At 68.7% G+C, this 45537-nt stretch carries 44 protein-coding genes, 1 tRNA gene and 1 pseudogene (1 of these 46 only partly in view); 29 read left to right on the top strand and 17 right to left on the bottom strand.

Annotated features, from left to right (window positions below):
• Positions 1-329: 329 nt before the first annotated feature.
• Together ACIHAA_RS22535 and ACIHAA_RS22530 are read left to right on the top strand one after the other, a co-directional pair.
• Positions 330-2696, top strand: coding sequence for an ALF repeat-containing protein (locus tag ACIHAA_RS22535; protein ID WP_399819846.1), 2367 nt, complete (start codon positions 330-332; stop codon positions 2694-2696).
• A 434-nt stretch (positions 2697-3130) separates the two neighbouring features.
• Positions 3131-3613, top strand: a complete 483-nt coding sequence (locus ACIHAA_RS22530) for a DUF5994 family protein (protein ID WP_399819844.1) — start codon at positions 3131-3133, stop codon at positions 3611-3613.
• Between the two features lie 132 nt (positions 3614-3745).
• Here the strand turns inward: ACIHAA_RS22530 and ACIHAA_RS22525 are convergent.
• The 7 genes and pseudogenes from ACIHAA_RS22525 to ACIHAA_RS22495 all read right to left on the bottom strand — a co-directional run.
• Positions 3746-3922, bottom strand: a pseudogene (locus ACIHAA_RS22525) (acyl-CoA desaturase); the annotation flags it as partial.
• A 106-nt stretch (positions 3923-4028) separates the two neighbouring features.
• Entirely contained in the window at positions 4029-4385 is a 357-nt protein-coding gene (locus ACIHAA_RS22520) for an STAS domain-containing protein (RefSeq protein WP_399819842.1), read from the bottom strand.
• 19 nt (positions 4386-4404) lie between these two features.
• The gene (locus tag ACIHAA_RS22515; protein ID WP_399819841.1) at positions 4405-4701 is read right to left on the bottom strand and encodes a hypothetical protein; all 297 of its coding nucleotides are present in this window, start codon (positions 4699-4701) and stop codon (positions 4405-4407) included.
• A 10-nt stretch (positions 4702-4711) separates the two neighbouring features.
• Positions 4712-5308, bottom strand: a complete 597-nt coding sequence (locus ACIHAA_RS22510; RefSeq protein ID WP_399819839.1) for a DUF5994 family protein — start codon at positions 5306-5308, stop codon at positions 4712-4714.
• A gap of 508 nt (positions 5309-5816) precedes the next feature.
• On the bottom strand, positions 5817-8477 hold the full coding sequence (gene mgtA, locus ACIHAA_RS22505; protein WP_399819837.1) for a magnesium-translocating P-type ATPase: 2661 nt from the start codon (positions 8475-8477) through the stop codon (positions 5817-5819).
• Between the two features lie 1068 nt (positions 8478-9545).
• Positions 9546-9905, bottom strand: coding sequence for a hypothetical protein (locus ACIHAA_RS22500; RefSeq protein ID WP_399819836.1), 360 nt, complete (start codon positions 9903-9905; stop codon positions 9546-9548).
• A 1039-nt stretch (positions 9906-10944) separates the two neighbouring features.
• The gene (locus ACIHAA_RS22495; RefSeq protein WP_399819834.1) at positions 10945-11700 is read right to left on the bottom strand and encodes a GntR family transcriptional regulator; all 756 of its coding nucleotides are present in this window, start codon (positions 11698-11700) and stop codon (positions 10945-10947) included.
• Between the two features lie 78 nt (positions 11701-11778).
• Between ACIHAA_RS22495 and ACIHAA_RS22490 the strand changes: the two genes are divergently transcribed.
• From ACIHAA_RS22490 to ACIHAA_RS22475, 4 genes are all read left to right on the top strand, one after another.
• Positions 11779-12057: a hypothetical protein gene (locus ACIHAA_RS22490; RefSeq protein WP_399819875.1), complete on the top strand. Its 279-nt coding sequence runs from the start codon at positions 11779-11781 to the stop codon at positions 12055-12057.
• Between the two features lie 523 nt (positions 12058-12580).
• Positions 12581-12805: a hypothetical protein gene (locus ACIHAA_RS22485; RefSeq protein ID WP_397658898.1), complete on the top strand. Its 225-nt coding sequence runs from the start codon at positions 12581-12583 to the stop codon at positions 12803-12805.
• On the top strand, positions 12802-13554 hold the full coding sequence (locus tag ACIHAA_RS22480) for a GntR family transcriptional regulator (protein WP_399819831.1): 753 nt from the start codon (positions 12802-12804) through the stop codon (positions 13552-13554). Before ACIHAA_RS22485 ends, ACIHAA_RS22480 begins: the two co-directional genes overlap by 4 nt.
• The gene (locus tag ACIHAA_RS22475; protein ID WP_399819829.1) at positions 13551-13850 is read left to right on the top strand and encodes a hypothetical protein; all 300 of its coding nucleotides are present in this window, start codon (positions 13551-13553) and stop codon (positions 13848-13850) included. Before ACIHAA_RS22480 ends, ACIHAA_RS22475 begins: the two co-directional genes overlap by 4 nt.
• Positions 13851-14073: 223 nt before the next feature.
• Here the strand turns inward: ACIHAA_RS22475 and ACIHAA_RS22470 are convergent, their stop codons facing one another.
• A complete protein-coding gene (locus ACIHAA_RS22470) occupies positions 14074-14604 on the bottom strand; it encodes a hypothetical protein (protein WP_399819827.1) in 531 nt (176 codons plus the stop codon).
• A gap of 363 nt (positions 14605-14967) precedes the next feature.
• Here ACIHAA_RS22470 and ACIHAA_RS22465 point away from each other — a divergent pair, with 363 nt between their 5' ends.
• Entirely contained in the window at positions 14968-15297 is a 330-nt protein-coding gene (locus tag ACIHAA_RS22465) for a hypothetical protein (RefSeq protein ID WP_399819825.1), read from the top strand.
• Between the two features lie 723 nt (positions 15298-16020).
• Here the strand turns inward: ACIHAA_RS22465 and ACIHAA_RS22460 are convergent.
• Together ACIHAA_RS22460 and ACIHAA_RS22455 are read right to left on the bottom strand one after the other, a co-directional pair.
• Entirely contained in the window at positions 16021-16341 is a 321-nt protein-coding gene (locus tag ACIHAA_RS22460; protein WP_399819823.1) for a hypothetical protein, read from the bottom strand.
• Positions 16342-16680: 339 nt separating this feature from the next.
• Positions 16681-18168: a hypothetical protein gene (locus ACIHAA_RS22455; RefSeq protein ID WP_399819821.1), complete on the bottom strand. Its 1488-nt coding sequence runs from the start codon at positions 18166-18168 to the stop codon at positions 16681-16683.
• A 629-nt stretch (positions 18169-18797) separates the two neighbouring features.
• Here ACIHAA_RS22455 and ACIHAA_RS22450 point away from each other — a divergent pair.
• Both ACIHAA_RS22450 and ACIHAA_RS22445 read left to right on the top strand, forming a co-directional pair.
• A complete protein-coding gene (locus ACIHAA_RS22450) occupies positions 18798-19478 on the top strand; it encodes a hypothetical protein (RefSeq protein ID WP_399819819.1) in 681 nt (226 codons plus the stop codon).
• Positions 19479-19638: 160 nt separating this feature from the next.
• A complete protein-coding gene (locus ACIHAA_RS22445; protein WP_399819817.1) occupies positions 19639-20238 on the top strand; it encodes a hypothetical protein in 600 nt (199 codons plus the stop codon).
• A gap of 441 nt (positions 20239-20679) precedes the next feature.
• Here ACIHAA_RS22445 and ACIHAA_RS22440 read toward each other — a convergent pair whose 3' ends face one another.
• Positions 20680-20922, bottom strand: a complete 243-nt coding sequence (locus ACIHAA_RS22440; protein WP_399819815.1) for a hypothetical protein — start codon at positions 20920-20922, stop codon at positions 20680-20682.
• A gap of 131 nt (positions 20923-21053) precedes the next feature.
• Entirely contained in the window at positions 21054-21515 is a 462-nt protein-coding gene (locus ACIHAA_RS22435) for an NUDIX hydrolase (RefSeq protein ID WP_399819814.1), read from the bottom strand.
• An 18-nt stretch (positions 21516-21533) separates the two neighbouring features.
• Here ACIHAA_RS22435 and ACIHAA_RS22430 point away from each other — a divergent pair, with 18 nt between their 5' ends.
• The 11 genes from ACIHAA_RS22430 to ACIHAA_RS22380 all read left to right on the top strand — a co-directional run bounded on the left by ACIHAA_RS22430 (position 21534) and on the right by ACIHAA_RS22380 (position 28701).
• Positions 21534-22313: a GntR family transcriptional regulator gene (locus ACIHAA_RS22430; RefSeq protein ID WP_399819811.1), complete on the top strand. Its 780-nt coding sequence runs from the start codon at positions 21534-21536 to the stop codon at positions 22311-22313.
• Positions 22314-22451: 138 nt separating this feature from the next.
• Entirely contained in the window at positions 22452-22808 is a 357-nt protein-coding gene (locus ACIHAA_RS22425; protein WP_399819809.1) for a hypothetical protein, read from the top strand.
• 2 nt (positions 22809-22810) lie between these two features.
• Complete coding sequence (locus ACIHAA_RS22420; RefSeq protein ID WP_399819807.1) at positions 22811-24163, top strand: FtsK/SpoIIIE domain-containing protein; 1353 nt, start codon at positions 22811-22813, stop codon at positions 24161-24163.
• Between the two features lie 82 nt (positions 24164-24245).
• Positions 24246-24449 (top strand): hypothetical protein, encoded by a 204-nt coding sequence (locus ACIHAA_RS22415; protein WP_399819805.1) that lies wholly within the window; start codon positions 24246-24248, stop codon positions 24447-24449.
• Positions 24449-25135: a DUF2637 domain-containing protein gene (locus ACIHAA_RS22410; protein ID WP_399819803.1), complete on the top strand. Its 687-nt coding sequence runs from the start codon at positions 24449-24451 to the stop codon at positions 25133-25135. Before ACIHAA_RS22415 ends, ACIHAA_RS22410 begins: the two co-directional genes overlap by 1 nt.
• Before the next feature lie 18 nt (positions 25136-25153).
• Positions 25154-25345, top strand: a complete 192-nt coding sequence (locus ACIHAA_RS22405) for a mobile element transfer protein (protein ID WP_397658911.1) — start codon at positions 25154-25156, stop codon at positions 25343-25345.
• A 12-nt stretch (positions 25346-25357) separates the two neighbouring features.
• Positions 25358-25513, top strand: a complete 156-nt coding sequence (locus ACIHAA_RS22400) for a hypothetical protein (protein WP_101417603.1) — start codon at positions 25358-25360, stop codon at positions 25511-25513.
• A 24-nt stretch (positions 25514-25537) separates the two neighbouring features.
• Positions 25538-25855 carry a SpdD-like protein gene (locus tag ACIHAA_RS22395; protein WP_399819800.1) on the top strand — a complete coding sequence of 106 codons (318 nt, stop codon included), beginning with the start codon at positions 25538-25540 and terminating at the stop codon, positions 25853-25855.
• Positions 25856-25982: 127 nt separating this feature from the next.
• Positions 25983-27362 carry a replication initiator protein RepSA gene (repSA, locus tag ACIHAA_RS22390; protein WP_399819797.1) on the top strand — a complete coding sequence of 460 codons (1380 nt, stop codon included), beginning with the start codon at positions 25983-25985 and terminating at the stop codon, positions 27360-27362.
• Complete coding sequence (locus ACIHAA_RS22385; protein ID WP_399819795.1) at positions 27359-27547, top strand: helix-turn-helix domain-containing protein; 189 nt, start codon at positions 27359-27361, stop codon at positions 27545-27547. Before repSA ends, ACIHAA_RS22385 begins: the two co-directional genes overlap by 4 nt.
• A complete protein-coding gene (locus ACIHAA_RS22380; RefSeq protein ID WP_399819793.1) occupies positions 27547-28701 on the top strand; it encodes a tyrosine-type recombinase/integrase in 1155 nt (384 codons plus the stop codon). The genes ACIHAA_RS22385 and ACIHAA_RS22380 overlap by 1 nt, the downstream gene beginning before the upstream one ends.
• A 68-nt stretch (positions 28702-28769) precedes the next feature.
• Here ACIHAA_RS22380 and ACIHAA_RS22375 read toward each other — a convergent pair.
• Both ACIHAA_RS22375 and ACIHAA_RS22370 read right to left on the bottom strand, forming a co-directional pair.
• Positions 28770-28845, bottom strand: a tRNA-Arg gene (locus tag ACIHAA_RS22375).
• Between the two features lie 210 nt (positions 28846-29055).
• Positions 29056-30960 carry an acyl-CoA dehydrogenase gene (locus tag ACIHAA_RS22370; RefSeq protein ID WP_399819791.1) on the bottom strand — a complete coding sequence of 635 codons (1905 nt, stop codon included), beginning with the start codon at positions 30958-30960 and terminating at the stop codon, positions 29056-29058.
• Between the two features lie 520 nt (positions 30961-31480).
• Between ACIHAA_RS22370 and ACIHAA_RS22365 the strand changes: the two genes are divergently transcribed.
• The 3 genes from ACIHAA_RS22365 (at position 31481) to ACIHAA_RS22355 (ending at position 34417) form a co-directional block, all read left to right on the top strand.
• Complete coding sequence (locus ACIHAA_RS22365) at positions 31481-32170, top strand: ScbR family autoregulator-binding transcription factor (protein WP_399819789.1); 690 nt, start codon at positions 31481-31483, stop codon at positions 32168-32170.
• A gap of 199 nt (positions 32171-32369) precedes the next feature.
• Entirely contained in the window at positions 32370-33602 is a 1233-nt protein-coding gene (locus tag ACIHAA_RS22360; protein WP_399819787.1) for a cytochrome P450, read from the top strand.
• Positions 33603-33775: 173 nt separating this feature from the next.
• Positions 33776-34417, top strand: coding sequence for a ScbR family autoregulator-binding transcription factor (locus tag ACIHAA_RS22355; RefSeq protein ID WP_399819785.1), 642 nt, complete (start codon positions 33776-33778; stop codon positions 34415-34417).
• A gap of 85 nt (positions 34418-34502) precedes the next feature.
• Here ACIHAA_RS22355 and ACIHAA_RS22350 read toward each other — a convergent pair whose 3' ends face one another.
• On the bottom strand, positions 34503-35777 hold the full coding sequence (locus ACIHAA_RS22350; RefSeq protein ID WP_399819783.1) for a M6 family metalloprotease domain-containing protein: 1275 nt from the start codon (positions 35775-35777) through the stop codon (positions 34503-34505).
• A 346-nt stretch (positions 35778-36123) separates the two neighbouring features.
• Here ACIHAA_RS22350 and ACIHAA_RS22345 point away from each other — a divergent pair, with 346 nt between their 5' ends.
• Both ACIHAA_RS22345 and ACIHAA_RS22340 read left to right on the top strand, forming a co-directional pair.
• Entirely contained in the window at positions 36124-36774 is a 651-nt protein-coding gene (locus tag ACIHAA_RS22345; protein ID WP_399819781.1) for a TetR/AcrR family transcriptional regulator, read from the top strand.
• Between the two features lie 445 nt (positions 36775-37219).
• Positions 37220-38755 carry an MFS transporter gene (locus ACIHAA_RS22340; protein ID WP_399819778.1) on the top strand — a complete coding sequence of 512 codons (1536 nt, stop codon included), beginning with the start codon at positions 37220-37222 and terminating at the stop codon, positions 38753-38755.
• A 157-nt stretch (positions 38756-38912) separates the two neighbouring features.
• Here ACIHAA_RS22340 and ACIHAA_RS22335 read toward each other — a convergent pair whose 3' ends face one another.
• The gene (locus ACIHAA_RS22335) at positions 38913-39416 is read right to left on the bottom strand and encodes a MarR family winged helix-turn-helix transcriptional regulator (protein ID WP_399819776.1); all 504 of its coding nucleotides are present in this window, start codon (positions 39414-39416) and stop codon (positions 38913-38915) included.
• A 143-nt stretch (positions 39417-39559) separates the two neighbouring features.
• Between ACIHAA_RS22335 and ACIHAA_RS22330 the strand changes: the two genes are divergently transcribed.
• The 3 genes from ACIHAA_RS22330 (at position 39560) to ACIHAA_RS22320 (ending at position 43000) form a co-directional block, all read left to right on the top strand.
• A complete protein-coding gene (locus ACIHAA_RS22330) occupies positions 39560-40327 on the top strand; it encodes a dioxygenase (RefSeq protein ID WP_399819873.1) in 768 nt (255 codons plus the stop codon).
• A 427-nt stretch (positions 40328-40754) separates the two neighbouring features.
• Positions 40755-41753: an RNA polymerase sigma factor RpoD/SigA gene (locus ACIHAA_RS22325; RefSeq protein ID WP_399819774.1), complete on the top strand. Its 999-nt coding sequence runs from the start codon at positions 40755-40757 to the stop codon at positions 41751-41753.
• Positions 41754-42409: 656 nt separating this feature from the next.
• Positions 42410-43000 carry a TetR family transcriptional regulator gene (locus tag ACIHAA_RS22320; RefSeq protein ID WP_399819871.1) on the top strand — a complete coding sequence of 197 codons (591 nt, stop codon included), beginning with the start codon at positions 42410-42412 and terminating at the stop codon, positions 42998-43000.
• A 4-nt stretch (positions 43001-43004) separates the two neighbouring features.
• Here ACIHAA_RS22320 and ACIHAA_RS22315 read toward each other — a convergent pair whose 3' ends face one another.
• A complete protein-coding gene (locus ACIHAA_RS22315) occupies positions 43005-43988 on the bottom strand; it encodes a helix-turn-helix transcriptional regulator (protein WP_399819772.1) in 984 nt (327 codons plus the stop codon).
• A 62-nt stretch (positions 43989-44050) separates the two neighbouring features.
• Between ACIHAA_RS22315 and ACIHAA_RS22310 the strand changes: the two genes are divergently transcribed.
• Positions 44051-45537, top strand: partial view of an MFS transporter gene (locus ACIHAA_RS22310; RefSeq protein WP_399819770.1) — the 5' portion only. It continues 118 nt past the right edge of the window; the window shows 1487 of its 1605 coding nt (coding positions 1-1487); the start codon lies at positions 44051-44053; its stop codon lies off the right edge, out of view.

Genomic DNA, 45537 nt, shown 5'->3' with positions numbered 1-45537 from the left:
CCAACCCCGCGCGGGGGGCCCCCCCGCGCCCCGGCCCCGGGGGCCCCGGTGGGCCCCCCCCGGCGGGGGGTTTGGGGGGTGGGGGGTGGTTGGGGGGGGGGGGGGGGGGGCCCGGGGCCCCCCCCGCCACAGCCCTCGCGGGTTCCTCGGCCGCTGTCTCCGCCTTCCTTACCGGCACACTCCCTGCACTGAAGGCGGAAGACAACCGATTCGCGGTCATCGCCAGCCTCGCCTACGCGGGCAAGTCGACGCAGGAAGCGGCGGGCACGGCCTTGTCGGCAGGGGACGACGCCGTCGCGGCCTTCCTGCGTGACGGCTATGCCGCCCCCGTGCAGACCGATCTGCGAGTCGCCGTGTTCACCGTGATGAACAACGGTGACACCGCGGTGAAGCGAGAAGCCAACAAGGCGCTGGAGAGCGACACGCCCGAGGCGCTGCGAACGTTCCTCGAGACCACCCAGTACACGGCACAGGCCGAGGACGAGCGGGTCGCCGTCTTCACCATGCTGGCCAGTGCCTCCCCGGAGGTGGCCAAGTACGCCCAGCGGGCCCTGGACGACGGATCGCCCGACGCGATCCACCAGTTCCTCGTTTCCGGCCAGTACATCGCGCGGGCCCGCGACGAGGAGAGCGCGAAGATCGACCAGTTGGTCGCGATCGTGGAGCGGGAGGGAAAGCGCGCCAGGCTCAGGACGGACCAGGCCGTCGCTGCCTCCGACCAGGCCAAGGAAGCCGCGCAGAAGGCCAAGGCCGCAGCTCTCGAGGCTGCCAGGGAAGCCACTGCGGCCAAGCAGGACGTGGCCAAGTCCGCCCAGGCGGCCAACGCGGCGGCGAGCGCCGCCCGCGGTGCCGCCAGCGCGGCCAACACCGCGATCGCCGCTTCCCGCACCGCGCAGGCCGCCTCGAGCCGAGCCGCCCTGGCCGCACAGGCGGCGGCTGCGGCCGCAGCCGCCGCCGGCAGTGCCGCTTCCCGCGCCTACAACGCCGCCATTGCCGCCTCCAAGGACGCGTCCAAGGCGTCGGCTGCCCGCCAGGCCGCTCAGGGTGCCCAGACCGCCGCAGCCCGTGCGCGTACGGCGGCCAAGGCTGCCGACCAGGCCGCCGTCGCTTCCCAGCAGGCATCCGCCGCAGGTTCCGCAGCCGCCGGTGCCGCCCAGAACGCGGCCGCGGCCGCCAATGCCGCCGCGGACGCCGCCAGTTCGGCCGGTGTCGCTCAGTCCGAGGCCGCTGAGGCCCGGGAGGCGGCAGCCGAAGCCAACGCCGCCGCCGCGCGCGCCACAAAGGCCGCCAGTACAGCCCAGGCCCTCGCCAATCAGGCCGCCACCGCGGCGGGCGCCGCACGCGACGCCGCCAACAGCGCCGCAGACCACGCCGACGCCGCCGCGAAGGCGGCCAACGAAGCTGCGGACAACGCCGGCAAAGCGATCGACTACGCCAAGAAGTCGACCGCGTACGCCGCCGCCGCCGTCACCGCGGCCAACACGGCAGCCGACGCGGTCAAGAGAGCCCAGGCGGTGGAGCAGGCAGCGCGCGACGCCGAGTCGGCCCAGATCGCCCAGGACACAGAGATGGGGATCGAGCAGGCACGCTTGCAGGCGCAAGCCGAGGCCGACGACGCCAAGCAGGCCGAGAACGCGCGCACGCAGTCCGACAAGACGGCTTCCGACATCAAGAACCTCGTCGCCGCCGCGGAGGCGGCTGTGAAGTCCGGGGACGTCGATGCAGCGGTCACCAACGGCCGTGAAGCCGCCGTCAAGCTGCTGGACTCCACCGGCACCTGGACCCGCGAAGCAGCCGAGTTCGCGCTGGCCGGCGCCGACCAGGACGTCCTCAACTGGATCGAGACCGATCCTCTCATCGCCGAACGGCAGGACGATCGCGAGAACGTTCTCAATCTCGCCCAGGTCGCCAAGTCCGACGTTGCCGACGCGGCCGCCAAGGCACTGGCCGACGACGACCCGGACGCTGCCCGCAACTTCCTGGCCCAGGGGGTCATCGAGGCCACAGCCACGGACAACCGCGTCACCGTGCTTCGGATCCTCAATGACCGGCCCGGCGCGGCCGTCAGTGCGAAAGCGCAGGCAGTGCTGGACGACGGAAGTGCCCTGGCTCTGCACCGCTTCCTCATGATCGACCTGCTGGAGGCGGTCAAGGAGGACGACAGGGTCACGGTGCTGCGCCTCCTGAACTCCGCTGGCCCCTATATGCAGTCGGCGGCGCAGATCGTCATGGAGGGCTCCGCCCGGATGCGGCGGAACTTCGTCGTGCACGATCAGTACGCCATCACCCAGCTCGACCAGGACCGGGCCGGTCACATCGCTGCCGTGCGCGCCGCCCTCGCGCACGCCGCACGCGTCGCCGCCCTGGCCATGCAGGACGCGGCTCTTGCGTCCAAGGCGGCAGCCGAGGCACGCAACGCGGCGTCCGAGGCGTCCAATTGGGCAGCGAAGGCGAAGGGGTACGCCACCGACGCCGAGAAGTCCGCCAAGGAGGCGAGGGCGAACGCGGACGCGGCCGACAAATCGGCCGCCCAGGCGGCTCAGTCGGGTAGGCCGCCAGCGGGAACTGCGTCGCATGGGGAAGCCTGTGGAGCAACTGTCGAGGAAGCAGACTGCTCTGTTCCTGGTTTCGTGGGTGGCCGCCACAGTTCTTGTGGCCTTCCTCATCGGTTGACGATGGCCGACCCGCTGGGGTGACGGGGACCCGGGCAGCGACAGTAGCGCCCCAGCCGTCAGCGACCGTCCTCGTTGATCTCAGAAGGAGATGTCAAAGACCACCTACCGACGTCGGTAGGTGGTCTCTTCCGTTGCGCCCCCGGCAGGACTCGAACCTGCGAAACCCGCTTTAGGAGTTCACTCCGACGGTTCAATGAAGGCCCTGGTTCACCTCGAAGCGCAGGTTCGGGCCCGGGTGGAGTACTGCACAACCGACTCGGTAGCCGAAGAGCCACCGCGATCGTGAAGGTGTGAGGCATCACTGCCGTCAAAAGGCCCCGGACCATGATCGGTTCGGGGCCTTTTGGCTGGTGCCCCGGCAGGATTCGAGCCCCCGGCTCGCGTGGCACCTGGAGTAGCGTGGCAGGTGCGAGGCGGTCCCGTTGTCGCACCTGCCCTACAGACGGGTGGTCCTCATGACCAGCTCGGATACATCTCCTGTTCCCCGGCGTCTTCCCAGCGGTGTCCACGAGGCTGTGCAGCCGGGTTGCGCGCTTCTCCGGCTGGAGACGATCGCATCACGTGAAGGTGTCCTCGATGGTGCGTGGTGGCCGCGCTCGCGGGACATGGGCGCCGAGCTGCCCGCACTGCTGAGTGCCCTCGTCGCCCACCTCGGCCCCGTGACCCGCGTGGGGCTGGACACCGCAGCTTGGGAAGATCTCCCGACGCGCATCGTCGTGGACGACCGCGTGGTGCACATCGATTCCTTCCCGGTCGGTGACGACACGGTGCTGATCACCCGGGGCGACCGGGACATCTTCTCGCTGCTGGTGGTCCCGCCCGACGCGGCACCGGACGCCGCCCGCGCCGCGATGGCCCAGGCGGTCCGGGCGGACAACGTCAGCCAGGCGGAACAGATCCTCATCGACACCGGGAGCGGGCGCGGAACGTCGGGCTGACGGGGCGGCGCGGGGCGCGACCGGCGCACCGGCTCGACGGTCTCGGACGGCGGGGGCAAGGGCGGCCCGCCACTTGGGGGCGCGCCGGTGGTGACCGCAGCACGGTCTCCGACGATGGCTCCGGCAGGTGTCTCAGGCGGGCACGCGGGCCTGCCGCAGTGGTGCTCCGGCCCGGTGGAGACTGGCGAGGGCCAGCCGGTAGGAGGCGATCAACCCGGTCTCCACGTAGTCCAGACCCAGTTCCTGGCAGTGGCGCAGCACGATGGTCCGGGCCCTGCGCAGGTTGGGGCTGGGCATGCTGGGGAACACGACGCGTCGACCGAGACCCACGGGGCCGGACTCCCGGACTCCCTTAACGGCCAGGGTGACCAGTGCCTGCCTGTGCTGCCCGGCGACCCGCTGGCTGCGGACGCTCCTATGGGCGCCACTCCCGCTGACGCCGGGCCCCTCCCGGCCTCATCGCATAGAGCAGGCCATCGTAGCCCCTGTCCGTGAGCAGTCGTTCGGTCTGCGGGGAGGGGTGGTGCAGCAGCAGGAACGCGTGATTCTCGGCGGCGTGCCGTGACACGTCGAGGAAGACGCTCAGGCCGCTGTCGTCACAGCGGTCGACGGTGGTCAGATCGACGTCGATGAGGGTGATGCCGTCCCGCAGGCACCGCTCCAGGGCGGCGCGCACGTGGGGCGCGGTGGCGGAGTCGATGACACCGGCCAGGGTGACCAGGGCCCGCGTCCCCCGGTCGTGCCGGTAGAGGTTCAGCCGCGGAAGAGTCATAACGCCTCGGTTCAGGTGCTCAGATGCCTCGGTCCACGGGCCCCGGCCGCTCCTCGCGCGGTCCGGGGCCCGCGTGTACGCCCCGGCACGCGTCGTCGCGGACCGAGCCGACGGTGGGGGCGTGGCCGGGCGGCCGGTCCGGCGCTGGAATCGCACCCGTACGGCTGTGGCGCGCAGCGGCTGCGGCGGCCGGGCCGGGGGTGCTGTACCGGTACGCGGCGATCCTGTCGGCGTGCTGGAGCCCGAGCCGGTGGATCACGTACGCCGCCACTGCGACGAGGACCAGGAAGGCGGTGGCCGTCAGGAAGGCGCTCATGGCGGCTACCTCACATACCCATGATCAGCCGGCTGGCCGGCCTCGGCGTACTGGTCTGTCCGGGAACGGCCGCGGACTCCGCCGAGGCGCCGCCCTCGTACTCCCCCGCCCCCTCCGGTCCCGGTGGCCGGTCGGCGGCGGAGACACCGTGCCGGGCCTCCTCCGCGGCGATCAGCGCGCTCGCGGTCAATGGCGGGCCGTCGTGGTCGGACGCGGCAGCCATCAGCCGTGCCGCCGCCTCCGCCCCGGTCCTGGGCGGGATGACCAGCAGATCCCAGCGGCCGGTGCCGTAGGAGAGCAGCAGCAGCTTGTGCGGATCGATCTCCGGAGTGAACCAGCCGACCTTGACGATGTGCCCGCTCACGGGAACCTTGCGGGGGATGACCGGCCAGTGCTCCGGGTTGACGGCGATACGGGTGATGCGGCCCCACAGGGGGTCCAACACGTCCGTGAGCGCCGACAGTTCGCTCAGCAGATCCCGGGAGCGAGGCCACCAGGCTCCGTCCAGGAGTCCGCGGGAAGTGCCGTCGGTTTTCAACGCGAGACGTGCGGCCGGGGCTGCGACGGGCTCGGGGTGCGGCAGCGTGGGGTACAAGGTCGCCGACATGATGCGGACCCGTCTCCGGGCCACTCTGCGGCGGCCCGGGTTTCATGCTTCGCCGGGGACGACCCGGCGTGGAAGCCGGTGTGCGAGATGCCCTCGGTACTGTCCACACTACTCCGCGTTTCCCGGCGGCGAGGAGCAGTGACCGCACTGTCGGACGGCGGGGGCGAGAGGTCACCCAAGGCTCCGGCTCCTCCTTCTGACTCCCCTGTGTCCTGCCCGTCGAGGCCGTCCTCGGCGAGTGCCAGCAGGCGCGGAGCCGACAGTGCGTTCGCGGCGTCGGAGGCGAGATCGGTGTGGACAAGAACACCACCGTCGTCTTCCCGGCACCGCTGATGAGCACCATCGGCGAACTCGGCTCCCCGCGAAGCGAACGCGGCCGGCGCAACGGCGCCGCCGTCCCCCATGCTCGCGCCGCCCCTCGACCTGGCCAGTTCTGCTCGCGTGCCGGCACCGAACGGGGTGATCCGGTGTCCCTCTGCGCCGCTCGCCGCACGGCTGACGGTCCGTATCACGGCGGGCCGTCGACCGGCGTGGGGTGGGGCGCGGCAGTGCTGAAGCGGCCGGCACGGCGCCGCAGGTGGCGATGGCGCGCGTAGTGCCTGGGAACCGGAGGTGGCGCGACTGCAGCCCCGTAGAAGAGCCGTTTGCCGATTTCGATGAGGGCCAGGTAGGCGAGGATCATGCCGACCAGCGTGGCGAAGAACCCTCCCGGAAGCGGTTGGAAGCCCAGGGTGTGGGCGAGTGGGGTGGCCGGCAGCACCGCGCCGATGGTGACGACGCCGAGCGCGGCGAGGGTCAGCGGCAGGCTGGGGTGGCTGCGGAAGAACGGGATGCGCCGGGTGCGGATGGCGAAGATCACCAGAGTCTGGGTGGCCAGCGACTCGACGAACCAGCCGGAACGGAACTGGGCCGGCCCGGAGTGGAAGACCCAGAGCATGACGCCGAAGGTGACGAAGTCGAACACTGAGCTGAGCGGCCCGAAAGAGATCATGAAGCGGCGGATGAAGGCGATGTCCCAGTGCGAGGGCTTGCGCAGCTGGTCCTCGTCCACGTTGTCGGTCGGGATGGCCAGCTGACTGCTGTCGTAGAGAAGGTTGTTCAGCAGGATCTGCGAGGGGAGCATCGGCAGGAAGGACAGGAACAGCGAGGCGCCCGCGGCGGAGGCCATGTTGCCGAAGTTGCTCGAGGTGCCCATCAGCACGTACTTGATGGTGTTGGCGAAGATCCTGCGGCCCTCGACCACACCGTCCGCGAGGACGTCGAGATCCTTCTCCAGCAGGATGACGTCGGCCGCGTCCTTGGCGACATCGGTGGCCGAGTCGACGGAGATTCCCACGTCGGCCGCGTGCAGGGCCAGTGCGTCGTTGACTCCGTCGCCCAGGAACGCCACGCCGCCGCGGCTGCGCCGTTGCGCGTGCACGATACGGGCCTTGGCCTCGGGACTCACTCGTGCGAAGACGGTGGTCCCGGTGATCGCTTCGGCCAGCTGTGCGTCGTCAAGGGCGTCGACCTCGCTGCCGGTCATCGCGCCCGCGTCGGTGAGGCCGAGGTCATGGCAGACCTTGGCGGCGACCGCGGCGTTGTCGCCGGTGACGACCTTCACCGCGATGCCCAGGTCGGCGAGTCTGCGCAGTGCTGTGGCGGCGCCCGGTTTTGGCGGGTCGAGGAACACCAGCAGCCCGATCAGGCTCAGCTCCCTCTCGTCCCCGGGCCGGACGGCCCGCGCTCCGGGGGCGACGGGCCGGGTGGCGACGGCGATCACGCGGTTTCCCGCCGCGAACTCGGCCGCCAGCGCGTCGCGGGCTCCGGGCGGGACGTCGACGCAGCGGTCCAGGACAGTTTCGGGAGCGCCTTTGGTGACCAGGCTCGAACGGCCGTCCCTGTCCCGCACGAGGACCGAGATCATGCGCCGTTCGTGATCGAAGGGCAGCACCGCGGCCTGGGTGTACCCGTCCAGCGCGGCCCGCTCGCCCGCGGCGGCCGGAGACCGCCACAGGGCCTGGTCCAACGGGTTCCCGCCGACGTCCCGCGCATCCCGCGCCGCGTTCTCGGTACTGAGCAGCCCCCACTTCACCACCGCCTCGGAATCGTGGCCACTGGCGGGAACGGCGCGCATGTACTCGATACGGCCCAGGGTGAGCGTGCCCGTCTTGTCGGTGAACAGGACATCGACATCGCCCAGGTCCTCGATGCAGACCAGCCGCTTGACCAGCACCTTGCGCCGGCTCATCCGGCGCGACCCGGCGGCCAGACTGGTCGAGACGACTGCGGGCAGCAGCTGCGGGGTGATACCGACCGCGATGGCCAGCGAGAACAGCAAGGCGTCGATGATCGGCTTGTGAAGCACTACGTTGATCACGAAGATCGAGCTGGTCAACGCGCCCGCCACGTAGACCAGCAGCAGGGAGAAGCGCCGCAGGCCGACCTGGAACTCGGTGTCGAGAGGGTGGGTGTCGAGCCCGGCGGCGATCTTGCCGAACTCGGTATGTGCTCCGATGGCCACCACTACGCCGCGGGCAGCGCCTGTCCGAACAACCGTGCCCATGAGAGCGCACCCGGACCATTCGGCCAGCGGGGTCCCGGCCGGGACCGCGGCAGTGGTCTTGTCCACCGGGAGCGACTCGCCGGTCAGGACCGACTCGTCGCACTCCAGACCGGTGACCTCCAGCAGCCGCAGGTCCGCCGGGACGATGTCACCCAGACGCAGTTCCACCACGTCACCGGGGACCAGCGCAGTGACATCCACCAGGGCCGCCCGGCCGTCTCGCAGCACCACGGTCTGATGGTGGATCTGGGAGTGCAGTGCCTCGGCGGCTTTCTCGGCGCGATACTCGTTGACGAATCCCAGTCCTACGGACGCGCTCACGATCAGCCCGATGATCACCGCATCGCCTCGCTCGCCCACCAGGAAGGACGCCACAGCGGCCGCCACCAGCAGCCCGAGCAACGGCGAGCGGAGCTGATGCCACAGCACGGGGAGCACCCGGGCACGGTGCGTGGCGACCGCATTGGGGCCGAACTGCGCATGCCGTCGCGCGGCCTCCTCGCTACCGAGGCCCTCCCCGGCGAGGACACCGAGCCCACGAAGGACATCGTCCCCCGAGACGACCGCCGCCGACACCACCCCGGCCGCGAGCACGGACGGCTGCGCCGGAGCGGAGACGCTCACCCTGCCCAGCCTTCGGGGGCGGGTGGCCCGTTCCTCGGTGCGGGGTGCCAGCTGGTCTCACGATCCCGGCACTGCTGCTTGGTCATGCGCATCGCCGTCCTGGGGCTGTCATGCCATCCCGGCCGGTGAGAACGAGGGCTCCACAGACCCGGCGGGTTCCAGGGTTCCAGGGTTCCAGCATCGCACGCTCATCGCGCTTCGACGCCCGCCACATGCTGCACCCGCCGAGTGTCACCGAGGAACTCGGCGGCGGTACCGGCACCGCGACGTGGTCGACCCCGGTTCGTGGTTCGGAACAAGATCAGTCGCGGGTGAAGGCCCCGTACGCCTTCCCGCCCTACCTGTTGCCGGGCAGAGTGCGCAGGTGGGCGTGGAGGGTGATCGCGATGGCCAGCCATCGCGGCCTTCCAGGGCGCGGAATCGGTCCGGGCGATCTCCTGCCACGCCGTAGCGTTGGCGGCGGCGAACGCCTCCTTGGCCTCCACTGGAGCAGTGCGCCAGGAGGGGAAGCGGCGAGCGAAGGCACCTGCTTCCACGAGCGTGTGTCCGGCTTCGACGATGCGCAGGGTAAGGATGGCGGGGCCGATCCAGGCCGCGCCGCGTGTGGGCCACGCCCAGTCGATGATGTGGGCTCGCTCGTCCACGAGCACGTTGTGCGGGGCGAGGTCGGTGTGCAGGAGGGTGTCACCAGCGAAGAGGGCGGCGGTTCCGAGTGGGGAGCAGGCAGTGCTGTTCGGCGGCCTTGATGGGAATGCCGGCGGGGGCGGTGGGCCTCTGTAGCTCCGTGATCGCCGTGGCGACGAGGGGCGGGTCGGGGGAGCCGGGGGAGTAGTCGGCGTGCCGCCCTCGAGAACTTCGTATCCGAGGAGGTCCCAGCAGACCGTCTCGATGTGCCAGTACAGGCGGGGGCAGGCGTGCGGGAGGTGGGGGTTGATCGCCGCTTCGCGGCGTTGGGCCGGGGCCTGTGGGAGATCGGCACGGGAAGGGCGTTGGTCGCCTCCGTGGGCGGGCGCAGGCCGATGGTGATCGGGACCGGTGCGGGCCGGGTCAGGGTGGCGCTGGTGGGAGTCATGCTTCGTAACCTCCGTGTTGGCAGTAGAGCGATCGGTTGTCTCCCGCCTCCTGGCGGAGCTTGGCCAGCGGTCGGCACGTCCCGCAGCTGCCGATCTTCGAGCAGCCCGAGCGTCCACCGGTGCGGAGCTGAAGCGACTCGGCGATGCCGCCGAGTCGGGGCAGGGCGACCAAGCCCTCCGTCATGAGGTTCACGCTGGGGTCGCGGCCGATCTTGCAGACCGAGGCGATGCCATGTGGGTCGACGTGGAAGAACGTGTGGCCGACGTTGCAGCCGGTGAAGACACGGCGGGCCCGGACGTACTTCTGGGCCCGCGAGGCGGGCGGTGTCGCCTCGCCACCGATGGTCGGGGACATGTTGGTGAAGACCTGGTACGGGAAGTGAGCTGTCCCGAGTTTCGTAGAGTCCGGCGATCTTGTTTCAGGCGGACTGCAGGGTGGCTTCCTGCTGTCGCCACCAGTCGCGTTCGTACTCGGCGGGCGGCGGCCCGCTCGAACTCACAGGGATCTCCCGTGCCACCGTGGCCCGTTGGGGCAAGAACACGGAGCAGTGAAAGTTAGGCCGCACCCGTCGACACCGGGCGCGGCCTCGTCCGATTCGAAGGAGTCGAAGCCATGTCGAATCGATCCGCCCTCATCATCGCAGAAGAGCTCTGCCCGACCTGTTCCGGGAGCTGCGTCACCATCCATGATGGTTCCATGACCGGAAAGCCCGGCAAGCCCCTCCCCTGCTCCTGCTCTCTCGGCTCCCACCGCCCCAGCGAGGCGCCCCATGGGGCCCACTACGCCGTGAGCCCGCGGACTCTCCCCCGACCCCGCCGACTGCGCCTGTGGAGGCACCGGTTGGCTGGACGGAGGCTTCTACGTCTGGGAGGGAGCCGTTCACCTCACAGCCGACGAGCAGTGCCCCCCGCACGCTTCCTGACGGGGTCCCGTTAGTGGACTACGTGGCACGGGTGTGGCACGGCCGTGATCACAGCAAAGGGCCAGTTCGAGAGGATCAACCCTCTGAACTGGCCCTTTGTCTTGTGCCCCCGGCAGGATTCGAACCTGCGACACCCGCTTTAGGAGTTCGATCTACGCCCGCCCCTGACGCTGTCGTCGGCTGGTCCGACGGTCGCGCGGGGGTGCTGACGTATGCCGCCGTCCGGCCTCGTTGATGTCAGCGTTGGATGTCAGCGGAACAGCTCCGGAACTGGGCAGACCTCCAACGGTTCCTCCGGTCGGCCTGCCCACCGCCACCACGTGTGCTGAGCGGCGCACCGCCACAGAGACCGGCAGGTCCTCCGACCGTCGTCGTCTCGCCCGGAAAGCGCGAGACCGCCCGACGTCAGGGGTTGGCTGCACTCGGGACAGTTCGGGGCGTCGTCGGCCATGTGACGAACCCTAAGCGGGGCTACCGGTTGATCGGGATCTCATAGACGATCTCGCAGTGAGCCGCAGGCACGACGATGTCCGCTGTCTCCACCGGCCGACCCTGGTCGCTGTAGTACGTCCGCCGGATGTGCGTGACGAGCGCGGCCTTCTGGATGCCGAGTATCGACGCCTCCTCGGCGGTCGCCTGCCGCGGCTCGGGCTGCTCAACGGCATGGCTGACGGTGATCCCGATCGCGGCCATGCGATTCACGACGCCTTCCCCGCCGTGCGGCCCGCCCTCGGGGAGGACGACGAGAGTGCCGGCGGTGAGGTCGTACGGCTCCCAACTGGTCGACAGCTGCACCGGCCTGCCGTCGGCCAGGAACTCGTACGCCGTCCGGACGCACAGGTCGCCCTCGGAGATGCCCAGCCGTGCAGCGATGTCCGCTGGCGCCGGGACCTTGGCATCGGTCCGGCTCTCCCAATCGCCTTGCTTGCCCGCAGCCTGCATATCCGCACGGAACGGCGACCCGCTGGGCTGCTCCCGGGCCGATGACCGGACCACTCGCACCCGCTTCCGGGGCTCGGCGACGTACGTACCCGATCCAGCCCGTCCTTCCAGCACGCCTTGGGAGATCAGCAGTTCTTGCGCCCGGCGGACCACGTTCTCGCCCACGCCGTACTCCTGGCCGATCTGGGCGCGGGACGGCAGGCGGTCTCCCGGCTCCCATACGTGCTCCGCGATCCGTTGCCGGAGTTCGTCGGCGACGCGGAGGTAGGGCGGCTGCTCAGGCATATGGAAAATCTAGTCCACTAGCTCTAATCTAGTTAACTAGCTTCACTGAAAGTGATCGTCGGTGACGGAGGCTGCCCTGTGCCCGCTTCGGGAGTTAGCGCGGCGGCCATCGCCGCCCGGTTATCCGCCGTCGGGCTGCCCGCACGCATGGAGGAGCACGACCGGTACACGTCGGTCGAAGCAGAGGTGCCGGAATCCCTCTCCGCCGAGTCATGGGGGGAGGTTCTGGAAGTGGTGGCGGAAGCTGACCGGTTCGGGCTCCTCGCCACCAGCTTGAACGGCCGCACCCTATGGGCGGTCGTACGCAAAGCGGTCCCCACGACGGGCGATGTCGGGGGACCGAGCTATCAGCGATAGGAGCTGAACAGCGTGCTCAACCGTATCCGCCGTGCAGTCTCACTCACCAGAGCGCGGTACGTCCCCAAGGGCAGGCACCGCCGCCCCTTAAGGCCTTCCAGGCCGCCGGCCGTCTCCGCCTTCCCCAAGCGCGCTGACGCGTCGACGGTCATCTTGGACGGGGCTTCCGTCACCGCGAACCACCGACACCCGCTCGCGGGGGAGGACAACGCACTCGTCCGCCCGTACGTGCTGGCTTGGGAGCAACGAGTACGACCGCGCGCGGTGGTAGCTGCTCCCCACCTGCCCGCTGAAGCCTGGTCGTACCTCGTGGGGGTCCTCTGATGCCTCCTCGCCAACAGCCCCACATCGCCGATGCCTCGGCCGTTCCCTACCGGTCCACTGTCTGCCGTATTGGCACTCACCTTGCCTGCACGGAGTCCTCGCCGATCTCCGCACCGATCGACCTGCCGGTCGTGTACGAGACGTGCGCCTGCCCGTGTCACTCGGCGTTCCATCACTCCACGCCTGCGGAGGCGGAGCGGTGAGCGCCTGGGCACTCGGCGGCGCGCTGGCGTCCAACGTCGAGATCACCGCTGCCACCGTGCAGCGCGGCGACGTCATCCAACTCGGCGGTAAGGCATGCCGGGTGAGCGACCTCTTCCAACTCCCTCAAGGGGCCAAGCAGCTCCTCTTCGAGTCGGGCGAGCTGCTGACCATACACGCGCGTACCCGGCTCGCCGCCGTGCGGATGATGAGAAGGCGGTGATCCGGAACGTGCCGTCACGCCATCACGACATCGCCGAGGATCTGCGGCAGCAGATCACGACCGGCCGCATCGCACCCGGCGAACGCCTGCCGTCCGAAGCCGGCCTTGCCGACCGATACAAGGTCAGTACGGTGACACTGCGAAGAGCCCTCGCAGTCCTCCAGGGCGAAGGCCTTGTCGAGAAGATCCACGGCAAAGGCAACTTCGTCCGCCGCCCACTCCGCAAGATCGTGTACATCGGCGGGTGGGGGACGCTGGATCCGTGGACCGCCGCAGCAGCGGCCCTGCGCGTCACTGTTCGCACCACCACGGTGCAGGCGGAGGGGCATCTAACGACCTTGCTGAAGGTGCCGACGGGCAGTCCTCTCGCTGAGTTCTTCTGCATCAGCCACGAGGGAGAGTCACCGCACGGTCTGGCCCGCATCTACATCCCGCGCGACCTGGCACCGGCCGGAGTCGCCGGAGTGCTGGGCGACGACTCCCCCTGGCGGGAGACGGCTACGCGATTCGCTGTCCTGAGCTCGCCGCCAGCAGCTGTCCGGGAGACGGTGTGTGCCCGCCCGCCGACGCCGGACGAAGCATCGGCCCTCCGGCTCGGCTCCGCCGCGGCAGTCCTGGCGATCACGCGCGTTGCGACCGACACCACCGGTCGAGTCGTCGAGGCCGCGCTACTGGCGTTCCCGGGGGATCGGGTCGACGCGGTCTTCACCACCCATCACGTGACCGATGAGAGGCAGACGCAAGGATGACGGCACCCAACGAACTGCGGCTGCTCCCGTGGACGGGGCCAGAGGGCAAGCCCTGCTACCTGAATACGGACGACAGGGACGGCTACATGTCCCGCCTGGCGGACAACATGGAGGCAGTGCAACTGGGAATGGCAGCCGAATTGCTGGACCAGGCTTCCGAGACCCTCAGCGAAGACTCTGCTCCGGAGGACGTGCGTCTCCTGGCGGACAAGCTGACCGGATCTCTCCGGAACGTACTCCGCGTAGCGATCAGCCGCGGTCACCTCCTGGCGGCGAGCGAACCTCACCGCCCCTGAAGGGGACGATCGGCAACGACGGGTGCCGGTGGCAGTCTCCCCCCAACACTGTCGCCGCTCCCGTCCGCCGTCGTCGCCAGGATCTCCGTCACTGCGAGCGGCAGAGCCGGTAGATCATCCGCTGTTTTAGCAAGCGAAGCGGTCGCGGACGGCCCAGCCGATGTGGCCTGTGCGCGCTGGCCCAGTGCCTGACGAAGGGGCCGCGTCGCCGAGCGCGAGGGGTTTATGCAGCGTCGCGAAGGTCCAAGGGCAAGCTCTCGACGGAACAGATCTTCTTCCCGCCTGCCCGATGTACGTAGGCCCTAAGGGGGTGGACTTCGCCTGGCCACACCGCTCGGCAGGCTCGCGTCAGATCGGCTGCGTACTCGAAGGGCATCGCCCATGTCCCTTCCCGATGCGGTTCCAGCACATAAGGCATCGGCGTCTCAGTGATCGCGTCGCTCAATGGCTTGGCACTTACGCCCTTGGGTGCCTCAATGCCGAAGTCAAGTAGCTGAACGGCAAGCCGACCGTGGTTCACGACCTTAACGACCAGTACTGGCCGCTCGAACCCCTGGGCACCAAACGCCGCAAACGTCTCATTGAGATCCTTAACGGTCTTCACGGGAGTCGTCACCATCCCACCCCGACCCAATGCGCCTACGGCCAAATGAACCCGGACTCGGGGACCGTTGAGCAGATAGAGCGCAAGCTGCCAAGTAAGGTTCGCAACGCCGATACACAAAGCGATGATGCTGATGATCAGGCTTGCCACTCGTTGATGCTCGCACTGCTGGCCGAACGCGCGCACCGAAGTGACCTGGATGTGACATGGAGATCGACAAACCGGCTGACCTAGCCGTCAATCCTCCCAGTTTAGGAAATCGCGTATGCGGATGAAGGCTGAGCTGGCAAGACGGTAGGTGCGCCGGCCCGGCGCGCTCTGTGCGATTCCCCGTTGGTGCGAGCTGATGGCTGCTTGATCGGGCATGTGAGGGACACGGGCCGGGCATGCTGACTGATCTCACCACTCCTGCATGCTCCTGGAGTTTCGTTGAAGCTAGCAGACTGGGCACCAATCATCGTGGCCGGAGTGACAATCGCAGGCGGCATCTTTCAGGCTCGCCGCAAGCGGCCCATGACTAGGGAGATCGTCAAGCAGGATGTTGAGCTGTTGGGGATGCTTCCCGAGAACAGCGAGGCGAAGCAGCTCCTCGCCAAGCACATAGACGCCACGGTGCGCAAGATCGTTGAGGATGAGGATCAGCGCACCCGCGAATACACAGGATCCTGCCTGGCAGTGGGCTTCCTCGCGGTCGCCGTCTTTCTGCTGGGAGTCTGTATGGCCCGTGGCGGGGCTTGGTGGTGGCTGAGTGCCCCGGCAGTCTTCATCGGGCTTCTGGGCGCCACTGGGCTGGCACAGGACGCCGTGCCTCGGCGACGCGATGCTCGTGGAAGACCGCTGTAGATCGCGGCTACGTCAGCGGAGTCTCAATGGCCGAGTCAGTCAGTGCCACCTGCGCGCCACTCGATGCTTGATGACTGACTACGGTCGCGGTGGTTGCAGAGCATCCTCTTCAGGGTGGTCACCCGCGGCGCCTGTCAACGTTGGTCGGCCTCGGACGGCCCAAGCCCGGCGCTTAGAAGATACGGGCGCGCCTGGTGGGACGGCCTGCCGGCACTCTGCCGCTACCGTGCCGGGCTGCCCAGAGCTGCTGCCGTCCGTCGCCGTTGCCGTCAACCTTGCCGTCACTGCTGTCGGTACCTTGACGGCGAAGAGACGACCGGGCAGCCATGGTGCTGACGCAGCTACCTCTTGCAGTGCTGGCAGGCCGTAAGCCCCTGCGCCTTGGCCTCGTCTTCGGACATCGGCTGCTGCCCCATGTAGGTGTCTTGCTTCCCGTTAAGCGACGGACAGTCGGCGTCCGTGTGGTACTTGGTTCGGTAATCCCCAGTGCGTACTCGAACAATGCCCATGAGGTCTCCTGAGCTGGTCGCCTGACGATGTGTATGCCGGACGCAGTAAGAAACACCCCATCTTGCCGTACCGCCACCCCTGTGCGGAAACGCGTCTGGGCGGGCGGCTCTGACCTGGGGTTTCGCTGCTGCGGGCTGAAGGTCGTCTGTCAGTGTCGGTCGCATCGGTCGGCCTCGGGCACCCTCGCACGGCCCAGAGACGGCCCAGGGAAGATCACTCGTCGTCCGCCTGCCACTCATCGAGCCGGACTCTCACCTGGTGGTTGTGTGCGTCGTGCCAGTAGACGACGCCCGTGACGGAAGCCTGGGGCGCAGGTAGCTCCATCCCGAGGGGCATGGCCGTGATCTCAGCCAGCCCCACGGCATCGGGCACACCCTCTATACGTATGAAGATCCCGAACGGCTGACGGCGCACGACCTCTCCGGTGATCCGGGTCCCTACGGGCAGAGCAGCTACGGTCGCCGGCCAGCTCCGCCGCCGCACCATGTCTCTGGCCGACACTTCAGGGTGTGTAAGCCTCGGGTACTCATCCATCGCTAGATCATGACGCCCTGAGCGGGGTCGGCGCTTAGAAGGCGCATCTCCTGTTCGCCTGTAGTGGTCCGCTGACCTGGGCGTGTCTAGGGTTCGGTGCCCCTTTACCGGCCTACTTCGACTCGTATTCGGCACAGTGTCCCTGGGCCGTGCCGGCGGTCCTCAGTAGCCGGTCTACCGATCATCGGTCCGGCTCACCAGCGGAACCGACGAAGCCCACGGCTCTGAACTGCTCACATGCCGTGGGCTTCTGTCGTTGTTGGTCGGCGTCGGGTGACCTCGTACGCTCCAGGGACGCCCCGGAGCGATAGCCCGCCCCCACTAGCGGCCAGGCAAAGATCAACTTACGAGCTTGCGGAACCGCTCGAACAGCAGCCTGAACTCACCTGGGTAGGGTCGCTCCTGATTCTCGTCGTCGAGCGCCTGCGGATCAACTGGGGTATGGGCTGTCACGACTTCCTCAACCAGGGCCGAGAGGTCCTCATCATCGAGAAGGAGTACGAATTCGTGTCGACTCAGGGCTGTGTCGCGGCAGCGCTGGAGGAATCTCTCTTTCTCCGCGAGAGACCTACACAGCAACAGTCCGACCTTTCCGCGTAGCGGTGAGAATCTTCCGCACAGTTGATCCAGCTCTGGATTTCCGAGCTCAGAGTCGTAGTTCTTGCACTCAACGAATATATGCGAACAGGGATGTCCCTGCCGCATAACCCATCCGAAGAACCCGTCCGTCGCGTTGTTTGTGTAAGTGATGTCAACGCGTTTTCTGGATTGGTCTAGGGGATGCTCGACAATCGGGTAGGTGAGCCATGGGTAGAAGATCGCGCTTAGAACTGCATGGACCCTGTGGTGGTACTTCGTGGCGTGCTCTGCGCCTGGTGGAGTATCAAGGACGGCCTTGAGTAAATCTTGGTAGTTAACCGGCTTAGTTCCGGTTGCTTGACTGAGCTCATCGTGGCCTAGAGGGTGTGACGGGTTCTTGCGCTTTTCCTCCTTGTAAGCGCGGAAGACCTGAGGTCGAGTCACGCTCAGGTCGACCATTTTCTCTTTCCCTCCGCCGTACTCCGTTTCGACGTCCATTTTGGTGACGAATTTTCGCCCACTCTTGGCTGTTTGGACGAGCTTGCTGCTCGGATTGTCGAGCTCTTCGTCCTGCAGTGTGGGTGCCAAATGATTTCTGAAGTACTCTTCTTTGGTTTGATGGAGATCGTAGCGGACGATTACCTTAGGCACCAGGAGGAGAGGGTTTCCCAGAGGGACAAGCATTCTAGTACTGCCCTCTTCCCATTCGCAGGCAGAAGGGTTCCAGACAAGTCCGCTATTGATTCCTTCCTGTAGCTCCATCCCGTACATAGATGCCATCGATTGAGTATAAGAGATCAACATGCCGCGAATTATGTTCGTGGTCACATCGGAGATGATGTCCTTGCCAAGCCCTTCGATAAAAAGCGCGGTGTCTTCAAGGTCCTCAAGTAGACCAGTTTCTGCGGCCTTGCTGACGGTGAGGTTCTTCGATATTCGTTGCACAAGATAGGGGCCCAAACCGCGACCGCGCGACTTACCTTTGGACAATCCAAAGTGAGTTTCGTTAGGTTCTTGGAGGCGGACAAGAAGGGCTCGCAGCCGGTGAGGGTCGTTATGAGTGATTGCATCGACGACACTATGAAAGAACGTTGACAACATAGTGTGGCACTGGCTTGACCACTCATCCGGAAGGTTTTTCAGCGTACTCGGGTCAATATAAACTGGCGTGTCCGCTTCTACGTCTACATCGACGAAGTCGAGAGTTGGCTGAGTGCGACCCAGCTTGTAGTACTCGGAAACGCGCATGATGCCCCCCCAGGCTCTCAGACCTTCTGTGGAACGCCATCACTACCCATGTCGAGGATTCTCTAGTCGCCACAGGACGGAGTTGGCCAGAACAGACTCGGTGTGTGGGATTCGGGTGGATGTCGGAAACCTAGCCGCCCAGCGACACAGTTCCTGGCCCTGTGAGCGCTGGCCGAACCTGCGACACGGCCGTGAGGAAGCCCGTGTCCCGGGTGGATGCTTTGCGCCGCCCAGCCGCGGCTGCGGCACCGTGAGGTCCGGCCGGCTCGCCGATCAGGCCGTGATTGGTAGCTGATCGGAGTAGAGCGCTGTTGGAGAGGGTGGCGGAGCGGCTCTGGGCTGGAGTTTCAATGGGCGAGTCAAGCGCCGCGGTGTGCGACCAGTAGCCGAAGAACTGGTTTCAAAAGTCGCCCAAGTCGACTGATGCTGCGAGGCGTTGAGCTGACCTGTGCTGATGTCTGCGCCGCCCGTCGTCGCTTGTCGACGTTGGCCACCGCCGGACGGCCCAAGGGCGGCCCAGCCGTTCGGGCCGCCGCCGTCGGGGCGCTGCACGAACCCTTCGGTTGCGCCTCCTGGTGCCTACCTCAACGTCTACGATGCTGGCCTTGGCTAGGAGGGCAGGGGGGCACGTGGGAGCTTTTGAGATCAGCGACGGCCACCGAAAAGGGAGGGACGAAATTGCCGAAGCTCGAATAAAGTTCGTAGAAGAGCTTCGTAAGAATGTCCCGATGCAAAAAATAAGTCAAAGTGATGACGTTCAAGAACTTCAACACTACTTGAGCATCGTCAATTCGGAACTTGATTTCGCTAGGTCGGAGCTACCGCCGGAGGTTTCCCGGTTGGTGCGCTCCCATATACACCGCAGGAAAGAATTGATCTCTTCGCGTCTATGGGAGATCACAAACAGTAGGCAGATAAATTCGCTTCGCGAAACAATAGACCTAATCCCAGACTCCATCAATAGGGAGAAAATCCGCGCCGAACTTGACGCGCTTGAGCAGTCGACGAAATCTTTTGCGAACGAGAATCGAGAGAATATCTCCGAGCAATATGAATGGGAGAAGAATGCCGCCCTGCTGAAGCAGCACATCTCTGAGCGCAAGTGGACTATTCGCACTCAGCTACTTGCGCGCGAGTCGGTTGCCACGCTGATAGGCTCGCTGCTCTTGGTCGGCCTGGCGACCGTTATCACGGTTGCGATGTTCCTGAAGGTGCAGGTCACAGAAATACTGACAAACAGCTTTTTGATAGTTCTCGGGTATTTCTTTGGCCAAAATAGCGACAAGGGTAGAACCGGATCTGGGTCCTGACCCACGCTCGCAGTGTCCGCCATGGAGAATCGGGAACCAGGAAACGCTCTGTCCTGGCCATCTCGGGGGAGGGGAGTTGATGGGGCTTGTACTTGCCAGAGGGCCGAGGCGTCGGGTGCAGGTGGCTCGGCTTGGTCCAGTGAAACTAAACTTGGACGACTTGCAGGACCTGCAAATGCTTATCGCTGTCAAAGCAGGCGAGCCCGTTCGCGTCGAAGTGGGAAAGTACGACGCGGACGCTATATCAGATCTAGTTGATGCCGATGACGAAGATTTGACATCTGTCGTGCTTACGGTTCCGGCTAAGGCATTCACTGTCACTCTCAAGCCGGACGGGGCAAACGTCGTCTGCGACTCTGACGAAAGACAGATGCTCGATCTGGTTGAAGACGTAGCCAACTACGTGAACGCAAGGCCACTATCGCATAGGATCGTCTATCCTCCGCTACTCATGACGATCATGCTTCTTCAGTGGATTATGATCGTAGGCTGTTCACTGTTTCTAGATTCATCAGATTCTCGAATAACGGGCTATTGGTGCTCGGGGATCCTGACGGCCTTCTATGTCGGATACATTTGGTACCTCCCCAAAAATTGGAAGAATCGCGGAGCCGTGGAGATAGTTCCACTTCCACGCCACGAACTCCGGAGAAGGCGGTTCGACTCACGTAATTCCGCTTGGAGTGGAGTCGCTGGTGCTGTTATAGGCGCGGTGTTGGGCGCTGGAGCCACTATCGGAGCCGTCTATCTGAGCAAGTGACGCAGTGAGCGAACAGTCGCCAATCACCGAACCACCACTTACCCCTGCTCCCATCCCGTCCGCCGTCGACCCACACACCGTGGAGCGGGCGTGGTCCCTGGCGTCCAGGTGGAGCGCGCCACTGTACGAACGACCTGGACGCCAGGGGCCGCGTCTGCTCGGCTCTGCCTGGGTCGATGGCGGACGGGATGGGAGCTCCCTGCGCACGCCACCACGGACCCGCAGACGGAAACGCCGCCCCTTCGATCCCGGTGCCGGCCGATCCCCCGCCGGAGGCGTTGGTCTTGACCCTTGCCCACTGCCGCCGGTTCCTCCTCTTCGCCCGCAGCACGTAGCGCGCCGCCGGGCGCGGCCAGCCGGGGCGGAGACAGGAGGCAGGCCGCGCCGCAGAGGCGGCGCGCGCCCGCGCCGTGCGCGGGCCTTGATGAAGTAGGGAAAGTCTTATCCCTCGGCTGGCTGGGCCTGTCGTCGGTACTTGTCGAGCAGGCTGAAGAACAGCTCAACCGCGGGCACGCCGGCCTCGTGTGCCTCGCGTTCGATCTCGACTGCCCAGCCAAGGGAGCTGTGGCGGCCGAGCCGTTGCCACAGCCACTCGGTGAAGGGGCCTTCGCTGCCGGGGCGCCAGAAGGGGAAGTCTTCCTCGATACCGTGCACGGCCATGGCGACTTGGTAGCCGATGAGCATGGAGTCCAGGTGCTGGAGCGAGCTGCCGCGTAGTCACATACCGGGGCGGAGGCGGATCTCATCGAGGAACTCATGGACGCTGGACAGTTCCGTGAGGTGCCTCGGTTGCCGACGTGCGTTGTCCGCTTCTGTCATCGGGTGAGCAACTGCCTGCCGTCGTGGCTGCGTACGTGGGGGCCGTTGCCGTCCAAGGCGTCCAGGAGCCTGACTGCGAAGACCTCGGACATGCGCTCGCTGACCTCGTCGGGCGTGAGCCAGGAGACGGCCGTGGACTCGCTTGAGGTGCGTTCGGTGCCGCCAGAGGGCTTGCAGCGGAAGACCAGGGCGACGATGCCGCGGGTCACGTTCTTGTAGACGCCGGTCAGTTCGTCCACCTCGACGTGGATGCCTGTCTCCTCCAGGACCTCGCGGGCGACGCCGGCCTCGGGGGTCTCGTCGAGTTCGAGGATGCCGCCGGGGAGTTCCCAGGTGCCGTTGTCGGCTCGGCGGATCGCCAGGAGGCGGCCGTCCTCGCGCACCACCACTCCGGCCACGGAGACGGAGTGTAGGGGGGAGGGTGTCGCTTCCTGTGGTTGACTCATGTAGAGGAGCATAGGAGGCAGGGAAGGACTATGGGAACTGCGGCTGGAGGGGGCGGGTCCGGGCCTCGGTATGTGCAGATCGCGGACGAGATCGTGCAGCAGATCCGGACGGGGATTCTCAAGCCCGGTGACATGGTGCCGAGTGAGTCCGAGCTGGTGGAGCGCTATGGCGTGTCCGGCGGGACGATCCGTAAGGCCATGGTCGAGGTGCGGGCGAGCGGGTTGGTCGAGACCCGGCACGGCAAGGGCTCGATCGTGAAGAACCGGCCCCCCGTGCGGCACCGCTCCTCCGATCGCTTCCGGCGCTCGCTCCGGCAGGGCGGGCAGGCGGCCTACCTCGCGGAGTCCACGCAGTCCGGTGCGACTGCCAAGGTCAGCGTTCTATACATCGGGCCCATGGAGGCGCCCGAGGATGCCGCTCGACGACTGGGTGTCCCCGTCGGTACGCAGGTGCTGGCCCGTCGGCGCCTCTATTTCCGTAACGGCACCCCGGTCGAGACCGCGACGTCGTACCTGCCCTGGGACGTCGTGAAGGAGATCCCGGAGCTGTTCGCCGAGAACCCCGGTGGCGGTGGCATCTACGCCCGACTCGAGGACCACGGGCATGAGTTCGCGGAGTTCGTCGAGACTCTGCAGGCGCGGCCGGCCTCCAAGGCGGAAGCCTCGGAGCTGGCACTGAGTCCGGCTGCGCCGGTGGTTCACCTGGTCCGCGAAGCTCGTACGACCGCGGGGCTCGTGGTCGAGGTGTGCGACACCCTCATGGCCGCTGACCAGTTCGTTTTCGAGTACCGGATCCCTGCCGCCGACTGACGCCCGCTCAACTTCCCGCAGCCCGTCGCGACTTCTTCTTCGGGGCGGGTTGACTCATGTATAGGAGTGAGGCACTCTTCTTCTCGTCACTCATGTACATGAGTGACGGAGTTCAGCATCTATAGAGGAGTGGTCTCTGTGCGTCAGATCCCCGTCGACACCTCCGGCGCCGTCGTGATGGTCGCCAAGTCCCCGCAGGTCAAGGTGCGTGACCGCCGTACCGGCGAGATCGCCACCGACGCCGAGACCGGGGTGAAGCTGATGACGGTCGACGTGATGTTCGCGGCGAACGAGGAGGTGGAGATCCTGTCCATCACCGTCCCGGAGCCCGGGATCACCGGCGAGCTGTCCATGGGCACACCGGTCGCGCTCACCGGCCTGATCGCCCGGCCCTGGGAGAACGACTTCAACGGCCAGAAGCGGCACGGCATCGCGTTCCGCGCGGTCGCCGTCACCTCGCTCGCCGACGCCGCCGCAGGGCCCAAGGCGGCCTGAGCATGACCGGCTTCGCGGTCGCCCTGGTGCTGGTCGCCGTCGCCGTGGGACTCCTGCGGTGGCGGCGCCCCGCCTGGTACTGGTTGACCTTCGGGGTCACGCTGGCCGTCGTGCGGGTCCTGGCCCGGTACGGCTCGGTCATGGATGCGTGCGGGCTGACCGTTCCGCCGGCTCGGTGGCGGCTCGCCCTCGCCCGTGCCACCAACCGGCCGATACCGGAGTCCCGTTCCCCGCGCATCCTGCGGCTGCGGCCCACTCGTACCGGCCTGGTCCTGCGGCTCAAGCTCCGCCCCGGGCAGGACGCCTTCGACATCGCCGCCGCCTCGGGCCGGCTCCGGCACTCGTTCTCGATGTACGGCGTGACCTCGCGGGAACTGCGTTCCGGTGTCGTGGAGGTGCGCATGACCGGCTACGACGTGCTCAAGCGGGTGCAGATGCCGACCGAGACCGATGCTCGGCCCATGCGGGTGCCGGTCGCGCTGCGGCAGGACGGCTCGGTGCACTACCGCGACTACCGGGCGATACCCCACGCCCTCACCCTCGGTGCCACTGAGTCCGGCAAGTCCGTCTACCAACGAAACCTGGTCGCCGGGCTCGCACCGATGGACGTCGCCCTCGTCGGGATCGACTGCAAGCAGGGAGTTGAGCTGTTCCCGCTGGCCCGCCGGTTCTCCGCGCTGGCCGACGATCCCGACACCGCTGCCGAAGTGCTCGATGCGCTCGTGGTCCGGATGGGGCGCATCTATCAGGTCATCCGGGCTCAGCAGCGAATCGCCGCCGACGTGCCGGATGCGGAGATCGCCGCCGACATCTGGGACCTGCCCGACGATCTGCGTCCGGTCCCGGTCGTGGTCCTGGTCGACGAGGTTGCCGAACTGGCCCTGTTCGCCAACAAGGAGGAGGAGAAGCGCCGGGACCGCATCATCACCTCTCTCGTCCGCCTCGCCCAGCTCGGCCGTGCGGCCGGCATCTACCTCGAAATCTGCGGGCAGCGCTTCGGCTCCGAACTCGGCAAGGGCATCACCATGCTCCGCGCCCAGCTCACCGGCCGTATCGCCCACCGCGTCAACGACGAGACATCCGCCAACATGGCGTTCGGCGACATCGCCCCGGACGCCGTCCTCGCCGCCATCCAGATCCCGGCCGAGATGCGGGGGCTCGCCATCGCGGGCGACTCCTCCGGAGGGTGGCACCGTATCCGTGCCCCGCACACCTCGCTCCGGCAGGCCGTGAACATCTGCAACCGGCACGCCGACCCGACGCCGGACCTGCCCGAGCTGGCTCCGTTCCGGCCCGCCCTCGGCACTGCCGACGCTCCCTTGCCGTCGGCCAAGCCTGCCCCAGCCACTGCCTGATCTCTCGGGCCCCCACCGGTCGGCGTGACCGCCTTCGCGCCAGGTCCTACCCCCGCCATGCCCAATGAAGGGAGATCCCGCCGTGTGCCCGCACTGCGAGGACTTCGCCCGGACCGTGCTCCTGCTAGGTCAACTCGCCCTGTACGCCGACATGGCCGGCGCCGACCTCGACTTCGTGGAAGCCGTCAGCCCCTCCCTTGCTGTCTCGCTGCCCGAACCGCCGCCCGGCATGTTCCCGGACGGCTACGACCCCGACGGCGGCCCTGCCTACCCCGGTGACTCCTGATGGGTTCCCGTCACGGCCTCCGCGTCGACGCGGTCCTGGTTCAGGCCGTCATCGCCGGTGCTCTGTCCTTCGCGCACCTGCACGACCTGGCCGCGGCTGCCGGACAGGACGGCTGGAAGGCATGGGCCTACCCGGTCAGTGTCGATCTGCTCCTGGTCGCCGCTTGGCGGCGCCTGCGGAGTGAGGGTCCGTCCCGGCTGGCCTGGTGCTGGTTCGTCGTCGCACTGTTCGCCTCGCTCGGCGCCAACGTCGCCACTGCCGGGTTCCTCGACCTCGCCGACCCGCCCGCCCTGCTCCGCCTCGGCATCGCCGGATGGCCCGCGCTCGCCTTTCTTGGCGGAACGCTGCTCGCGCACTCGTCGACTGCGGACTCGGGGCCGGTTCCGCCAGCACCTGTCGCGGACGCGGAAGAGGACGGGCCTCCGACCGAGCAACTGGTCCCGGTCGCCGAGCCGGCCTCGGCCACGGAAGTCGTGACCGAGCCTGGTGCGCCCCCTGCCTCTCCGGACCAGGCCCCCGCCCCCGCCCCTGCTCCTCCGGTCCCTGCCGTACTGGTCGACCACGCCCGCAAGGTCGCCGACGAGTACCGCGCACGTACCGGTGCCCCGATCGACCCCGACACCCTGCGCTCCCGCCTCGGCGTCCCGCCCCAGCTTGCCGACGCCATCGCCGCCCACCTCACCTGACCAGGAAGAAGACCTGCGATGCCCGCCCGCGACAACTTCCACTCCGTGCTCCGGATCGGCCCTGTGCAGATCGGCACGCACCGCGACCGCAACGGCCAGACAAAGCACGCCGCCGTGTGCACCTCCGAGGGCTGCGGTTGGTCCTCGGACTACTCCAGTCAGTCCGCCGCCCAGCTTGCTGCCCGCACCCATCGCTGCCGCATCCGTTAGGAGACCACCCCCATGCAGGTGCCGCTCTGGCTGGCGCTGCTCGTCGTCGGCTACCTCGGCGTCAAGCTCATCCGCCCGCCCGCCTGGCTCATCGCCGTATTGCTGCTCGGCGGCTTCCTCCTCGCCGACAGCGTCCTTGCCCCGGCCATCAACGCCCTCGTCAAGTAGCCCGCCCGCGAGAGGAGACCAACGATGTTCCGCCCGAAGATCCCCACCATGCCCACGCCGACGGGCCTCAGCACTCCGCCCGCCATCGTCGAGCCGACAACCGTCACCCCACACGTGGAGACCCCGCCGGCCGTCCCGACAACTCCGACGCCGTCCCGGCCCACGATCCAGCTCACCCCGGGCGCCGTCCTCGCCCTCGTCGGCGGGGGCACGGCCGTCGTCCTGGTCCTCGGCGCCGTGCTGGTCTCGCTGCTCCTGGCGGTCGCCATCACCGGCGCCTCGGTCGCCGTCTGTGCGGTCGTCCTTCGCTCCTTGCTCGTCTCTGACGCCAAGCGTCGCTGACCGGCTCCCGGGCGGCCTCGATACCGCCAAGCATCCGCCGCCCGGGCGCCGCCCCTGTCCGATCTCGCAACCGGAAGGAACACCAAGCATGGCCCACCGCGCCTCACCCGCAACACCGACGGCGCCCATGCCAGACACACTGCTCGACCCGATCACTCTCGGGGACGTGCTCCGGGTGGCCTCGGCCTCCGACTACGCCCGCTGGGAAGACCAGGTCCGCCGCACCGGTGGCTGCTCCGACCCGATCCACCTCACCGGCTGGGTCCTCCACAAGGACAAGAGCAGTGGTGAGACCCTGCACCACTACTCCACCGAGAAGGAGCCGGGCGGGCGCCTTCGCCTCGCGTGTGGCAACCGCCGTGCTTCCCGGTGCCCGGCTTGCGCCTGGACGTACGCGGGCGACACGTACCACCTCATCCGCGCCGGACTGGCCGGGGACGACCGCCGCGACATCCCCAATTCGGTCCGCGATCACCCGCGTGTCTTCGCCACCCTCACGGCCCCCTCGTTCGGCCCGGTTCACAACCGCCCGGACCACGGCACCTGCCGCTGCGGCACCCCGCACGCGCCCGACGCCCCGGAGCTGGGCACTGCCCTCGACCCGGACGCCTACGACTACGCGGGCGCCGTCCTGTTCAACAACCACGCCGGACAGCTCTGGCAGCGCTTCACCACCCGACTCCGCCGCGAACTCGCCGCCCGTGTCGGCCTGCCTCGCCGGGAACTCGCCGAACACCTCCGTGTCTCGTACGGCAAGGTCGCCGAGTTCCAGAAGCGCGGAGCCCTGCACTTCCACGCCGTCGTACGCCTCGACGGTCCGGAGGGTCCCGGGACGCCCCCGCCCGCCTGGGCCACGGTCGACCTCCTCACGGACGCGCTCCGCGCCTCCGCCGCGCACTCCTACACGTCGGTGTCGGTGCCGGCCGCCGAGGAACAGCCCGCCCGTACCTTCCGCTGGGGTACCCAACTCGACGTACGGCCCGTGAAGGCCTTCGGCGACGGCTCCGACATCACCGAGCAGGCCGTCGCCTCGTACGTGGCCAAGTACGCCACCAAGGCCGCAGAGAACACCGGCACCCTGGACCGCCGCATCGGCGAACTCGCCGAACTCAACCGCCACCAGGTCCCCGACCACACCCGGCGGCTCATCACCGCGTGCCGCGACCTGGACAGCGTCTACCCGGACCGGCGCCTCTGGGCCTGGGCTCACATGCTCGGCTTCCGCGGACATTTCTCGTCCAAGTCGCGCACGTACTCCACCACTCTCGGTGCCCTGCGCCAGGAACGCGCCGACTACCGCGCCGCCCAAGAGGCATCCGTCCTCGGCCTCGACGACCGCGAGCCGGACACCGTCCTCGTCCTGGCGGACTGGCAGTACGCCGGCCACGGCCACACACCGGGTGAAGCCGCCCTCTCCGCGACCATCGCGCGCGACCTCCAGCTCAACCGCGAGACCGCCCGCGACGCCCTTGCCGACCAGCTCGCTCGCGAAGGAGCCGCAGCATGACCACCGCCACCGCAGAACTCCTGACCGTGCCGGAAGTCATGGCCCGGCTGAAGCTCGGACGTTCCAAGGTCTATGACCTCATCCGGTCGCACCGCCTCGTCTCGATCAAGATCGACGGTGCGCGGCGGATTCCCGCTGAAGCCGTCCGGGACTTCGTTCTCGGGCAGATGGAAGAGGCCGCCTGATGGCCCAGCAACGCAAGCGGAATCCCAACGGCGCCGGCACCATCACCAAACGCAAGGACGGCCGCTTTCAGTGCGCGGTCTACGTCCTCCAGCCGGACGGCACCCGTGCCCGCAAGTTCGCCTACGGCAAGACCTGGGCCGAGTGCGACGCCAAGCGCCGTGAACTGCTCGACAAGGTCGACCAGGGCGTGCCCGTACCCACCAAGTCGGCCAAGCTCTCCGAGTGGCTGCCGTACTGGCTGGACAACGTCATCAAGCCCCGGCGGAAGCTCAGCACATACGACAAGTACGAGGCACACGTGCGGCTTTACCTGGTGCCCCTGCTCGGCGCTAAGCGGTTGGAGTCCCTCGGCGTCGCCGACGTGCGCCGGTTCCTCGTCCGACTGGAGAAGGAGACCACCGCAGCAACCGCCAAGGAATCGCACCGAGTTCTGCGGTCGGCACTCACCTCCGCCTGCCGCGAGGAACTGATCACGCGAAACGTGGCCAAGCTCGTCGAGCCGCCCCGCACCGACAACCGCGAGCTGAAGCCCTGGACTCTCGACGCGACGCTCGACTTCCTTGCGGCATCCCGCAAGGACCCGCTCTACGCGGCCTTCGTGCTCGCCATCGCCATGGGCCTCCGCCGGGGCGAGATCGTCGGCCTTCGTTGGTCTGACCTCGACCTCGACAACCGCGTCCTCTACGTCCGCCAGCAGATGCAGCGGCGCCGTGGCGTCCTGTACGACGACGACCCCAAGAGCCGCCGTCGCCGTGCCGTCCCGCTTCCCGCCCTCTGCATCGCGCCCCTGCGCTGGCACCGTATGCGGCAGGCAGCTGCCCGCGCCAAGGCGGGGGAGAGCTGGCAGGAGTCCGCTTACGTCTTCACCACCCGCACCGGCCGCCCGGTCGAGCCGCGCAACCTCTACCGCTCCTTCACCCGCGTCGCCCAGTCCGCCGGCCTCCGCGTCATCCGACTGCACGACGCCCGGCACGGCACCGCGACCCTCCTCACGGCGGCCGGAGTCGCGCCCCGCGTCGTGATGGAGATCCTGGGCCACTCCCAGATCAGCATCACCATGGACGTCTACACCCACGTCGTCCAGGACACGCAGCGCGAAGCCATGAGCCACATGGACCGGCTCCTGCGGAAGAGGCGCCCCGGTCGCGGCTGACCGCCCGCGTTGATGTCAGAAGTAGATGTCAAAGGCCCCGGACCATGATCGGTCCGGGGCCTTTGCGCTGGTGCCCCCGGCAGGATTCGAACCTGCGACACCCGCTTTAGGAGAGCGGTGCTCTATCCCCTGAGCTACGAAGGCGGGGTCCTGGCGGAAGGTGGTGATTACTCTGGGTGAGCGGTCACCTTGGCTTCTGCAAGGGTGTGGCCGCCTCTGGAGGCGGTTCCAACAGGTTAGCGGATCGGGGCGGGGCGGTGGGGACGAGGCCGGGGTCTGGTTTTGATCATTTGAGGTTTGCTGGGTCGGGCCCGTGCCGCTTCACGGTCACGGGCCCCTTTCGCCGGACTCGGGTCAGCGGGGGTCGGGCATCGTGTGGACGATCGTGGTGCCGTCGGCGATCGGGATCCTGGCGAGGAACTCCGGGGGGAAGTCGAACGCGTCGACCAGGGTCGTCATGTGGGGGGCGAGTTCGGCGATCGTCGTGTCCAGGGTCTTTGGCAGGGCGCGGACCTGGTCCGGGGTGAGGTGGCCGTCGGCGAGCAGGTCGCCGGTGTGTTCGCGGAGGCGCCGGAGGAGGAACAGGCGGCACAGGGTGCGCAGCAGTGCGGCCGTCTCCGGGTTCGCCGTCCGGTCTGCGGCCGCTGCGAAGGCGTCGGCGGCCGTGCGGCACGCATGGGCCGAGACCATCTCCAGGGCGGCGGCGGAGGTGACGTTCCAGCGGCCGACCGGGTCGCCGGACGGGCCCTCGCGCAGGGCCGTGCGGGCCCGGCCCTGCCAGACGGCCTCGACCTGGGCGAGCAGACCCCGGAGGAAGGGCAGGTCCGTCAGGTCCCCGGGCGGCAGCGCCTCCGGCTTCGCGGACTCGTGGCCGAAGACCATCTCGGAGGCGGCCTTCACCCAGATCACCAGGTTGTCGCCCTCCGCGGTGATGCCGCCCTCGATGTTCGCGGTCAGGTCCACGATGCCGTTGGCCGGGAACAGGCCCTGTGCGCCGCAGCGTTCGCGGCACTCGATGGCAATCTCCCGTGCCTGCCAGGTGATCCAGCCCTTGGCCACGGCCGTGAGCCGCTCGGTCTCCTCGCGGTCCTCCTCGGTGTGCGCGGCGAACCGGTCGACCACGGCGCGGTGCAGGAAGGTCATCGCATACGCCGTCGCCAGTCCGTCGAGCAGTCGGCCGTGGTGGCTGCGGTGGGCAGCGAGCGGGATGCGCTCCCCGGCCCGCGGGCCCGAGATGAGGCGGTTCTCGGAGTAGCGGACCGCGATGGCGAGCGCGGCGCGGGCCATGCCGAGCGTCCCGGCGCTCATGCAGAGCTTGCCCATGGTGACGCGGTTGATGGAGCGCAGCAGCCGCTTGCGCTTGTTGCCGAGGCTGCTGGTGAGGGTTCCGTCGCGGTCCAGGCGGCCGTGGTCGGCCTGAAGGAGCGCCTGGCGCGGCAGCCGCACCTGGTCGAAGGAGGTGAGGCAGTGGTCGACGGGGGTGCCGGTGCGGTCCGGCAGCAGGCGGACCGTGACCCCGGGCAGATGGCCGTTCCCGTCGCTGAGCGGGGTCAGGAAGAGGAAGACGCCCTGGTCCTCGCCGTCGACCAGGAGCCGGGCCGCCACGACCGCGGTCTTCGGCCCCCCGGTGAGGCTGGTGTTGGGCATGAACTTCCGCGCCCCCGGCGTCGGGGTGTGCAGACGGAAGCAGTCGCCCGCGCGGTCGAAGACGGCGACGGTCTCCATCGCGGCCACGTCGTTGCCGTGCTCCAGCTCGGTGCACAGAAACGTTCCTGTGTTGCGCAGCGCGGTGAAGGGGGACAGATCGCGGCCCGCGTGGTCGTGGTCGACGAGACTGCCGAGGAACAGGTTGTAGTGGATGCTCGCGAGGGTGGTCAGCCCACCGTCCACCGGCCCGGTCCACTCGTGCAGCGCGGCCAGCCGGTGCGGATCGGCGGCGAACCGCTCGGGGTCGGCGAGGGCGTCGTTGACGAGGCGGAGACGGTCGTAGGAGAGCGCCGCCCGCTCGGCCGGGGGCAGTCCGGGCCGGTATGCGAAGGCGCCGCCCGCTATCATCCCGCGCCAGGTGCCGTGCCGGCGTTCGCGGTGCGGCCCCTCGAAGAGGAGGCGGGTGAGGTCGTCCGCGACCGGGGGGCGTCCGGTGAGGGACGCCGGGTCCGCGGCCGAGGTGGCCCGGTCGTGCAGCAACACCGGGACACCGGGCAACAGCCGGTCTTCGGTCGTTCCCGCGGCCAGGACATCGGACGTCGTGACAGTCATCGAGCATCCCTGAGTGGTTCGGTCATTCGGGCAGGTGTGTGAGGTGGCGGAGCGAAGATACGTACCATCCGGTTTTTGTTTCAAGGCCTCTCCGCGTCAGGACTGCCAGGAGTACACAGGAGCCGGGCCCGGATATCGACCGGATACCGCCGGACACAGGCCGAATGGCGCCCGGATGCGGGCCGTACGGCGAACGGAGCTCTCCAGGGGGGCCGAACATCGGCCGAACGGCAGCCGGATTTCGGTCGGTTGGAGGTCCGATGTCGGCCGGAAGCCGAGTGGGCGTCGGCCGGAAGGTGGGTGGGCGTCGGCCGGACGGCGAGTGGGCGTCCGCTGGAACGCGAACGGACGTCAGCCGGTTGTCGGCTGGAACCCGACTGGAGCTTATGGGGGAAAGGGGGGCAAATGCGCAGTTTGGGCTCCAGGGTTGAAAAACCGTATGGCTGGTTTTATCGTCCTGAAGTATCGGCAGAGACCGTCCGGTCTCTTTCCCGCGGTGCGGGCTGGGCGGAGGGTGCTTGTGGCACGGCAGGAGCGGGCCATTCGGACGCGGCAGACGATTCTGGTCGCCGCGGCCGAGGTGTTCGACGAGGTCGGATACGAGGCCGCGACGATCTCCGACGTGCTGAAGAGGTCAGGGGTGACCAAGGGCGCCCTCTACTTCCACTTCACCTCGAAGGAGGAGCTCGCCCAGGCCGTGCTGGCCGCGCAGGTCTCCTCTCTTCCGCCTGTGCCGGAACAGGAGTTGAAGCTCCAGGAGTCGCTGGACGAGGCGCTGCTGCTGGCCTATCTGCTCCGGAAGGACACCGGTGACCCGATCGTCCAGGGCAGCGTGCGGCTGACCGTGGACCAGGGGTCGCCGAAGGACCACCTCAACCGGCGGGTGCCGATGCAGGCGTGGACCGAGCACACCCGGGCCATCTTCGAAGAGGCCAAGCAGCGGGGCGAGCTCCTTCCGAGCGTGGATGTCGAGTCTCTCGCCAAGCTGTTCGTCGGCGCCTTCACGGGCGTCCAGGTCCTCTCCCGGATCATGAGCGAACGGGCGGACCTGGCCGAGCGGGTCGCCGATCTCTACCGGCATCTGATGCCCGCGGTCGCCGTTCCGGGAGTGCTGGTGCGGCTGGACTTCTCCCCGGACCGGGGGCCGAAGGTCTACGAGACCGCCATGCGGCAGCTCCGGTCGGAGGCGGCCGACGACGCTGCTCCCTGAGGGCGGCGCGGAGGGCGAGGGGGAGGGGGTGACGTCGGGTGTTCGTGCGGGTGCGCGGCCACGGCGGGTGCGCCGGGGCGGCGGATGCGTCTCCGCTGTGCAGGTCTCCTCTGTGCAGGTGTGTGAGTTCCAGGTGGTACGCCGTCCGGCGCGCCACGCCCGGTGCCGGACGGCCCGGCCGACCGAACGGAGTGCCCGGATGGAGACGACCAAGTGCCCGTACGCCCTCGATGTGACCGGGCGTGACCTCGCGGGCGAGACCGCCATGCTGCGGGGCCAGGGGCCGGCCACTGAGGTGGAACTGCCCGGCGGGGTGCGCGCCTGGGCGGTCGTACGGCACAAGTACGTCAAGCAACTCCTCCTCGATCCAAGGGTGTCGAAGGACGCGCGGCAGCACTGGCCCGACTTCGTGGAGGGCCGGGTCGGCACGGACTGGCCGCTCTACCCCTGGGTGGCGAACGAGAACATGCTCTTCGCCTACGGGGAGCGCCACGGGCGGCTGCGCCGACTGGTCGCCGCGGCCTTCACCGCACGCCGAACGGAGGCTCTGCGGCCGCGCGTCGAGGAGATCGCCGAGGCGCTGCTCGACGAACTGGCCGAGGTGCCGCCGGGTGAACCGGTCGATCTGCGGGCCCGGTTCGCCAAACTGCTGCCCATGCGGGTCATCTGCGAGCTGTTCGGGGTCGCGGACGAGGCCCGGGAACCCCTGTGCGCGGACCTGGACCTGGTGTTCGGCACCTCGGTGTCCGGCGAGGACATGGCGGCCGCGCAGATCCGGGTCTTCGGGATGCTGGCCGAACTGGTCGCCGACAAACGGGCCGCGCCCGGTGACGATCTGACGACCGCTCTCATCGGAGCGCGCGACGGTGCCGACGGACGGCTGTCGGAGCAGGAACTCCTCGGCACCCTCTATCTGATGATCGCCGCCGGGCAGGAAACCACCTGCACCTTCATCACCAACACCATCGGCGCCCTGTGCGCCCTCCCGGAACAGCGCGCCCATGTCCGCGAGGGCCGTGCCGAATGGGCCGACGTCATCGGCGAGACCCTGCGCACCCACGCCCCCGCCGCGTACTCGCCGATGCGTTTCGCCGTCGAGGACATCGACCTGGACGGCATACGGATCGGCAGGGGCGACCCGATCCTGGTCTCCTTCGCCGGTGCGGCCGCGGATCCGGAGGCGTACGGCGAGGACGTCGGCGTCTTCGATGTGCTGCGGCCCGGCCGACGGGACGACATCGGCTTCGGATACGGCGTACACCGTTGTGTGGGCGCCCCGTTGGCGCGGCTGGAAGCGACCGTCGCGCTGTCGGCGCTCTTCGCCCGCTTCCCCGATCTGGAGTCTGTAATTCCGCTGGAGGAGATCGAGCCGATGCGGTCTTTCATTGTCCATGGGTATGGGGCACTTCCGGTCGTGCTGCGACCGAACTGATCCATTTTTTGTGTCGGTTGAAGAGGAAATCCGTGCTTTCGGGCGATGGGTTTCCGCCTTTCTGAGAGGCTTCCGAATGCCACGGGGGGATGCCCCGGGGACGGTTGCTCAGGCAATTGAAAACCGCATGCGCGGTTTGTTATGCTCCTGACCCAGCCCCAACGGAGCGTGTGATGGCCAAGCAGGAACGTGCGGTACGAACGCGCAACGCCTTGATCCAGTCGGCAGCCGAGCTGTTCACCCAGGACGGCTTCGAGGCGGTCTCGCTCTCGACGATCAGCTCCCGCGCTGGAGTCAGCAATGGCGCGCTGCACTTCCACTTCCCCAGCAAGGCCGCGCTCGCGGCGGCGGTTCGGGACGCGGCGGCACGGCGGTTCGGGCGGATCACCTCCGCCGAACGGCCGCCGCCGCAGCTCGGCGGCTCACTCCAGTCGCTCGTCGACACCAGCCACGCCCTGTTGCAGGGCCTGCGTCACGATGTCGTCCTGCGCGCCGGGTTCGACCTCGGCGACCGGGCCCGGGAGGAACGGGACGTCCGCCGGTGCGGTGACCTCCAGCAGCGCTGGCACGCCTGGGTGGAGGGCGCGGCCGTACGGGCCGCACACGAGGGCCTGTTGTCCGATGTCTCACCGCGCGACCTCGCGGCCACGGTGGTCGGCGCGACGGTCGGCTTCGCCGCGCTCGGGGAGTGCGACATGCGCTGGCTCTCCCACACCACCCTCACGCGCTTCTGGTCCCTGCTCCTGCCCCGCATAGCTTCGGCCCCCGCGCTGCGGGGGGTCGCCCCGGCGGGACGGCGGGCGGAAGCGGGCTGACCGTACGCGCTACGGCAGTTGGGCCCGCGCCCGGGAAGACCGCCGGAGGGTCGCCGGAAGGTCGCCGGAAGTCCGCCGGAAGGCGTCATCGGCGGGACACATGCACCCGGACGTTCCCCGACCGGTCCTTCCCCGCCACGGTGATGACGACGCCCGCCCGGATGTCCTTGAAGGACTGCCCCGGGACGAACGTCGCATCGGACAGCTCGGCCTGGACGTTGGGGCTTCGGGTGCAACCGCCGCTGCTCGGGCGGGAGTCGTAGACCGTGATGGGCCCGTAGCCGGTGTCCACGTCCGCGTCGACGCGGTAGACGAGGATGCCGGGCCGGCACACCGCCGCGTCGTTGCCCTCGCGGGTGCGCAGTTCGACGGCGTATCCGGCCCGGGAGCTGAGCGGGACGAAGACCAGCTTCCGCCCGCCGGGCCGGGCCAGCGGGGTCAGTGTGTACGAGGTCGTGCCGCGTGCGGTGTCGCAGGAGACCTGTGAGTCGGTGAGCCAGCCGAGCTTCCACTTGTGCCAGCCGAGCAGATCGTTGTTGGCACCCCAGTCCTCGCTCATGATGTCCCAGTGCCCGACGGCGGTACCGCCCTCCTGGGTGTAGAGGTCGGGCAGGCCGAAGGTGTGGGTGTTCTCGTGCGGCAGCACCCGGTAGCCGGTCACGGCGTAGGAGCCCGAGCCGTCGTCCTGGCGGCTGTAGATGAAGGACGCGTTGGCGACCGGCACCCCGTCGGCCAGGGGAGCGTCGGCGTTGCCCGCGAAGGTCACGGACAGCACGGTGTCCAGGGCGGACGGGCCTGCGTTCGGGGTGGCCAGCACATTCAGCAGGTCGTAGCGGCGGAAGTCCACCTGCGCGTCGGCCGCGGCGACTATGTCCTGGACGAGCTGGCGGTAACCGGGGTCGAAGGGGGCGCCGCGTTCTATCCCGTAGGCCTTGAAGGGTTTGGGCATCCGCAGCCAGTGACGTATGGGGGCCTCGGGGCGGTAGTCGAGACGGCCGTAGGAGCCGGTGGTGAACCACTGCTGGGTCTGCGGGAAGAACTCCGCGTACCGGTCCATCGCGCTGCCCTGCCCCGGGACGTCCGGGAAGTCGATCATCAGGGTCAGGGCGTGGACGGTGCCGGTGGAGTGGGCGTAACCGGAGGAGGTCGGGATGCCTTCGGGCATCTGGATGTTCTGGTGCCCGTGGATCATGCAGGGGCGCAGTGCCGAGGCGCGGTTGGGGGCGGCGGGTCCCGCCGTCGTGGAGTCCGGTGTCAGCTGTCCGGTACCGGCGGAGGTGGCGACCAGCAGCGTCAGTGCGGTGACCGAGGCGAGGGAAGCGGCACGACGAGGGCGGACCCGGCGACGGGGCAGCTGCATGCGGTGGCCCTCCGCTCCCACGGCAGCCGCCGGTCCCCGGCTGCACCCTTGCGATCACCCTGTGTCGCGCGTTCCGGCGGCGCGCGCTGGAGGAGACCGAACGAGGGGTTCTCGGGCGCGGAGGGGGTGACGTGGGGCGGGGACGGGAGTGGAGAGGGTTCACGGGTGGGGGTGCACCCCGAGGGCGGGACAGGGAATCCCCTGCCCTGTGACGCAGCTCACAGAAAATTGTGCCGACGGAGTGAAATAACCGGGGAGCGAATCCCCGTTTAGACCGGTGTCCACGCGAAACGGAGAACGATTCCCCGGATCGCGATCCACTTCGTCCGAGTCCGAGGAGAATGCCGTGCCGACCGCGACCGCGACCCCCGAGCGGCGCCGAGCGCCCAGGCCCCGCGCCGACGCCCTGCGCAATCGGGAGCGGATCGTCACCGCAGCCCGGGAGATGTTCGTCGAGTTCGGCGCCGATGTGCCGTTCGACGAGATCGCCCGCCGGGCCGGTGTCGGCAACGCCACGGTGTACCGAAACTTCCCCGACCGCGATGCACTCGCCCGCGAAATCGTCTGCTCGGTCCTCGACCGTACGTCCGAGGTGGCCGAGCGGGCCCTCGTGGAGTGCGCCGACGCCTTCGAGGCGCTTGAGCTCTTCGCACACGCCGCCGCCGACGAGCGGCTCAGCGCGCTGTGCCCGATGGTCTCCACCACCTTCGACCAGAACCACCCCGACCTCGAAGCCGCGCGCGAACGGATCGAGCGGCTCGTAGAAGAACTCATGGAGCGGGCCAGGGCCTCCGGACAGCTCCGTCCGGATGTGGGCGTCGGCGATCTCACGATCGGCGTGGCCCAGCTGAGCAGGCCGCCGGCCGGTACGGCATGCCTCAGCGCCGACCGCTACATGCACCGCCATCTCCAGCTGTTCCTGGACGGGCTGCGGGCCCCGGCCCGCTCCGAGCTGCCGGGTACGGCCGTCACCATGGAGGAACTGCGCCGACCCTGACCGACCAGTAGCGATTCACGAGCGATCACCAGCGAGCGCCAGAGATCACCGGTGATCACAGCGACCAGTACCGATCAGTACCGACCAGTGCCGATGGGTTCCGCCGATCCGATCCCATCCGATCCGATCCGTCTGCATCAGCGGGCGTCTGCCGACGGGGGCAGTACGACCAGGGCGGTTCGACCGGAGCAGTACGACCGGGGCAGTACGACCGAGGGTGTGGGCGACGGGGCCGATGACGGCCGAGGCGTCTGCCGACGGGGGCTGACACGACCCGCGCCGCACCGGCCGACGTCCGTGCCCGACCGGTGCCCGTACTGACCCATGTCCCCAGACGCCGACCACCTGTAGACGACCGACCGACCGATCGCCCGCACCGACGCACCCCTTTTCCGCTCCCAAGTCCGACTTTTTTCCGTTACGCAGTCCCGAAGTGGGTACCTCCATGTCTTCATCTGCCCGAAGCGTCAACGGCGCTTCCGCTCCCGACGCCAATCGCTGGCGGGCGCTCGTCTTCATCGCCCTCGCCCAGCTGATGGTCGTCCTCGACGCCACCATCGTGAACATCGCGCTGCCGTCCGCCCAGCAGGACCTCGGCATATCCGACGGCAACCGTCAGTGGGTCGTCACCGCCTACGCCCTCGCCTTCGGCGGTCTGCTGCTCTTCGGCGGCCGTATCGCCGACCTCTGGGGCCGCAAGCGGGCCTTCGTCGTCGGTCTGACCGGCTTCGCCGCGGCCTCCGCGCTCGGCGGTGCGGCGCAGTCCGGCGCGATGATGTTCGGCGCCCGCGCCCTCCAGGGTGTCTTCGGCGCCCTGCTCGCGCCCGCCGCGCTGTCCCTGCTCGCGGTGATGTTCACCGACGCCAAGGAGCGCGCCAAGGCGTTCGGCATCTACGGCGCGATCGCCGGTGGCGGCGGTGCCGTCGGTCTGATCCTCGGCGGCTTCCTCACCGAGTACCTGGACTGGCGCTGGACGTTCTTCGTCAACGTCCCGTTCGCCATCGTCGCCGCGGCCGGTGCCTACTTCGTCATCCGTGAGCCCGAGGGCGGCCGCAACCGCTCGCCGCTCGACATCCCCGGCGTCATCCTCTCCACCCTCGGCCTGGTCTCCCTCGTCTACGGCTTCACGCGCGCCGAGTCCGACGGCTGGGGCGACTCCGTGACGATCGGTCTGTTCATCGCGGCGGCGGTGCTGCTGGTGTCCTTCGTCGTCACCGAGGCGCGGGTCAAGGCGCCGCTGCTGCCGCTGCGCGTGGTCACCGACCGCAACCGCGGTGGTATCTACCTCTCCCTCGGTCTCGCGATCATCGCGATGTTCGGCACCTTCCTCTTCCTGACCTACTATCTCCAGGTCGTGAAGGGCTACTCGCCGGTCAAGACCGGCTTCGCCTTCCTGCCGATGGTGGCGGGCATGATCACCGGGTCCACCCAGATCGGCACCCGGCTGATGACCCGCGTCCCGGCGCGGCTGCTGATGGGCCCGGGCTTCCTGGTGGCGGGCGTCGGCATGTTCCTGTTCGCGCAGCTGGAGATCGGCTCCTCGTACACGACCCTGGTGCTCCCGGCCCTGCTGCTGCTCGGCCTCGGCATGGGTACGGCGTTCATGCCGGCCATGTCCCTGGCCACGCACGGTGTGCAGCCGCGTGACGCCGGTGTCGCCTCCGCCATGGTCAACACCTCCCAGCAGGTGGGTGGCGCGATCGGTACGGCCCTGCTGAACACCATCGCGTCCTCGGCGACCACGTCGTACATCAAGGACCACATCGCGACGGCGGCCACCAAGCCGCAGCAGCAGCTGGTCCAGCTCCAGGGCATGGTGCACGGCTACGCGAGCGCGATCTGGGTCGCCGTCGGCATCCTGGTGCTGGCCGCGCTGGTCGCGGTGACCTTCGTCAACGCCGGCCGCCCGGGCGCCGGGGAGTCGTCCGCGATGATGGACGGCATCGAGGGCGAGGTGCCGGTGCCGGTGGTCGCCCACTGACACCGGCCGCACGGGCCGCTCCGGTCACCACCGGGCGCTGCCCTGGTCCCGCCCCGGTCCCGCCACCTCGGCGGGGCCGGGGCGGCCTTGTTGTGGACTGCTGTGGCCTGCTTTGGCTGTTGTGGCCTTGTTGTATGGGCGGCCCCGGAGCTGCCCGCTAGCGGAGCCAGGGCAGATCCGCGCCCGCCTCCTTGGGCTGGAGCCCCTCCGCGATGACCGACATGATCTCGCCGAGGGACTTCTGCTGTTCGGGGCTGAGCCGGTCGAACAGGGCCTGGCGCACCGCCGTCACATGTCCGGGCGCCGTGCGGGCCAGTACCTCGAAGCCCTCCGTCGTGAGGACCGCGACCTGTCCCCGCTTGTCGGAGGGGCATTCCTCGCGGCGCACCCAGCCATTCTTCTCCAGCCGGGCGACGGCGTGCGAGAGCCGGGACCGGGTGATCTTCGCCCCGATCGCCAGTTCGGTCATCCGCATCCGCCTGCGCGGTGCCTCGGCGAGCTGGACGAGCAGTCCGTAGTACACGTGCGGCATGCCCGCGTCGCGCTGCAACTGGCGGTCCAGGTGGTCCTCGAGAAGGGTGACGGCGTGCATGTACGCACGCCAGGTGCGCTGCTCTTCGTCGGTGAGCCAGCGGGTGTCCTCAGCGGGTGCCGTCTTCATGTGCTCCACTCTACGAGGCCCCTTCTTGAAACTTAAACAAAGCGCCTGTTACCCTCACCTAAGCTTGAGGTTTCAAGTAAATAAGGAAGGGAATCGCCATGTCCGCCGTCGAGGAGCGCACCGCGTCCAACACCTCCGGGCGCATGCCCGCCCTCTATCTCAGCCATGGCGCGCCTCCGCTGGCCGACGACGCCCTCTGGCCCGGCCAGCTCGCCGCCTGGTCCGCCGGGCTGCCCCGGCCCCGGGCGATCCTGATGGTCTCCGCGCACTGGGAGGAGGCGCCGCTCGCGCTCGGCGCGGTGGAGACGCTGCCGCTGGTCTACGACTTCTGGGGCTTCCCGGAGCACTACTACCGGGTGACCTACGCCGCCCCGGGCGCCCCCTGGCTGGCGGACGCCGTAAGGAAACTGGTGCGCGCCCCCGGTGTCCCCGTCCAGGACTTCCCGGACCGCGGCCTGGACCACGGCGCGTATGTGCCGCTGGTCGAGATGTTCCCCGAGGCCGATGTCCCGGTGCTCCAGATCTCCCTGCCCACCCTCGACCCGGCGCGGCTCTTCGAGATCGGCCGCAGGCTGGCCCCGCTGCGCGACGAGGGTGTACTGATCATCGGCTCCGGCTTCTTCACCCACAATCTGGCCGCGCTGCGCCACGCCGGGGGAGGGGTGCCCGGCTGGTCGGCGGAGTTCGACGACTGGGGGCAGCGGGCACTGGGGGCCGGTGACGTCGACGCGCTCCTCGACTTCACCCGTGCCGCACCGGCCGGCCGCCTTGCCCATCCCCGTACGGAGCACTTCGCCCCGCTCTTTGTGACGCTGGGCGCGGCGGACGCCCTGGGGGAACTGGACACGCAGCGGTCGGTGATCGACGGCTTCTGGATGGGGCTGGCCAAGCGGTCGGTGCAGTTCGGCTGAATCGCCCCGGCGCCCAGTGATCGTCCGGCCGTGGCAACCATCGGCCGGTGTGGTCCGTCTTCAGGGCGGGGGGAACGGCCGAGGATGTCCCACTTCCCCGGGCTCCCTTGGCCTTGCCGGACTCCATTGGCGTGAAGATCTCGGCACTGGATGTGAGGGGCGTCTCACACGTGTGGTGGCTGTGGAGGTGTGTGAGGGTCCTGAGACCGTCGGCCACGCCCGGTCTGACCTGCGCCTCCGTGGGCGCTGCCGCCATCCGGCCGTCATAAATGCGGCACAGGGTACTGCATGATCAGAAAAAACGAGGGGCAGGTTGGGAATTCTGTCCGGATTGCAATCGTTGTTTCCTTCGGATGCAGGGCACCCGGAAGGGTGTTCCAAGCGCCAACAGGACCATCCGTCAGCCCACCATCGCAAGGGAGCACGCATGGCAACCCGTGCCGTCGCCCGTCGTAAGGCCGCCGAGGGCGAGACCGTCGACGCGGCACGCAGTGTTCGCGCCCATGGCGGCGAGATCGCCGATCGCGACCTGGTCGGCATGTATCTCGACGAGATCGCGCGTACACCTCTGCTCGACGCCGCGAAGGAGGTCGAGCTGTCGCAGACCATCGAGGCAGGTGTGTTCGCGAGGCAGATCCTCGACGGTGAGGAGGAGGCCAAGGCGGAGGCCACCCGTGAGGAGTTGGAGGCCCTGGTCGCCGACAGCGAGCGGGCCAAGGACATCTTCATACGCTCCAACCTGCGGCTTGTTGTGGCCGTCGCGCGTCGCTATCCGCGCAGTGGCCTGCCGCTGCTCGACCTGATCCAGGAGGGCAACGCCGGCCTGGTCCGCGCGGTCGAGAAGTTCGACTACCGCAAGGGCTTCAAGTTCTCGACCTACGCGACCTGGTGGATCCGCCAGGCCATCACCCGTTCGATCGCCGACCAGTCCCGCACGATCCGGCTGCCCGTGCACCTGGTCGAGGAGCTGGGCCGGATCCGCCGTGTGCAGCGCGAGTTCAACCGCGAGCACGGCCGGGACCCCGAGCCCGCCGAGATCGCGGCCGAGCTGGACTCGACGGAAGCGCGCGTCAGCGACGTCCTGGACTGGGCCCGCGACCCGGTCTCGCTGAACATGTCGGTGGACGACGAGGGCGAGACCCAGTTCGGTGACCTGCTGGAGGACACCTCCGCGGTGTCGCCGGAGCAGTCGGTCATGACGCTGCTGCGCAGCGAGGAGCTGGACGACCTCATCGGCCGGCTCGACCAGCGCACGGCGTCGATCATCAAGATGCGGTACGGCATCGAGGACGGCCGGGAGCGCACCCTGACCGAGGTCGGCAAGGAGCACGGCCTGACGCGGGAGCGCATCCGCCAGATCGAGAAGCACGCCCTGCTGGAGCTGAAGAAGCTGGCCCGGGATACCGGGTTCGACGCGGCGGCGTGACGACCGGGGTCCACGCGATGGCGTGACGACCGGGGTCCACGCGATGGCGTGACGACCGGGTTCGATGGCGACGGCGTGACGACCGGGTTCAAGGGCGGTGGCGTAACGGCGGCCAGGGGCCGGGTGGTAGTCCGGCTCCGCCGCCGCGCCGGGGCGCACGACTTGGCGCTGTTGCATCGCTTCAACCCGCCGGGTCCGGGGCACAAGACTTCCGGGTCCACTTCGCGCGGCCGGGCCGACCCCCGCACCCGCGCCCCAGAGCCGAGTCCCGACGCACTCCCCCCGGCGGCGGGACTCTTCCGGAGCCGGGCTCCGACGCCACTCCCCCCTTGGCGTCGGGGCCCGGCTTTTACCTGTTCATGACAGGGGTGGCCGACCGGGTCGCCCCGGACCTGAACCCCGGGGCGGCCCGGATGGCAGATTGTGCCACAGCGGCATAACCTGCCGTCGTGACCCGTACCAACCGTACGAACGGGGCAACGTCCCGCCGTACGACGCAAGAAACCGGGGCCGCTTCCCCCGGCGAAACTCCCCCTTCGCGCGGCGGGCCCGTGGAGCCCGTAGGGGCCGTGGGGCCCGTAGAGCCCGTGGGGCGTGATGGGCGGGTGGATGATCGCGGTGAGTCGCTGGTCGAGCGGCGCAAGGCGGCGACCCGGATGGAGATCGCGCGGGCCGCCGCGAGCCTTTTCATGGCCAACGGACTGCGTGCCACCCGGGCCGAGGACATCGCCCGCGCCGCCGGGGTCGCCCCGCGCACCTTCTACCGCTACTTCGCGACCAAGGAGGAGGCCCTCGTCCCGCTGTTCTCCGAGGGCGCCCACCGCTGGGTGCGGGCGGTCCGCGAAGCCCCCGCCGGGCTGCCCGTCGCCGAGGCCCTGCGCCATGCGACGGCCCACACCCTGACCCCGGGCGGCGGGGTGTCCGAGGCCTCCCTGGAATGGGTCCGCACCCTGCTGCGCCTCATCGACGGCAACCCGGCCCTGACCAAGGTCTGGGCGGAGATCTGCCAGACCGCGGAACGGGAACTGGCACAGGCACTCGCCGCACGGTCACCGGGAGATGACGGGGCGTCCGCGGCCGTCACACCCGCCCTCCGGTTCGCGGCCGCCATCGCCGGGGCGGCGGTCCGGGTGGCCGTGCAGACCTGGGCCGCGGGCGACCGGCCCGCCGACGGCCCCGACGGGCCCGCCGCACTGGCCGTACGCAATCTGGAGGCACTGGGCGAGTTCGCGTGGGGGAGCGGCTGAGGGATCAGCCGGGCGGGGGAGGCCCGGCGTCCGCCGCGCGGCTCAGGCGTTCCCCCAACTGCCGGGTGCGGGCGATGAGTTCGGGTGGTCCATGGACGGTGAACGGGCAGTCCACCAGGGCCAGCCGCACCGCCAGCCACTCCACCGAGTCGCTTGCCGTGCCGCGCAGCCGGCAGCTGCGGTCGTCGAGGGGTTCGGGCGCGCCGAACCAGCCGGGCAGGCGGGCCGCCACCACCTCCGCGGGCGAGGCGAAGGTGACCTCGAACTCGTAGGTCTCCTGCCGCCGGTGCATCGAGCGCCGCAGATACTCCGCCGCGTTCTGTGCGGGCAGCTCGCGCGGCGCGAAGCGCTCTCCCGTCGCGAAGGGCGCGGCGACCCGGTCGACGCGGAAGGTGCGCCAGTCGTCGCGTTCGAGGTCGTAGGCCACCAGATACCAGCGGCGTCCCGTCGACACCAGCCGGTACGGCTCGGTCAGGCGGCGTGACTCCATGCCGTCCCTGGACCGGTACGCGAACCGCAGCCGCTCCCGGCCCGCGATCGCGGAGGCGATCACGGTCAGTGTCTCGGGTGCGATCCGGGCCCCGTCGCCGCTGGTCAGGGCGGTGGTGGCGGCCTGGAGGGTGGCGACACGGTGGCGCAGCCGACCCGGGAGCACCTGTTCCAGCTTGGCCAGGGCCCGTACGGACGCCTCCTCCACCCCCTCGACCGCGTGCCCGGCGCCCGCGCGCAGCCCCACGGCGATCGCCACGGCCTCCTCGTCGTCGAGGACGAGCGGCGGCATGGCCTTGCCCGCGACCAGCCGGTAGCCGCCGTCGGCTCCCTTGCTGGCCTGCACGGGGTAGCCCAGCTCGCGCAGCCGGTCGATGTCCCGCCGGACGGTGCGCCGGGAGACCCCGAGCCGCTCGGCCAGCTCGCTGCCGGGCCACTCGCGGGGCGTTCCCAGCAGGGACAGCAGCTGGAGGAGCCGGGCCGGGGTGTCGGTCGTCATACCTTCGAGGATGCCTGAGTACTAGGACATGGTCTGACCTATTGGCCTCCTACCGTCGGGGCATGACCTCCACCGACAGCACTTCACTCAGTACCGAGGCGGCCGACGTGCCCGATGCGACCGGCGGCGGGGCGGTGGATCGTCCGGCAGGCGGCGGGGCGGCCGGACGCGCGGCGGCCGGGGCGGGCGACCGGCGCCGCTGGTTCGCGCTCGCGATCGTGATGACCGCGGCCTTCATGGACCTGGTCGACGTCACGATCGTCAATATCGCGATCCCGTCCATCCAGCGCGACGAGGGCGCCTCCTTCGGCCAGATCCAGTGGATCACCGCGGGCTATGCCCTCGCCTTCGCCGCGGGACTCATCACGGGTGGGCGCCTCGGTGACATCCATGGCCGCAAGCGCCTCTTCCTGATCGGCGTCGGCGGCTTCACGCTCGCGTCGGCGCTGTGCGGTTTCGCCGCCAACCCGGAGATGCTCGTCGCCTCGCGGATCCTCCAGGGCGCGATGGCCGCGATGATGGTCCCGCAGGTGCTGTCGATCGTGCACGCCACCTTCCCGGCGCACGAGCGGGGCAAGGTCTTCGGTCTGTTCGGCGCGGTCGTCGGGCTGGGAGCCGTCTCGGGGCCGCTGCTCGGCGCGCTGCTCACCGAGTGGAATCTGTTCGGGCTCGAGTGGCGCCCCATCTTCCTGATCAACCTGCCGGTCGGCGTCGTGGCGTTTCTGCTCGGCCGTCGCTTCATCACGGAGTCCAAGGCCCCACGGGCCCTGCGTCTCGATCTCGTCGGGGTGGCCCTGGTCACCCTCGGTCTGCTGATGCTGCTCTATCCGCTCACGCGCGGCCGGGAACTGGGCTGGCCGCTGTGGGGGTACCTCTCGATGGCGGGCGCGCCGGTCGTCTTCGCGGCGCTGGTGGCGTACGAGCGGCGCAAGGCCGCCCGTGACGGCTCCCCGCTCGTGGAACTGTCCCTGTTCCGGGTGAAGAGTTTCGCCGCGGGCATCGCGGTGCAGACGGTGTTCGGGATCGGCCTCGGCGTCTTCTTCCTGGTATGGACGCTGTACATGCAGGTGGGGCTCGGGTGGAGTGCCCTGCGGGCGGGGCTGACCGGGGTGCCGTTCTCGATCGCGGTGTCGGTCGCGGCCGGGATGTCGGTGCAGAAGCTGGTCCCGCGTTTCGGCCGCAAGGTGCTCCAGGCGGGCGCGCTGCTGATGACGGCGGGAGTGCTCGTCTATATCGCCGAGGCTCACCGCTACGGCACCTCCATCGCCTCCTGGCAGATGGCGCTGCCGCTGGTGATCATGGGTGTGGGCATGGGTCTGATCGTCGCGCCGCTGACGGACGCGGTCCTCTCCGAGGTGCCGCGCGAGCACTCCGGTTCGGCGTCGGGTCTGATCAACACGGTGCAGCAGATGGGCAACGCGCTGGGCCTCGGACTGGTGTCGGTGGTCTTCTTCGGCGAGATCGACGACCGGCTCGCTCCGGCCGCGGTGGGTCCGGCCTTCGTTCATGCCTTCCAGCACGCGCTGGGATGGGTCGCGGCGGTACTCGC

Origin of the sequence: Streptomyces sp. NPDC052040, from assembly GCF_044548405.1 — a bacterium.
Classification (GTDB): domain Bacteria; phylum Actinomycetota; class Actinomycetes; order Streptomycetales; family Streptomycetaceae; genus Streptomyces.
The sequence above is the reverse complement of the archived record's forward strand: the minus strand, read 5'-3'. Positions and strand labels throughout refer to the sequence as shown.

What these genes read in the sequence shown, in the direction of transcription:
- ACIHAA_RS22530 (WP_399819844.1), top strand. Translation starts at nt 3,131, where the DNA reads ATGACCAGCTCGGATACATCTCCTGTTCCCCGGCGTCTTCCCAGCGGT.
- ACIHAA_RS22520 (WP_399819842.1), bottom strand. Translation starts at nt 4,385, where the DNA reads ATGACTCTTCCGCGGCTGAACCTCTACCGGCACGACCGGGGGACGCGG.
- ACIHAA_RS22515 (WP_399819841.1), bottom strand. Translation starts at nt 4,701, where the DNA reads ATGAGCGCCTTCCTGACGGCCACCGCCTTCCTGGTCCTCGTCGCAGTG.
- ACIHAA_RS22510 (WP_399819839.1), bottom strand. Translation starts at nt 5,308, where the DNA reads ATGTCGGCGACCTTGTACCCCACGCTGCCGCACCCCGAGCCCGTCGCA.
- ACIHAA_RS22500 (WP_399819836.1), bottom strand. Translation starts at nt 9,905, where the DNA reads ATGTCCCCGACCATCGGTGGCGAGGCGACACCGCCCGCCTCGCGGGCC.
- ACIHAA_RS22495 (WP_399819834.1), bottom strand. Translation starts at nt 11,700, where the DNA reads ATGCCTGAGCAGCCGCCCTACCTCCGCGTCGCCGACGAACTCCGGCAA.
- ACIHAA_RS22475 (WP_399819829.1), top strand. Translation starts at nt 13,551, where the DNA reads ATGACGGCACCCAACGAACTGCGGCTGCTCCCGTGGACGGGGCCAGAG.
- ACIHAA_RS22465 (WP_399819825.1), top strand. Translation starts at nt 14,968, where the DNA reads ATGACTAGGGAGATCGTCAAGCAGGATGTTGAGCTGTTGGGGATGCTT.
- ACIHAA_RS22460 (WP_399819823.1), bottom strand. Translation starts at nt 16,341, where the DNA reads ATGGATGAGTACCCGAGGCTTACACACCCTGAAGTGTCGGCCAGAGAC.
- ACIHAA_RS22455 (WP_399819821.1), bottom strand. Translation starts at nt 18,168, where the DNA reads ATGCGCGTTTCCGAGTACTACAAGCTGGGTCGCACTCAGCCAACTCTC.
- ACIHAA_RS22440 (WP_399819815.1), bottom strand. Translation starts at nt 20,922, where the DNA reads ATGCTCATCGGCTACCAAGTCGCCATGGCCGTGCACGGTATCGAGGAA.
- ACIHAA_RS22435 (WP_399819814.1), bottom strand. Translation starts at nt 21,515, where the DNA reads ATGCTCCTCTACATGAGTCAACCACAGGAAGCGACACCCTCCCCCCTA.
- ACIHAA_RS22430 (WP_399819811.1), top strand. Translation starts at nt 21,534, where the DNA reads ATGGGAACTGCGGCTGGAGGGGGCGGGTCCGGGCCTCGGTATGTGCAG.
- ACIHAA_RS22420 (WP_399819807.1), top strand. Translation starts at nt 22,811, where the DNA reads ATGACCGGCTTCGCGGTCGCCCTGGTGCTGGTCGCCGTCGCCGTGGGA.
- ACIHAA_RS22410 (WP_399819803.1), top strand. Translation starts at nt 24,449, where the DNA reads ATGGGTTCCCGTCACGGCCTCCGCGTCGACGCGGTCCTGGTTCAGGCC.
- ACIHAA_RS22405 (WP_397658911.1), top strand. Translation starts at nt 25,154, where the DNA reads ATGCCCGCCCGCGACAACTTCCACTCCGTGCTCCGGATCGGCCCTGTG.
- ACIHAA_RS22400 (WP_101417603.1), top strand. Translation starts at nt 25,358, where the DNA reads ATGCAGGTGCCGCTCTGGCTGGCGCTGCTCGTCGTCGGCTACCTCGGC.
- ACIHAA_RS22395 (WP_399819800.1), top strand. Translation starts at nt 25,538, where the DNA reads ATGTTCCGCCCGAAGATCCCCACCATGCCCACGCCGACGGGCCTCAGC.
- repSA (WP_399819797.1), top strand. Translation starts at nt 25,983, where the DNA reads ATGCCAGACACACTGCTCGACCCGATCACTCTCGGGGACGTGCTCCGG.
- ACIHAA_RS22385 (WP_399819795.1), top strand. Translation starts at nt 27,359, where the DNA reads ATGACCACCGCCACCGCAGAACTCCTGACCGTGCCGGAAGTCATGGCC.
- ACIHAA_RS22380 (WP_399819793.1), top strand. Translation starts at nt 27,547, where the DNA reads ATGGCCCAGCAACGCAAGCGGAATCCCAACGGCGCCGGCACCATCACC.
- ACIHAA_RS22370 (WP_399819791.1), bottom strand. Translation starts at nt 30,960, where the DNA reads ATGACTGTCACGACGTCCGATGTCCTGGCCGCGGGAACGACCGAAGAC.
- ACIHAA_RS22360 (WP_399819787.1), top strand. Translation starts at nt 32,370, where the DNA reads ATGGAGACGACCAAGTGCCCGTACGCCCTCGATGTGACCGGGCGTGAC.
- ACIHAA_RS22355 (WP_399819785.1), top strand. Translation starts at nt 33,776, where the DNA reads ATGGCCAAGCAGGAACGTGCGGTACGAACGCGCAACGCCTTGATCCAG.
- ACIHAA_RS22350 (WP_399819783.1), bottom strand. Translation starts at nt 35,777, where the DNA reads ATGCAGCTGCCCCGTCGCCGGGTCCGCCCTCGTCGTGCCGCTTCCCTC.
- ACIHAA_RS22340 (WP_399819778.1), top strand. Translation starts at nt 37,220, where the DNA reads ATGTCTTCATCTGCCCGAAGCGTCAACGGCGCTTCCGCTCCCGACGCC.
- ACIHAA_RS22335 (WP_399819776.1), bottom strand. Translation starts at nt 39,416, where the DNA reads ATGAAGACGGCACCCGCTGAGGACACCCGCTGGCTCACCGACGAAGAG.
- ACIHAA_RS22330 (WP_399819873.1), top strand. Translation starts at nt 39,560, where the DNA reads ATGCCCGCCCTCTATCTCAGCCATGGCGCGCCTCCGCTGGCCGACGAC.
- ACIHAA_RS22325 (WP_399819774.1), top strand. Translation starts at nt 40,755, where the DNA reads ATGGCAACCCGTGCCGTCGCCCGTCGTAAGGCCGCCGAGGGCGAGACC.
- ACIHAA_RS22320 (WP_399819871.1), top strand. Translation starts at nt 42,410, where the DNA reads ATGGAGATCGCGCGGGCCGCCGCGAGCCTTTTCATGGCCAACGGACTG.
- ACIHAA_RS22315 (WP_399819772.1), bottom strand. Translation starts at nt 43,988, where the DNA reads ATGACGACCGACACCCCGGCCCGGCTCCTCCAGCTGCTGTCCCTGCTG.